53 protein-coding genes, 1 rRNA gene and 1 pseudogene (1 of these 55 only partly in view) are annotated in these 55815 nt (G+C 64.9%); 31 read left to right on the forward strand and 24 right to left on the reverse strand.

Annotated elements, in window-relative coordinates; all coding sequences use genetic code 11:
- Positions 1 to 245: 245 nt before the first annotated feature.
- From ACFPN5_RS08115 to rrf, 5 genes are all read right to left on the reverse strand, one after another.
- Positions 246 to 2696, reverse strand: coding sequence for a penicillin acylase family protein (locus ACFPN5_RS08115; protein ID WP_379781952.1), 2451 nt, complete (start codon positions 2694 to 2696; stop codon positions 246 to 248).
- A gap of 176 nt (positions 2697 to 2872) precedes the next feature.
- On the reverse strand, positions 2873 to 3688 hold the full coding sequence (locus tag ACFPN5_RS08120; protein ID WP_379781954.1) for a M48 family metallopeptidase: 816 nt from the start codon (positions 3686 to 3688) through the stop codon (positions 2873 to 2875).
- Positions 3654 to 4151 carry a YbjQ family protein gene (locus tag ACFPN5_RS08125; protein WP_379781956.1) on the reverse strand — a complete coding sequence of 166 codons (498 nt, stop codon included), beginning with the start codon at positions 4149 to 4151 and terminating at the stop codon, positions 3654 to 3656. The genes ACFPN5_RS08120 and ACFPN5_RS08125 overlap by 35 nt, the downstream gene beginning before the upstream one ends.
- 1 nt (position 4152) lies before the next feature.
- Positions 4153 to 4470: a YbjQ family protein gene (locus tag ACFPN5_RS08130; protein WP_379781958.1), complete on the reverse strand. Its 318-nt coding sequence runs from the start codon at positions 4468 to 4470 to the stop codon at positions 4153 to 4155.
- Positions 4471 to 4660: 190 nt separating this feature from the next.
- A 5S ribosomal RNA gene (gene rrf, locus ACFPN5_RS08135) occupies positions 4661 to 4773 on the reverse strand.
- A gap of 146 nt (positions 4774 to 4919) precedes the next feature.
- Between rrf and ACFPN5_RS08140 the strand changes: the two genes are divergently transcribed.
- The 11 genes from ACFPN5_RS08140 to ACFPN5_RS08190 all read left to right on the forward strand — a co-directional run bounded on the left by ACFPN5_RS08140 (position 4920) and on the right by ACFPN5_RS08190 (position 14968).
- Positions 4920 to 6419, forward strand: a complete 1500-nt coding sequence (locus ACFPN5_RS08140; protein ID WP_379781960.1) for a B12-binding domain-containing radical SAM protein — start codon at positions 4920 to 4922, stop codon at positions 6417 to 6419.
- A 56-nt stretch (positions 6420 to 6475) separates the two neighbouring features.
- On the forward strand, positions 6476 to 7612 hold the full coding sequence (locus ACFPN5_RS08145) for an MlaE family ABC transporter permease (protein ID WP_379781962.1): 1137 nt from the start codon (positions 6476 to 6478) through the stop codon (positions 7610 to 7612).
- Complete coding sequence (locus ACFPN5_RS08150) at positions 7609 to 8520, forward strand: ABC transporter ATP-binding protein (protein WP_379781964.1); 912 nt, start codon at positions 7609 to 7611, stop codon at positions 8518 to 8520. Before ACFPN5_RS08145 ends, ACFPN5_RS08150 begins: the two co-directional genes overlap by 4 nt.
- A 1-nt stretch (position 8521) precedes the next feature.
- Complete coding sequence (locus ACFPN5_RS08155) at positions 8522 to 9469, forward strand: MlaD family protein (RefSeq protein WP_379781966.1); 948 nt, start codon at positions 8522 to 8524, stop codon at positions 9467 to 9469.
- A gap of 8 nt (positions 9470 to 9477) precedes the next feature.
- The gene (locus ACFPN5_RS08160) at positions 9478 to 10119 is read left to right on the forward strand and encodes an ABC-type transport auxiliary lipoprotein family protein (RefSeq protein ID WP_379781968.1); all 642 of its coding nucleotides are present in this window, start codon (positions 9478 to 9480) and stop codon (positions 10117 to 10119) included.
- The gene (locus ACFPN5_RS08165; protein WP_379781971.1) at positions 10116 to 11273 is read left to right on the forward strand and encodes a VanZ family protein; all 1158 of its coding nucleotides are present in this window, start codon (positions 10116 to 10118) and stop codon (positions 11271 to 11273) included. Before ACFPN5_RS08160 ends, ACFPN5_RS08165 begins: the two co-directional genes overlap by 4 nt.
- Positions 11274 to 11312: 39 nt before the next feature.
- Positions 11313 to 11642, forward strand: a complete 330-nt coding sequence (locus ACFPN5_RS08170) for a (2Fe-2S) ferredoxin domain-containing protein (RefSeq protein WP_379781974.1) — start codon at positions 11313 to 11315, stop codon at positions 11640 to 11642.
- 23 nt (positions 11643 to 11665) lie between these two features.
- Complete coding sequence (locus ACFPN5_RS08175; protein WP_379781976.1) at positions 11666 to 12301, forward strand: alpha/beta hydrolase; 636 nt, start codon at positions 11666 to 11668, stop codon at positions 12299 to 12301.
- A gap of 109 nt (positions 12302 to 12410) precedes the next feature.
- Positions 12411 to 13556 (forward strand): D-alanyl-D-alanine carboxypeptidase family protein, encoded by a 1146-nt coding sequence (locus ACFPN5_RS08180; RefSeq protein WP_379781978.1) that lies wholly within the window; start codon positions 12411 to 12413, stop codon positions 13554 to 13556.
- A 178-nt stretch (positions 13557 to 13734) separates the two neighbouring features.
- On the forward strand, positions 13735 to 14655 hold the full coding sequence (locus ACFPN5_RS08185) for an aldo/keto reductase (RefSeq protein WP_379781980.1): 921 nt from the start codon (positions 13735 to 13737) through the stop codon (positions 14653 to 14655).
- 4 nt (positions 14656 to 14659) lie between these two features.
- A complete protein-coding gene (locus tag ACFPN5_RS08190) occupies positions 14660 to 14968 on the forward strand; it encodes a metal-sensitive transcriptional regulator (protein ID WP_379743932.1) in 309 nt (102 codons plus the stop codon).
- On the opposite strand, the gene pssA is transcribed toward ACFPN5_RS08190, so the two are convergent.
- Positions 14965 to 15762 carry a CDP-diacylglycerol--serine O-phosphatidyltransferase gene (gene pssA / locus ACFPN5_RS08195; protein WP_379781982.1) on the reverse strand — a complete coding sequence of 266 codons (798 nt, stop codon included), beginning with the start codon at positions 15760 to 15762 and terminating at the stop codon, positions 14965 to 14967. The two genes, ACFPN5_RS08190 and pssA, sit on opposite strands and share 4 nt — an antisense overlap.
- A gap of 141 nt (positions 15763 to 15903) precedes the next feature.
- Between pssA and ACFPN5_RS08200 the strand changes: the two genes are divergently transcribed.
- The gene (locus ACFPN5_RS08200; RefSeq protein WP_379781984.1) at positions 15904 to 16926 is read left to right on the forward strand and encodes a CAP domain-containing protein; all 1023 of its coding nucleotides are present in this window, start codon (positions 15904 to 15906) and stop codon (positions 16924 to 16926) included.
- A gap of 73 nt (positions 16927 to 16999) precedes the next feature.
- Positions 17000 to 17551, forward strand: a complete 552-nt coding sequence (locus tag ACFPN5_RS08205) for an Hpt domain-containing protein (RefSeq protein ID WP_379781986.1) — start codon at positions 17000 to 17002, stop codon at positions 17549 to 17551.
- A gap of 13 nt (positions 17552 to 17564) precedes the next feature.
- Here the strand turns inward: ACFPN5_RS08205 and ACFPN5_RS08210 are convergent, their stop codons facing one another.
- The 3 genes from ACFPN5_RS08210 to mnmE all read right to left on the reverse strand — a co-directional run bounded on the left by ACFPN5_RS08210 (position 17565) and on the right by mnmE (position 20160).
- On the reverse strand, positions 17565 to 17777 hold the full coding sequence (locus tag ACFPN5_RS08210) for a hypothetical protein (protein ID WP_379781988.1): 213 nt from the start codon (positions 17775 to 17777) through the stop codon (positions 17565 to 17567).
- Positions 17778 to 18132: 355 nt separating this feature from the next.
- Positions 18133 to 18711 (reverse strand): DUF1439 domain-containing protein, encoded by a 579-nt coding sequence (locus ACFPN5_RS08215; protein ID WP_379781990.1) that lies wholly within the window; start codon positions 18709 to 18711, stop codon positions 18133 to 18135.
- 69 nt (positions 18712 to 18780) lie between these two features.
- Complete coding sequence (mnmE, locus tag ACFPN5_RS08220; RefSeq protein ID WP_379781992.1) at positions 18781 to 20160, reverse strand: tRNA uridine-5-carboxymethylaminomethyl(34) synthesis GTPase MnmE; 1380 nt, start codon at positions 20158 to 20160, stop codon at positions 18781 to 18783.
- 212 nt (positions 20161 to 20372) lie between these two features.
- On the opposite strand from mnmE, the gene ACFPN5_RS08225 reads away from it, so the two are divergent.
- Positions 20373 to 20510: a PEP-CTERM sorting domain-containing protein gene (locus ACFPN5_RS08225; protein ID WP_379781994.1), complete on the forward strand. Its 138-nt coding sequence runs from the start codon at positions 20373 to 20375 to the stop codon at positions 20508 to 20510.
- A gap of 87 nt (positions 20511 to 20597) precedes the next feature.
- Here ACFPN5_RS08225 and yidC read toward each other — a convergent pair whose 3' ends face one another.
- The 4 genes from yidC to rpmH are packed head-to-tail and all read right to left on the reverse strand — an operon-like array spanning position 20598 to position 23119.
- Entirely contained in the window at positions 20598 to 22274 is a 1677-nt protein-coding gene (gene yidC, locus ACFPN5_RS08230; RefSeq protein ID WP_379781997.1) for a membrane protein insertase YidC, read from the reverse strand.
- Between the two features lie 11 nt (positions 22275 to 22285).
- A complete protein-coding gene (gene yidD, locus ACFPN5_RS08235) occupies positions 22286 to 22546 on the reverse strand; it encodes a membrane protein insertion efficiency factor YidD (protein ID WP_379781999.1) in 261 nt (86 codons plus the stop codon).
- Positions 22543 to 22953: a ribonuclease P protein component gene (rnpA, locus tag ACFPN5_RS08240; protein WP_379783097.1), complete on the reverse strand. Its 411-nt coding sequence runs from the start codon at positions 22951 to 22953 to the stop codon at positions 22543 to 22545. The genes yidD and rnpA overlap by 4 nt, the downstream gene beginning before the upstream one ends.
- Before the next feature lie 31 nt (positions 22954 to 22984).
- Positions 22985 to 23119: a 50S ribosomal protein L34 gene (rpmH, locus tag ACFPN5_RS08245; protein WP_040378179.1), complete on the reverse strand. Its 135-nt coding sequence runs from the start codon at positions 23117 to 23119 to the stop codon at positions 22985 to 22987.
- 346 nt (positions 23120 to 23465) lie between these two features.
- Here rpmH and dnaA point away from each other — a divergent pair, with 346 nt between their 5' ends.
- From dnaA to gyrB, 3 genes are all read left to right on the forward strand, one after another.
- On the forward strand, positions 23466 to 24857 hold the full coding sequence (gene dnaA / locus ACFPN5_RS08250; RefSeq protein WP_379782002.1) for a chromosomal replication initiator protein DnaA: 1392 nt from the start codon (positions 23466 to 23468) through the stop codon (positions 24855 to 24857).
- A gap of 98 nt (positions 24858 to 24955) precedes the next feature.
- Positions 24956 to 26062, forward strand: coding sequence for a DNA polymerase III subunit beta (dnaN, locus tag ACFPN5_RS08255; RefSeq protein ID WP_379782004.1), 1107 nt, complete (start codon positions 24956 to 24958; stop codon positions 26060 to 26062).
- A 60-nt stretch (positions 26063 to 26122) separates the two neighbouring features.
- Positions 26123 to 28624 carry a DNA topoisomerase (ATP-hydrolyzing) subunit B gene (gene gyrB, locus ACFPN5_RS08260; RefSeq protein ID WP_379782006.1) on the forward strand — a complete coding sequence of 834 codons (2502 nt, stop codon included), beginning with the start codon at positions 26123 to 26125 and terminating at the stop codon, positions 28622 to 28624.
- A 47-nt stretch (positions 28625 to 28671) separates the two neighbouring features.
- Here gyrB and ACFPN5_RS08265 read toward each other — a convergent pair whose 3' ends face one another.
- Positions 28672 to 29961: an MFS transporter gene (locus ACFPN5_RS08265; RefSeq protein WP_379782008.1), complete on the reverse strand. Its 1290-nt coding sequence runs from the start codon at positions 29959 to 29961 to the stop codon at positions 28672 to 28674.
- A 279-nt stretch (positions 29962 to 30240) separates the two neighbouring features.
- Between ACFPN5_RS08265 and ACFPN5_RS08270 the strand changes: the two genes are divergently transcribed.
- Genes ACFPN5_RS08270 through ACFPN5_RS08280 form a run of 3 tightly spaced genes read left to right on the forward strand, consistent with a single transcriptional unit; the run spans position 30241 to position 31682 of the window.
- Entirely contained in the window at positions 30241 to 30735 is a 495-nt protein-coding gene (locus ACFPN5_RS08270) for an Hcp family type VI secretion system effector (protein ID WP_379782010.1), read from the forward strand.
- A gap of 7 nt (positions 30736 to 30742) precedes the next feature.
- A complete protein-coding gene (locus tag ACFPN5_RS08275; RefSeq protein WP_379782012.1) occupies positions 30743 to 31123 on the forward strand; it encodes a hypothetical protein in 381 nt (126 codons plus the stop codon).
- Positions 31104 to 31682, forward strand: a complete 579-nt coding sequence (locus ACFPN5_RS08280) for a hypothetical protein (RefSeq protein ID WP_379782014.1) — start codon at positions 31104 to 31106, stop codon at positions 31680 to 31682. Before ACFPN5_RS08275 ends, ACFPN5_RS08280 begins: the two co-directional genes overlap by 20 nt.
- 899 nt (positions 31683 to 32581) lie before the next feature.
- On the opposite strand, the gene ACFPN5_RS08285 is transcribed toward ACFPN5_RS08280, so the two are convergent.
- Positions 32582 to 33727 carry an acyltransferase family protein gene (locus tag ACFPN5_RS08285; RefSeq protein ID WP_379782016.1) on the reverse strand — a complete coding sequence of 382 codons (1146 nt, stop codon included), beginning with the start codon at positions 33725 to 33727 and terminating at the stop codon, positions 32582 to 32584.
- 246 nt (positions 33728 to 33973) lie between these two features.
- On the opposite strand from ACFPN5_RS08285, the gene ACFPN5_RS08290 reads away from it, so the two are divergent.
- Entirely contained in the window at positions 33974 to 35680 is a 1707-nt protein-coding gene (locus ACFPN5_RS08290) for a sensor domain-containing diguanylate cyclase (protein ID WP_379782018.1), read from the forward strand.
- 9 nt (positions 35681 to 35689) lie between these two features.
- Here the strand turns inward: ACFPN5_RS08290 and ACFPN5_RS08295 are convergent, their stop codons facing one another.
- Positions 35690 to 37318: an ATP-binding domain-containing protein gene (locus ACFPN5_RS08295; RefSeq protein ID WP_379782020.1), complete on the reverse strand. Its 1629-nt coding sequence runs from the start codon at positions 37316 to 37318 to the stop codon at positions 35690 to 35692.
- 144 nt (positions 37319 to 37462) lie between these two features.
- Here ACFPN5_RS08295 and ACFPN5_RS08300 point away from each other — a divergent pair, with 144 nt between their 5' ends.
- The 4 genes from ACFPN5_RS08300 (at position 37463) to ACFPN5_RS08315 (ending at position 41599) form a co-directional block, all read left to right on the forward strand.
- Complete coding sequence (locus tag ACFPN5_RS08300) at positions 37463 to 37927, forward strand: Rrf2 family transcriptional regulator (protein WP_379782022.1); 465 nt, start codon at positions 37463 to 37465, stop codon at positions 37925 to 37927.
- Positions 37902 to 38819 carry an NAD(P)/FAD-dependent oxidoreductase gene (locus tag ACFPN5_RS08305; protein ID WP_379782024.1) on the forward strand — a complete coding sequence of 306 codons (918 nt, stop codon included), beginning with the start codon at positions 37902 to 37904 and terminating at the stop codon, positions 38817 to 38819. The genes ACFPN5_RS08300 and ACFPN5_RS08305 overlap by 26 nt, the downstream gene beginning before the upstream one ends.
- 160 nt (positions 38820 to 38979) lie before the next feature.
- Positions 38980 to 40854, forward strand: a complete 1875-nt coding sequence (locus ACFPN5_RS08310; RefSeq protein WP_379782026.1) for an AI-2E family transporter — start codon at positions 38980 to 38982, stop codon at positions 40852 to 40854.
- A gap of 91 nt (positions 40855 to 40945) precedes the next feature.
- Positions 40946 to 41599 (forward strand): HAD hydrolase-like protein, encoded by a 654-nt coding sequence (locus ACFPN5_RS08315; RefSeq protein ID WP_379782028.1) that lies wholly within the window; start codon positions 40946 to 40948, stop codon positions 41597 to 41599.
- 16 nt (positions 41600 to 41615) lie between these two features.
- Here ACFPN5_RS08315 and ACFPN5_RS08320 read toward each other — a convergent pair whose 3' ends face one another.
- On the reverse strand, positions 41616 to 42851 hold the full coding sequence (locus ACFPN5_RS08320; protein ID WP_379782030.1) for an RtcB family protein: 1236 nt from the start codon (positions 42849 to 42851) through the stop codon (positions 41616 to 41618).
- Positions 42852 to 43023: 172 nt separating this feature from the next.
- On the opposite strand from ACFPN5_RS08320, the gene ACFPN5_RS08325 reads away from it, so the two are divergent.
- The gene (locus ACFPN5_RS08325) at positions 43024 to 43446 is read left to right on the forward strand and encodes a hypothetical protein (RefSeq protein WP_379782032.1); all 423 of its coding nucleotides are present in this window, start codon (positions 43024 to 43026) and stop codon (positions 43444 to 43446) included.
- On the opposite strand, the gene ACFPN5_RS08330 is transcribed toward ACFPN5_RS08325, so the two are convergent.
- The 3 genes and pseudogenes from ACFPN5_RS08330 to folE form a co-directional block, all read right to left on the reverse strand.
- On the reverse strand, positions 43447 to 44055 hold the full coding sequence (locus ACFPN5_RS08330) for a phosphatase PAP2 family protein (RefSeq protein ID WP_379782035.1): 609 nt from the start codon (positions 44053 to 44055) through the stop codon (positions 43447 to 43449). It abuts the gene before it with no gap.
- A gap of 364 nt (positions 44056 to 44419) precedes the next feature.
- Positions 44420 to 44695, reverse strand: a pseudogene (locus ACFPN5_RS08335) (transposase); the annotation flags it as partial.
- Positions 44696 to 44778: 83 nt separating this feature from the next.
- Positions 44779 to 45345 (reverse strand): GTP cyclohydrolase I FolE, encoded by a 567-nt coding sequence (folE, locus tag ACFPN5_RS08340; RefSeq protein WP_379782037.1) that lies wholly within the window; start codon positions 45343 to 45345, stop codon positions 44779 to 44781.
- 278 nt (positions 45346 to 45623) lie between these two features.
- Between folE and ACFPN5_RS08345 the strand changes: the two genes are divergently transcribed.
- The gene (locus ACFPN5_RS08345) at positions 45624 to 46517 is read left to right on the forward strand and encodes a hypothetical protein (RefSeq protein WP_379782039.1); all 894 of its coding nucleotides are present in this window, start codon (positions 45624 to 45626) and stop codon (positions 46515 to 46517) included.
- Here ACFPN5_RS08345 and nudC read toward each other — a convergent pair.
- Positions 46514 to 47335, reverse strand: a complete 822-nt coding sequence (nudC, locus tag ACFPN5_RS08350) for an NAD(+) diphosphatase (RefSeq protein WP_379782041.1) — start codon at positions 47333 to 47335, stop codon at positions 46514 to 46516. The two genes, ACFPN5_RS08345 and nudC, sit on opposite strands and share 4 nt — an antisense overlap.
- A 280-nt stretch (positions 47336 to 47615) precedes the next feature.
- On the opposite strand from nudC, the gene ACFPN5_RS08355 reads away from it, so the two are divergent.
- The 3 genes from ACFPN5_RS08355 (at position 47616) to ACFPN5_RS08365 (ending at position 51861) form a co-directional block, all read left to right on the forward strand.
- Positions 47616 to 49295: a carbamoyltransferase family protein gene (locus ACFPN5_RS08355; RefSeq protein ID WP_379782043.1), complete on the forward strand. Its 1680-nt coding sequence runs from the start codon at positions 47616 to 47618 to the stop codon at positions 49293 to 49295.
- Complete coding sequence (locus tag ACFPN5_RS08360; protein WP_379782045.1) at positions 49292 to 50662, forward strand: N,N-dimethylformamidase beta subunit family domain-containing protein; 1371 nt, start codon at positions 49292 to 49294, stop codon at positions 50660 to 50662. Before ACFPN5_RS08355 ends, ACFPN5_RS08360 begins: the two co-directional genes overlap by 4 nt.
- A gap of 164 nt (positions 50663 to 50826) precedes the next feature.
- Positions 50827 to 51861: a glycosyltransferase family 9 protein gene (locus tag ACFPN5_RS08365; protein WP_379782047.1), complete on the forward strand. Its 1035-nt coding sequence runs from the start codon at positions 50827 to 50829 to the stop codon at positions 51859 to 51861.
- A gap of 45 nt (positions 51862 to 51906) precedes the next feature.
- Here ACFPN5_RS08365 and ACFPN5_RS08370 read toward each other — a convergent pair whose 3' ends face one another.
- Genes ACFPN5_RS08370 through ACFPN5_RS08380 form a run of 3 tightly spaced genes read right to left on the reverse strand, consistent with a single transcriptional unit; the run spans position 51907 to position 54662 of the window.
- Positions 51907 to 53115: a glycosyltransferase family 9 protein gene (locus ACFPN5_RS08370; protein ID WP_379782050.1), complete on the reverse strand. Its 1209-nt coding sequence runs from the start codon at positions 53113 to 53115 to the stop codon at positions 51907 to 51909.
- A 19-nt stretch (positions 53116 to 53134) separates the two neighbouring features.
- Positions 53135 to 54016, reverse strand: a complete 882-nt coding sequence (locus tag ACFPN5_RS08375) for a glycosyltransferase family 2 protein (protein ID WP_379782052.1) — start codon at positions 54014 to 54016, stop codon at positions 53135 to 53137.
- A gap of 7 nt (positions 54017 to 54023) precedes the next feature.
- Positions 54024 to 54662, reverse strand: coding sequence for a DUF4254 domain-containing protein (locus ACFPN5_RS08380; protein WP_379782054.1), 639 nt, complete (start codon positions 54660 to 54662; stop codon positions 54024 to 54026).
- Between the two features lie 144 nt (positions 54663 to 54806).
- On the opposite strand from ACFPN5_RS08380, the gene ACFPN5_RS08385 reads away from it, so the two are divergent.
- On the forward strand, positions 54807 to 55815 hold the 5' portion of the coding sequence (locus tag ACFPN5_RS08385; protein ID WP_379782056.1) for a glycoside hydrolase family 2 protein. It continues 776 nt past the right edge of the window; only the first 1009 of its 1785 coding nucleotides appear in the window; its start codon is at positions 54807 to 54809; the stop codon falls past the right edge of the window.

The raw sequence follows: 55815 nt of genomic DNA on the forward strand, positions 1-55815 counted from the left end.
GTGTTCTGCGAATCGTTTTGTTCGTCAGCAGCAGAGAGATGAGATTATGCAGTGTTTCGCATTGCTCGTCAAACTCTTTTTACTTCACCCTGCTGTTCGTAGCGCACTTTCGACATTCTCAACTACTTGATTTCGTTGAGTGTTTCGCGGTGCGACTGCAGCAGGAGGCGAATTATAGCGAACCCCGGCGCTGGTCTGCAAGCCTCTTTTTTCGCGCCGGGATTCTCGTTAAGTTCCGCTTCAGCTTACTCCGTCAGCGTCAGCAGCATATAGTTGGGGTCGGCCTTGATCTTGTCCTGGGCGAACGGCAGTATTGGCCACTCCTTGCGCGAGAAGGCCCCCAGCTGGTCGGTGTAATACGGCGAACGCGGATTGGTCGACTGCCCATAAGTGAGCACTGCCTGCGCAAGCGGCCCTGCGTCGTCGAAGGTCACGGTCTGGATATAGCTCTGTCCCCAGTGCACGCCGTTGTAGCCGGTTGCGGTCAAGCCGCTGCGCATGGTCAGCGAGTTGTACGAACCGTCGATGTTGCCGATGCCGCCGTGCAGCGGGTAGCGCTTCCCGTTGCGGGTCTCGGTCTGGTAGTCGCCGAGGGCGCCGTCCAGCGGGATACCGAGCGCCTGCAGCTTGAGCGCCGCATTCTTCAGTGCGGTCAGCATCGCCGGCACGGCCCCCGGGGCGACGCCATGGGGCGTGTTCACCGGGTCGGCCGGATTGAACGGCACCGCCCACTTGTTGGGAATGCTCGCCGCCGTATTCCAGAACTCGCGGAACAGCACCGCGCCGCGGCTGTCGATGTTCACCTTGCGGTCCCAGGCGCCGAGTGCCGCGCAGGCCTGCAGCAGGACCTGGTCGCTGCCGGCCGAGCAGGCCGGCAGCAGTTCCGGCAGCACGAGTTCGGCGGCATGCAGGCGGTTCGCGAACGCCAGGGTCTGCAACTCGTGCAGTCCCAGTTTCTTGCCTTGGGCGATCAACTCCTCGACCTGCCTGAAGCCGATCCGCGTGCGCAGGCTCTGCTCGACACCGACGCGGCCGTACAGTGGCGAGAAGCCGAGCGGCGCCGGCCCCGTCAGCAAGGCTTTCGGGTTTGTCAGCCAGTAACTGTCGTTGGAGTTGCCGACATAATCGGTACGCAGCATCGACGGACCGTTCACCGGGGAGAAAATGCCGGCGGGGGCGTTCGCGTCCTGGCCCCAGGCGCAACTGCTGCGCGAACCGTCGAACATCAGGGCCGCCGGCAGGAGCAGGCAGCCGTTGCCGAACTTGGTGGCGTCCATATGCGGCACCACGCTGGCATCGGCATACAGGGCATTGCCGGCACGGTCGGCGGCCACCGTGTTCACCCAGGGCAAACCGACGACCTGGTCGAGCGAGGCCTTGAGCGATTGCACGCTGGTGGCCTTGCCGATGCCGAGCCATTGCTCGAGCATGCGGGTGTTGTTGCGGTTCGGGTCAGCCAGTACGTAAGCGTTGCTGGCAGTCCAGGTCATGCCCGCTTCCGGCCGGACGATCACGGCGCCCTGCTGGCTGAACCAGAAGGTCTTGCTGCGCTTTGCCAGCGTGCCGTCCGCCTGCAGGACGTCGACCGCCACCGTTTTCGACGTCATCTTGACCGGCTTGCCGTCATACAGGTAAGTCGTGCCAGTGGCGTCGCCCGGATCGAGGGCCAGCCGGAAGGTCGTGAAGTGGATCGCGGTGGTGACCGTATGGCTCCAGGCGACGTCGCGGTTGAAGCCGATGACGATCGCCGGCACGCCGCCAATGATGACGCCCATCGCATCATAGCGGCCGGGGACGGTCAGGTGGGCCTGGTAGAAACGGTCGGACGAGGTCCATGGATAGTGCGGATTGCCGAGCAGCAGGCCACGGCCGTTGGCGGACAGATCCTTGCCGACCGCCAGCCCATTGCTGCCGATGCCCTGCCGGTTGAATTTATCCAGCTGGGCGACCAGGGATGCCGGGTCGAGCTTCGCCTTGCCTGCGCGGGCTGCGAGGCTGACCGTGCCGCCGACCGCGCGGCCGGCGGCCACGAAGTCTTTGGAGAACACCTGGCCCGAGGCATGCAAGGCTTTCTCGGCCATGATCAGGTACATGTCGTCCACCGTGATCGGGCGCACCCACTTGGCATCCTTGCAGGCGGCCGGATACTGGCCGGCGAAATTCGTCACATAGCGGTTATAGCCTTCGACATAACCTTCGACCAGCTCACGCGGCTCGGCGCTGCCCGCGGCATAGTTGGCGCGCAACTGGTTGATGTCGAGATAGCCCTTGAAGAAGAAGTCGCTGTCCTCGTTCTTGAGGTCCATGAAGCCGCTGGCCGCGCCGTATTCGTCGCCCGTGCGCTGGGGCGCCTTGGCCTCGCCGCCAAAGAATTGCGAGCGCTCACCGCGCACGGTCAGCACGGTATCGGCGAACATGCACAGGTTGTCCTGGGCGTAGGCATACGCCAGCCCATAGCCGAGGCTGCGGAAATCGTTGGCACGCACGTGCGGCACGCCATAGGTGGTGCGGGCGACGTCGACATTGATGCGGGAAGCCGTCACGACCGGCGGGGGCGGCGTGGTCCCGGGGGCCGGCTTGTCGGAATCACTGCAGCCGGCCAGGACGAGCAGGCAGCTTGCGGCGATGCCGGCTTGCAGCGAACGAGAAAAACAAGGGGAAAGGCGGCGCTGTGGGGCGCCAGGCTGACGTTTCATGTTAACGCTTTCTGCGGCCTTGCCGCGTGCGAGATGAAAAACGAATGAACCCTTGGAGCGCGTAAAGCCGCCCCATATTGACGCGGAGATACAGTTTGATCGCCAGCCAGCCTTTTTTAACCTAGCGAAGTTGATGGGTTGTGCCATCTTGATGCCGATCTTGCGGACCCGGCTATTTATTGTGCCTGAGTAAAGGGCCGCACGGGCCCGCTTTTCATGCCGTTTTTCACCATGGCGGCCTGCAGCGCGCCGATGCGCGCGTCCATCGCGGGATGCGAGGCGACATAGTGGGAACCGGGCAGGCCGCTGCCCTGCTCCTCCCGCAGCGCGCTGAAGAATTCGGTTGCCCCGCCGGCATGGCCGTAGCGGCAGTGGAGCACACGCAGCGCCAGGGCGTCGGCCGCCGATTCGCGCGCACGCGAATAGCTGCTCTCGCCCAGATGCTGCGCCGGCGCCAGCACGCCGGCCAGCGCCGAATTGTCGCCCGTGACGAGCGCAGCCAGGCCATACAGCACGATGCCCCGGCCCAGCGCCCGCAGGTGGTCGCGATGGGCGAGGTGGCCCAACTCGTGCGCCAGCACAAAGGCCAGGCCATTTTCCGACTTCACGCGGTCCAGCAGCCCGGAAAACACATAAATGGTCCCGCCCGGCACGACCATGGCGTTCGGCGTGCTTGAATCGGCGAGGCGCACTTGCGCCGGTCTCGCCAGAGCGATACAGGGACGCAGGCTGTCGGCCAGCGCCTGCAGCTGGGCCTGGCGTGGATCGGCCTTCACCGGCGCGGCCGGCATGTTCGCAGCAATGATGCGTGTCAGCGACGCTTCGGTGCCGGGCTCCATGCGGTCGACCACCGCATCGACAAGCAAGCCCAGCAGGAAGAAGACGAGCAGCGCCAGCGCAGCCAGCCCGCCCAAAATCAGCAGGAAATCCTTGAGCGGATGCTCCTGCGTGACATTGTCATTCCGCTCTGGCAGCGACGGCGTGTATTTCATGCTGTGGCGGGTGGGCGAAGTACAGTGCGGTGCCGTAGGCGAAGACCTCGACCGCGCTCACGCCGCCGGCATTGGTGGTCGACAGCGGCGCCGTTTCCAGGCGCAGGTTGACGATTTCGTGCGCGCCCCGGCAACGCTCCTTCAGGCGCAGCACCGCTTCGCGCCTGGCGCGGTCGAGCAGGCTTTCGTGCGACTTCACCCGGCCACCGATGACCGTGCGCAGTGCCGCCGCGGCGCGCTTGAAATAGTCCGCCGAGACGACCGTGCCTGCGGTGACGAGCTCACTGCGCGTGACCCGTCCGTCCGTAACAGGATGCCGCCCCGCCGTCGTCGGCAGGTGCAGCCAGGCCTGTTCGCGCGCGTGGATCGAGCGGTAGTGGCGCTTCTCGGCAATCTGCCCAAAGACATAGCCAAGGACGATAGGCACGCCCCAGAACAGCAGCAGAAGAAGAAGTGGTTCCATCTCAGCTGCGCACGGTCACCGCGGTGCCGTAGACGTAAATCTCGGCGGCGCCGGCCGCGACCGACGAGGTCGAGAAACGTACATTCACGATGGCGTTCGCGCCCATCTGCTGGGCCTGCGCCTTCATGCGCTCGATCGCCTGCTCGCGCGACTCTTCCAGCAGTTCGGTATAGCCGCGCAGCTCGCCGCCGACGATGTTCTTCAGGCTTGCCATGATGTCGCGTCCGACGTGCTTGGCGCGCACCGTGCTGCCGGAGACGACGCCGTGGCTGGTCGTGATCGTCATGCCGGGGATGGTTTCGATGTTGGTCATGAACATGATGGCTTCCTTAATTGCTGAGCATGCATTCTATGCATGTTTCTTTGCCAATTGCAATTAGGAAAGCAATCGCGATGGACAGGCGCTACAGGCGGGAGGTGCAGGCAGGAGGTGAAGGCAGGGTGCAGGCAGGAGGTGAAGGCGAAAAAAAACCCACTGAGATCACTCAGTGGGTTTTCTTCTATAACTAGCCTGACGATAACCTACTTTCACACTGGTTGCAGCACTATCATCGGCGCAAAGTCGTTTCACGGTCCTGTTCGGGATGGGAAGGGGTGGGACCGACTTGCTATGGTCATCAGGCATAACTTGCTGGGAGGCTGTTCCACAACTGGGCAACAGATCCCTGAATTCCAAGGCCGCATTCTAACAGGCAATATCTGCCAGCGCCAGCACCGATTGCGACGCCAGCGCGTAAAATGGCCCCTTTGCCGATCCAGTGCCCGTCCATGACCATCCTGCTGTCCACCCTTAACGCCCGCTACACCCACGCCTCGCTGGGACTGCGCTACCTGCTGGCGAACATGGGGCCGCTGGCACCCGAAACCCGCATTCAGGAATTCGTCATCGGCGCCAAGACCGCCGACGTAGTCGAGCGCCTGCTGCTGCACAGCCCGCAGATCGTCGGCTTCGGTGTCTATATATGGAATGTCGAGGAAACGACGAAAGTCGTGGCCATGCTCAAGCGCGTCGCGCCCGAGGTGATTGTCGTGCTGGGCGGCCCGGAAGTGTCGTTCGAGACGAATGAACAGGCGATCGCCAGGCTGGCCGACTACGTCGTCACCGGCTGGGGCGACGTCACCTTCCCGAAGCTGTGCGCGGAGATCCTGGATGGCCCGAAGCCCTTGATGAAAATCCACGCCGGGGTCCAGCCGCCCATGGCCGAGATCGCCCTGCCCTACGCTTTGTACAGCGACGAAGACATCGCGCACCGCACCTTATATGTGGAAGCCTCGCGCGGCTGCCCCTTCAAATGCGAGTTCTGCCTGTCGTCGCTGGACAAGACCGCGTGGCCTTTCCCGCTCGACGCCTTCCTGGCCCAGCTGGAAAGCCTGCACGCCAGAGGCGCGCGCCTGTTCAAGTTCGTCGACCGCACCTTCAACCTGAACGTCAAGACGAGCCAGCGGATCATGCAGTTCTTCCTCGACAAGCTGGCAGCGAACCCGGAAGACCCGGTCTACGCCCACTTCGAGCTCGTGCCCGACCACCTGCCGGAGCCGCTGAAGCAGACGATCGCCCAGTTCCCGCCGGGCGCCCTGCAGTTCGAGATCGGCATCCAGAGTTTCAATCCGGAAGTGCAGGCACTGGTCAGCCGCAAGCAGAACAACGAGAAGGCGATGGAGAACATCCGCTGGCTGTGCGAGCACTCGCAAGCGCACCTGCACGTGGACCTGATCGCCGGCCTGCCCGGCGAGGACATCGCCAGTTTTGCGCGCGGCTTCGACCGCCTGGTCAGTCTGGGCGCGCACGAGATCCAGTTCGGCATCCTGAAACGCCTGCGCGGCACGCCGATCATCCGCCACACCGAGCCCTACGCGATGGTCTACGACCCGGCGCCGCCCTACACCGTGCTGGCGACGGGCCTGATCGACTTCCCGGCCATGCAGCGCCTGGTGCGCTTTGCCCGCTACTGGGACCTGGTGGCCAACTCGGGGCGCTTCGCCAACACCGTGCGCGAGCTGCTGGGCGTGCGCCCGTTCGAGAACTTCATGGCCTTCTCGGACTGGATCTACACGAAGACGGACGCGACGCACCGCATCGCCCTCGAGAAGCTGGCGAAGCTCGTCGTCGAGTGGCTGCAGGTCACCGGCATGGAGCGCGACCGGGCCGCCGCGCTGGTGGCGAGCGACTACGCCGGCAGCGTCGACGGCGCCGGCAAGTCGAAAGAAAAGGATAAAACTTCCGTCGTCGCCGCCCCTGCAAGGCAGGTCCGCCACCTTGCGGCCTGAGCACGCTAGGGGCATGGTCCATGGCAGAGTCGGCCAATTCCTTTTACACTGCAACAATGCAGATTGAAAATACGCCAATATTGACGATTCAACCTTCCGCCGGCGGCGCGGCGCAATCTGTCATGGCGACCGGTGTCTGGCAGGTGCATGCGCTGAGCCAGAAAGGCCAGCTCAAGGGCATCAATCGGATGCTGGCCGGCCTCAAGAACAAGGGCGAACTGGAGTGGGACCTGACGGGCGTGGCCAGCCTCGACCACATCGGCGCCCAGCTGCTCTGGAATGCCTGGGGCAAGAAGCGCCCGTCCAGGCTGCAGCTCGACCCGCGCCAGGAAGAGCTGTTTGCCCGTATCGAGCAGGCCAGCCGGGTCAATTTGCCGCGCCATAAAGTCAGCCCGCTGAACTGGATCATCGTCCTCGGCCAGGGCTTATTGAGCTTCTTCGAGCACCTGCACGGTTTTGTGGAACTCATCGGCCGCCTGATCCAGGACCTGGGCCGCTTCATCCGCCGCCCGAACACCGGGCCCTGGCGCGAGATTTCGGCCAACATCTACCATTCCGGCTTCCAGGCGCTGGGCATCACGGCCCTGGTCGGCTTCCTGATCGGCGTGGTGCTCTCCTTCCTGTCCGCGCAGCAGCTGCGCCAGTTCGGCGGCGACATCTACCTGGTCGACATCCTCGGCATGAGCGTGGTGCGCGAGCTCGGCCCCCTGCTGGCGGCGATCCTGGTCGCGGGCCGCTCGGGCTCCTCCATCACCGCGCAGCTGGGCGTGATGCGGGTCAACGAGGAACTCGACGCCATGCTGGTGATGGGCATCTCGCACGGCTACCGCCTGATCATGCCGAAAGTGGTGGCGCTGGCGATCGCGATGCCGCTGCTGGTGGTCTGGACCGACGCCATGGCCCTGCTCGGCGGCGCCGCCTCGGCCAAGCTCGAGCTCGGCCTGTCGTTCCGCTACTTCCTGCAGAAGCTGCCGGACGCGGTGCCGATGGCGAACTACACGATCGGCCTGCTGAAAGGCATGACCTTCGGCATGCTGATCGCGCTCGTGTCCTGCCACTTCGGCCTGCGCATCAAGCCGAATACCGAAAGCCTGGGGCGCGGCACCACGACCTCGGTGGTCACCTCGATCACGGTCGTGATCCTGGCCGACGCTGTGTTTGCGATCGTGTTCAGTGGGGTTGGTTTCCGATGATCGATAAAGAACGTGCACCCCAGCAGCGCAGTCCTCAACAGCGCAGTCCTCAACAACTTAACCGCAAACCGGAAGAAGACGTCGGCCCGCCGGTGGTCGAGATCTGCAGCCTGTGGACCAAGTTCGGCAAGACCGTCATTCACCAGGACCTGAACCTCGAGATCTATGCGGGCGAGATCCTGTCGATCGTCGGCGGCTCGGGCACCGGCAAAACCGTGCTGCTGCGGCAGATGCTGGGGCTGGAGCGGCCCTCGCGCGGCTGCGTGCGCGTGTTCGGCGAAGACATCAGCGAGGCCGGCCCCGAACAGTTGCAGCGCATGCGCAACCACTGGGGCATGCTGTTCCAGCAGGGCGCGCTGTATTCGGCGCTGACCGTGTTCGACAACATCGCCCAGCCGATGCGCGAACTGCGCGCACTGCCCGAAGACGTGATCCGCGATGCGGTGCTGCTGAAAATGGACATGGTGGGCCTGGGCGCGGAACACGCGAACAAGATGCCGTCCGACCTGTCGGGCGGGATGACCAAGCGCGCGGCCCTGGCACGCGCGCTGGCCCTGGAGCCGCGCCTGCTGTTCCTGGACGAGCCGACCGCGGGCCTCGACCCCGATGCGTCGGACGCGTTCGTCACGCTGATCCAGGCCCTGCACCGGGAACTGAAACTGACCGTGGTGATGGTCACCCACGACCTCGATACGCTGTTCGCGCTGTCCTCGCGCATCGCGGTCCTGGCCGAGAAGCACGTGCTGGCGGTCGGACCGTCACGCGACGTGCTGCGGGTGAACCATCCGTTCATCAAACAATTCTTCCTCGGCGGCCGCGGCCAGCGGGCACTCGAAGTGCTGGACGAACGAGATGAGGAACGCGATGAGGATCGCGACGAAGCCGCCGAGGAGGAACCAAAGGAGTGATATGGAAAACCGATCTTATGCCCTGATGACAGGCGTCTTCACGATTGCCCTGCTGATTGCCACCGTGCTGGCCGGCCTCTGGCTGAACCGCGACAAGACCGAACGATCGCCCTATGAAATCGTCACCACCCAGTCGATCCCGGGCCTGAACCCGCAGGCCACCGTGCGCTACCGCGGCCTGGAAGTGGGCCGGGTGGAAGAAATCGTGTTCGACCCGAAGGTGACGGGCCAGATCATGATCCGACTGTCGATCGAAGAAGGCTCGCCCATCACGACCACCACCTTCGCTTCGCTCGGCTACCAGGGCGTGACCGGCATCGCCTTCATCCAGCTCGACGACGACCGCACCGGCTCCCCGCTGCTGAAAACCGATCCGGAACACGTCGGCCGCATCCCGCTGCGCCCGGGCCTGCTGGACCAGCTGGAAAAGCGCGGCGTCGCCATCCTCGACCGCACCGAACAGATCACGGAGCGCCTGAATAACCTGATGAGCGACGAGAACCAGAAGACCATCATCGGTGCCTTCGACAACATCAGCAAGGCCGCCGTTGCCTACGGGGAGATCCCCGAACGCCTCGGCCCGACGATCGACAAGCTGCCGGCCCTGGCAAACAAGATCGACAAGAGCCTCACCTCGTTCGACAGTTTTGCCGCCAGCGCCACCACGACCGTTCAGAACTACGACCGCCTGGCTACCGGCCTGCAGGCGCCAGACGGCCCGATCAACCGCCTGAACGACGCCATCGGCTCGCTCCAGGGCGTCACCAGCGACCTGGAAGCGGAAACCCTGCCGCACCTGGTGCGCATGACCGACGAAGCGCGCACCGCGCTGCGTTCGGTGCGGCGCACCTCCGACGCGATTGGCGACCGCCCGCAAAGCATCCTGTTCGGCGGTCCCAACCAGCAACCCGGCCCCGGCGAACCGGGCTTCGTCGCCCCGACCAAATGAGGCTTACCTTGAACACCACCCTGCCCCGCATCCTCGGCGCCGCCGCTTTTGTCATCACTGTCGCCGGCTGCGCGTCCGGCAACAAGGCCCCCGCGAATACCGCGTTCGATTTCGGGCCGCTCGGTGCACCTGTCAGTGCTCCCCTCGGTGCTCCCTCGACGCAGGCTGCGCAGGCGCCCATGGCCGCCATCGTCGTGATGGACGCGACCGGTTCGCCCGCGTTCGAGAACGAGCGCATGGTCTACCGCCTGAACTACGACGATCCGCTGCAGGCGCGCACCTATGCCTATGCGCGCTGGGCCGCCAATCCGCTGCTGCTGGTAACGCAGCGCCTCAAATCGCGGCTGGCCCAGGCCGGCATCAAGGTGCTGTCGGCAACCGACTCGAACACGAACGTGCCGGTCCTGCGCCTCGAGATTGACGACTTCTCGCATGCCTTCGCCAGCGCGGCCCAGAGCGAAGGCGTTGTCGTGCTGCGCGCCTCGGTGTTCAACAGCCACACGCTGCTCGACCAGAAAACCTTCAGCCGCGCCACTCCCGCGCCCAGCGCGGATGCTCCCGGCGGCGCGCGTGCGCTGGCCGCCAGCACCGACGGCGCCGCTGCCGACATCACCGCCTGGCTGGCTGGCATCGATACCCGCAAGCGATGACCGCAACCGACGCGCCGGTGGACGACAGGGGGGTGCCAAGCGAAGAACGGCGCCGCCGCGGCTCGCCCATCTCGCGCGCGGCGCTGCTGGCCTACCTGCTCCTGATCGTCTACGCCAGCTGGTTCCCGTTCACCGGCTGGCGCAGCAACGGGCTGCCGCTGCTGTCGTTCATGAACCTGGTCAAGCAGCGCTACTGGACCGGCTTCGACGTGATGGTCAATATCGTCGGCTACGTGCCGCTCGGCGTGCTGCTGGTGCTGGCGCTGTATCCGCTGGTGCGCGGCGTGTGGGCGGCGCTGCTGGCCGCGATCATCGGCTTCCTGGTCTCGGGCACGATGGAAGCGGTGCAGAACTTCCTGCCGAGCCGCGTGCCCTCGAACCTCGACCTGCTGACCAATTCGGCCGGCGCATTCATCGGCGCCTGCATCGGCCCGCTGCTGGCGCGCGGCCTGCTCCTCGAGGGCCGCCTGAACCGGCTGCGCCAGCGCTGGTTCGCGCCGCACGCCAGCCAGGGGCTGGTGCTGTTGGCGCTATGGCCGCTGGCCCAGATCTACCCGCAAAGCTTCCTGTTCGGGCATGGCCAGGTGCTGCCGATTATCTCCGGCTGGCTGTCGGCATTGTTCGACGAAGACATCGACCTGGTCGCCATGCTGCGCCCGGGGCCGGCGATGAGCGTCGAACAGTACTGGCTGTCGGAAACCATCATCACTGCCTGCGGCATGACCGGCGCGGCGCTCACCCTGCTCTGCCTGCTGCGCCGGACTGCGCCGCGCTACACGCTGGTGCTGGTGATGATAGGCGCCGCGCTGTTCATGAAGGCCCTGGCCAGCTCGCTCCTGTTCCGGCCCGATAATGCTTTCGTCTGGATCACGCCCGGCGCCGAAGGCGGCTTCCTGATCGGCCTCATCATGCTGGCGGGCCTGGCGTTCGCGCCGCAACTGGCGCAGCGGCGCCTGGCGGTGGTGACGCTGATCCTCTCCCTGATCGTGGTGAACACGATTCCCGCCAACCCGTATTTCACGCTCACGCTGCAGGGCTGGGTGCAGGGCAAGTTCCTGAACTTCAACGGGGCCGCCCAGTTCCTGTCGCTGATGTGGCCGTTCTTCGCCCTCTGGTTCCTGCTGCTGCCCTCGCATAAACTCAATCGCGGGTAAGATTGCGGCTGGTTGATATGCCCTACCGACGGGACTGACATGAACGACGATAAAAAACCTTTTTACGAACATCACGTGTTCTTCTGCATGAACGTGCGCGAGGGCGAGAATTGCCGCCAGAGCTGCGGCAAGGCCGGCGCCGAGATCGCGCAAAAGCATGCGAAGAAGCGCATCAAGGCGCTCGGGCTGAACGAGCCGGGCAAGGTGCGCATCAACCAGGCCGGCTGCCTGGAACGCTGCGAAGAAGGCCCGGTCGTGGTCATCTACCCGCAAGGCACCTGGTACACCTATGTCGACACCGCCGACATCGACGACATCATCGACACGCACATCCTCGGCGGCCAGGTCGTCGAGCGACTGAAAATCTGACGTCTGAATCTGATTATTTACACATGAACAAGTTTTCGAAACGCTTCACCCTCGACGGCCCTGCCGGCAAAATGGAATGCATGCTCGACCTGCCGGAAGCGGCGCCGCGCGGCATCGCCCTGGTCGCCCATCCGCACCCGCTGTACGGCGGCACGATGGAAAACAAGGTGACGCAGACCCTTGCCCGCACCTTTGTCACGCTCGGCTATGCGACGGCGCGCTTCAATTTCCGCGGCGTCGGCCAGTCCGAGGGCGTGCATGACCGCGGCCACGGCGAAGTCGACGACATGGCCTTCATGATGGCGCACATGCAGGAGCAGTATCCAGGCCTGCCGGTGGCGCTGTCGGGTTTTTCGTTCGGCACCTTTGTCCAGGCCCAGCTGCACGCGCGCCTGGAAAACGAGGGCCAGCCGCACGCGATCGAGCGCATGGTGCTGGTGGGTTGTGCCGCCGGCAAGTGGCCGATGCCGCACGTGCCCGAAGACACGATCCTGATCCATGGCGAGCTGGACGATACGATCACCCTGCAGATGGTGTTCGACTGGGCGCGGCCTCAGGAAATCCCGGTGATCGTGATCCCGGGCGCCGACCATTTCTTCCACAAGCGCCTCAATCCGATCAAAAATCTTGTCATGCAAATGTGGCGCCGTGACAATTGAGCGCGTCACTGGCCTATAATTAAGCACTTCAATGATTCCATGCTGTTGGGCAACGTTTCTAAAGCGTTGTTCGCAGCATCCGCACCACCCCTACTGATACATAGCTCCCATGAAAAAACTGATTGCGGCCGTAGCCGCCAGCTTGCTGACGATTTCGGCGAGCGCGCAAACCGTGCCTGCCCCGCAGATCGCCGCGAAATCGTGGCTGCTGCTCGACGCCACCAGTGGCCAGGTCATCGCGGCCCAGGACCCGAACACCCGCATCGAGCCGGCATCGCTGACCAAGATCATGACCGCCTACGTCACCTTCCAGGCGATCCGCGACAAGAAACTGGCCCTGAACACCATGGTCAACGTCTCGCCGCGCGCCTGGAAAGTCGATTCGAGCAGCTCGAAGATGTTCATCGACCCGGCCACCCCGGTGAGCGTGGACGACCTGCTGCATGGCCTGATGGTGCAGTCGGGTAACGACGCCGCCGTCGCCCTGGCCGAAGCCGTCGCCGGCGACGAAGGCACCTTTGTCGTGCTGATGAACCGCGAAGCCCAGCGCATGGGCCTGAAAAACACCCGCTTCGCCAATCCGCACGGCCTGCCGAGCCCGGACAATTTCTCGACCGCGAACGACCTGGCGCGCCTGGCCTCGAACGTGATCCGCGACTTCCCCGAGTTCTACAAGATCGACTCGGTCAAGCAGTTCACCTATAACAAGATCACCCAGCAGAACCGCAACCGCCTGCTCTGGCTCGACCCGACCGTGGACGGCATGAAGACCGGCCACACCGAATCGTCCGGCTACAGCATGATCGCCTCGGCACGCCGCCCGAACGGCGCCAGCGGCCAGCGCCGCCTGATCTCGGTGGTCTCGGGCGCCAGCTCGGATGGCGTGCGTACCCAGGAAAGCCAGAAGCTCCTGAACTGGGGCTTCCAGAACTTCGACACCGTCAAGCTGTACTCGAAGGGCCAGCCGATCGCCACGCCGGAAGTGTGGAAAGGTGCGCAGTCGAACGTGAAGATCGGTTTTACCAACGACATCCTGGTGACGGTACCGAAAGGCGTCGCCGGCAAACTCAAGCCTGTGCTCGAGCGCAAGGACCCGCTGATGGCCCCGCTCGCCCGCAACGGCCGCGTCGGCACGCTGCGCATGATGGTCGACAACAAGCCGCTGCTGGTGCTGCCGGTCGTCGCGCTGGAAGAAGTGCAGGAAGCGAGCATTTTCGGGCGCGCCTGGGACTCGGTGCGCTTGATGGTCAAGTAAGCGGTAACGCTGCTAAACAAAATGCCCGCCCGGTTCGCCCGGCGGGCATTTTTTGTTTGTTACCCCCAGATCTCTGCCGGAGGGACGTGGGGTCTGTGCAACCCACGCGACGGGAATGAGCTGTTTCAAGCCTCGCCGCTATAATGCACAGCTACCATCCCCGCCAAAAAGCCCACCCATGACCCAGCCCGCCACCCTCTCCTGTCCACGCACTTTTACCCGCAAGGATGGCCCCGAACTGTCGCGCGTCATTGCCGGCATGTGGCGCCTGGGCGAATGGGACATGTCGGTGCAGCAGCGCATCGCCTTCATCGAGGAATGCCTGGCGATGGGCGTGACGAGCTTCGACCATGCCGACATCTACGGCAGCTACGGTGTCGAAGCCTTGTTCGGCGCAGCCCTGCGCGCCCAGCCTTCGCTGCGCGCTCGCATGGAAATCGTCAGCAAGTGCGGCATCAAGCTGGTCTCAACAGCGCGCCCGGAACACACGATCCAGCACTACGACACGCGCCGTGAACACATCCTCGCCTCCGTGGACAACTCGCTGCGCCAGCTCGGGACTGATTATCTCGACCTGCTGCTGATCCACCGTCCGGATCCATTGATGAATTTCGACGAGGTCGCGGAAGCCTTTACCGGCCTGCAAGCCGCCGGCAAGGTGCGCCACGTCGGCGTGTCGAATTTCACGCGCCACCAGTTCGAATCCCTGAATCGCCGGGTGCCGCTGGCCACCAACCAGGTCGAGTTCTCGCCGTTGGCAACTGCGCCGATGTTCGACGACACCTTCGACGGCTTGCAAGACCTGGGCATCGCGCCGATGATCTGGTCGCCACTGGGCGGCGGGCGCCTGCTGACGAACGACGACGCCGGCACCGCGCAGCTGCGCGCCACGATCCAGGACATCGCAGACCGCATCGGCCAATCGTTTGTGAGCGTCGTGTTCGCGTGGATCATGGCCCTGCCGAGCCGCCCGCTGCCGCTGACGGGCAGCGGCAAGGTCGCCTCGATCGCCGCCGCGGTGGCCGCAACCGGCTTCACGCTCGAGCGCAGCGACTGGTTCGCGATCCTGCGCGCGGCGCGCGGTCACGAAGTCGCCTGACGCCATGGCCGAGCCGGTCAAGATTGTCGAGGGAAGCGCGCTGACGGCGCAGCAGAAGAAGGATTTGCTGAACCGCCTGGCCCGCATCGAGGGCCAGCTGCGCGGGGTGCAGAAACTGATCGCGCTGGCGGCCGAGCCGGCGGACTGCGAAGCGGTCGCGCAGCAGATGGCAGCCGCGCGCAAGGCGCTCGACCGCTCGTTTGTTCAGCTGCTCACGGCCACTGTCGTAACCCACAGCGAAGGCGCCGAGGACCTGGACGCTGCGCGCGCCGTGGCGGCACGGCTGGCAGCCTTGCTCGACAAATTCGCCTAAAGTTTTTCCTCGCCCTCGTCCGTGTAGACGATCGGCGGGGCGACGCCGCGCCAGCCGTTGAGCCAGGCAAGGTTCAACAGCAGCGTCGCGCTGATGTAGAGCAGGAAGAACAACACGAAAAAGCGCGTCTGCAACATGATCAGGAGCAGGACGGCAACGGCCAGCACGACTACTATCCCTTTGGTCAGCTTTTGCTTGCTACTAGGAAACCTGACTGTCGACACCATCAGCGTGCCCACCGCTACCATCAGCGCCATCACGGCGAAGGCGCCGGCGGTGCTCCTGACCGGATCGGGCCAGGCCACCACCACTGCGGCAACGCAGGCGGCGCCGGCGGTGATCGGCATGCCGACGAAGTAGCGCGGATCGGTACGCCCGACTGAGATGTTGAAGCGGGCCAGGCGCAATGCGCCGCAGGCCACGAAGATGAAGCAGGCAAGCCCGCCCATGCGCACGATGGTCGGGTGCGCGGCGCCGAGCTGGGAGAAGCCGTAGCAGTACAGCAGCAGGCCAGGCGCGCAGCCGAAGTTCATGACGTCGGCGATCGAATCGAGCTGCACGCCGAAGTCGGACTGGGTGTTGGTGGCGCGGGCGACGAAACCGTCGAGCGCGTCGAACACCCCGGCTAGCACCAGCAGAATGGCGGCCAGCCGGAAGTCGCCGGGCGCGCCGACCTGGGCATTGTCGACCGTGATGACGATGCTGCCGAATCCGCAGGCGATCGACAGCAGCGTCACGAAACTCGGCAGGGCAAACTTGGCGCGCGCGAGGCGTGCAGATGGGGGTCGGTTCAATTCGTGTCCGGTCAAGAGAAGGGTGAACCTATTCTACAGGGCACGCGCCCGCCATCGCGCACGCTGCTCTTCGTCATGCGGATGGGTTTTGTCCTAGAATGTGCCACTTTGGCGTTATATACAAGAATCAGGAGTGCTGGGATGAGCGACATGCTGCGCGTGAGGATGATACTGGCGGGATGCGTCACCGCCCTGGCCCTGGCCGCTTGCGGCGGCGGCGGCAGCGATGGCGGCTCGGACACGGCCCAGCCGCCCCCGACCGGCAATACTCCCCCGCAGCCGACGACGCCGGCCAATCCCGATCCGCTCACGCCGCCTCCACCGGTGACGCCGACGCCGGTTGCTCCGGGCGCACCTATCCTGACCGGCAATATCGCCCTCGACGGACGCGAATGGATCAATTTCCGCCGCGCCCAGATCGGCATGACGACGCTGGCGCGCAGTACCGTGATCGATATCGCAGCGCAGGGCCACTCCGAGTACCAGCGCGTCAACAACACCATCACGCACGACCAGACGCCCGGCCGCCAGGGCTTCACCGGCGCGGCCCTGGCCGACCGCCTGCAGTCGGCCGGGTACGTATTCAACACCAGCAGGAGCCGGGCCTATGGCGAAGTCATTTCCGCCACCAGCAACGGCTCGGGCCAGTACATGGCCGAGGAACTGATCACCGCCATTTATCACCGTTTCGTGATCTTCGAACCGATATTCAAGGAAATCGGCACCGGCGCGGCGACGACCAGCACTGGCTATAACTATTTCACCGCCAACTTCACCGCCAACAACGGCTATGGAACGGGCCTGGCCAGCGGGGAGGTCGCGGTGTGGCCGTTCAGCGGCCAGACCGCAGTGCCGCGCAACTTCTTCAGCAATACCGAATCCCCCGACCCGGTACCTGACCGCAACGAAGTCGGCTATCCGATCAGCGTGCACGCCAATATCGACGCCACCATCCAGGTGACCACCTTCAGCGTGCGTCCACGCGGCGGCGCCGACATGACGGTGCGGCTGCTGACGAATGCGAACGACACCCATACCGGCCGCTCGTCGGCCGCGATCGTGCCGCTGGCGCCGCTGGCGGCGGGCACCGTCTACGACGTCAGCTTCGCCGGCACGGTCGGCGGCACCCCGGTGTCGCGCACCTGGTCGTTCACCACCCTCTGACCGCCGCTACCTCCTGATGACGCGCGGCCCCGGCTGTTCCCCATCCCGGTCCGGCGCTTTGCCGGCAATCGATGTGGAAGCCGGTGTCGAGCGCCTGATGGGCAACCGGCACATCTACCTGCGCGCGCTGGCGCGCTTTCGCACCGATTACCGCCATGCCGGCGCGGCCATTCGCGCCGCGCTCGATGGCGGCGACATGGCGCTCGCGCAGCGCCTGGCGCATACGCTCAAGGGTGCGGCGGGAATGATTGAAGCGGGCGCCCTGTCCGCGGCCACGCTGGCATTCGAACAGGGCCTGCGCAGCGGCGAGGACCATGTCGACGCCCTGTTCCTGCGCGTTGATGAGGCGCTTTCCCATGTGCTGCATGAACTGGAGGGCATGGCGCTCGCGCTGGAAGAGCCAGCGTCGCGGGCAACGCCTGCCGGGCCCCACACAAGGGCCAGGCTGCGCACTCTGCTCGACATCGGCGATGGCGCCGCGGTCGAGCTGGTCGCGGCGGCGCGCACCGAACTGGCGGCGGAACTCGGGGAGCGGGAATATGAAGCCTTGCGCGCGGCAGTGATGGTGTTCGATTACGAGCGCGCGCTGGAACTGCTGGACCAGCCAGATTTAGCCGGAAAATAAACGGCTGGCGATTTTAGCGGGTGTATTCGGCTTCTTCGTCGAAAGCGTCGGTGCAGTCCTTGCCGCAGAAGCGGCGCACACTGTCGACCGGCTTCTCGCAATACCAGCACGAACCCTTCGGGGGCAGGCTGAGCCGCGTCGGCCGTGTTTGCGCCGCGGCTGCGGCGGAAGCCATCGGCTCGCGCGCCACACTGTCGTTCATCACACTGTCTTGTATCGTTTCCAAGGTCGCCTCCTACCGCAGAACATCAATCCGTAAAACAATATTACTTTGGCGGAACATTACAAGACATGAGGCAACGCAATCAGATGCCCGATGTCCGGCAGCGCTGCCACAGCCGTTTTTGATGCTTCAGTGTGCGCCCAACCCGGCGCAGCCGCAATGTCGTTATCGCCGTCTGTTTACTGTTGCGGCAACCATGCAACACCTCGCCTGATGGGAGCGCTGTAGGTGTCAAAGCTGCGTCATTAGCGAGATCAGCTGCGGAAATCATAGCAGTAGCAAAGGCGCATTCCGGCCGCGTTCCAATCGTGCGCGCCGCTCGAAAGCCCTCTTTTGTGTAACAGAATGCAAGGCATTTTCAGCGCGGCTGGGCTGGCTCGAGCGACACGCGCAGACCGTTCGTCGTGGTCGCGATCCGGGTCGGCACGTACTGCACGCCGGCATAGCGCAGCTCTTCCATGCGGAAGCTGTAGACCGGAATATCGGGCAGGGCCCGGTCGAGCAGGCCGTTGGCGGCGCGCGCGAGCTGACGCTGGACCGACTCGTCGATGCCGTTAACGGCAAAGCGTTCGATGCGCGGCTCGGTGAGGTAGACGCCGTTGCGCCCCTGGTCGATATACAGGCGCCCCGAAAACGCCAGCGTGCCGGCGAGCGGAGTGCGCAGGAAGGTTTGCGCGACGCTGGCATCCACCGTCAGCGACACGCGGTCGCCCGGCAGCACGTTCAGTTGCGGACGAGACAGGCGCACGTCGAACAGTTCGAGCAGGCGGTTGTCGACGGGGAAACGGCGGTCGAGGCCGGCCTGCAGTTTATGCAGCGGCAGGTCGACCTCGCGCGGGCCGAGGATGCTGGCGCAGGAGACCAGCAGGACGGCGCCGGAAATGGCGGCCAGGCCCGTCAACAGTCTGCGCCGGGCGGGCAGGTTCTTCTCAAGCATGGTCACTCCTCTGTTTGCTTGAGGAGAGCCTAGCATGGCGGCGCGCGGGGACGCGCCGCGCTCGGCAAGCTATTTGCCGATACAAAACCGGCTGAAAATCACCCCAAGCAAATCATCCGGCGTGAACTGGCCCGTAATGCTGGACAGCTGATCCTGCGCCAGCCTCAGCTCTTCGGCAAACAGGTCGAGCGACTGGTCATCCTGCGCCGCATGCTGGGCCGCCATGTCGAGATGCTGCCTCGCCCCGCGCAGCGCGATCAGGTGGCGTTCGCGCGCCAGGTACAGCGACTCGCCGGTCTGCTGCCAGCCCGCGATGCGCAGCAATTCCGCGCGCAGCAGGTCGATGCCCAGCTTTTCGTTGGCCGACAGGTAGATATGCGTCGCGTCCGCCGCGCCCTCGACCGCTGCACGGTGGCCCGACAGGTCGATCTTGTTCCAGATGCGCACCACCGGCACTCCGGCCGGGAAAGCGGCGACGATCGTTTCATCGGCCGCGCTCGGGCCCAGGCTCGCATCGAGCAGGTGCAGGATCACGTCCGCCTTGCCGACTTCCCCCCAGGTGCGCTCGATGCCGATGCGCTCGACCACGTCGATCCCTTCGTCGATCGCGCGGATGCCCGCCGTGTCGATGATATTCAGGGGAATACCCTCGATCTGGATCGTCTCGCTGACCTTGTCGCGCGTGGTGCCGGCGATCGGTGTGACGATCGCCACTTCCGCCCCGGCCAGCGCGTTCAATAGCGACGACTTGCCGACATTCGGCTGCCCGACCAGCACCACGTTCAGGCCCTCGCGCAGCAGGGCGCCTTGCGCCGCCTGGCGGAACACGTGCTCGAGCGACTCGATGATTCCACCCAGTTGCCCGCGCGCGTTCGACTTCTCGAGGAAATCGATCTCCTCTTCCGGGAAGTCCAGAGTCGCCTCAACCAGCATCCGCAGGTTGATGGTCTGCTCCACCAGCCGGTGCACCACCTGCGAGAACGCGCCCGATAGCGATTGCGAGGCCGAGCGTGCCGCCGCCTCGGTGGAGGCGTCGATCAGGTCGGCCACGGCTTCGGCTTGCGCCAGGTCGAGCTTGTCGTTGAGATAGGCGCGGCGCGTGAATTCGCCGGGTTCGGCCAGGCGCAGGCCGTGCTCGCGACCCGCTTCCAGCACCCGCGCGAGCAGCATCTGCAGCACCACGGGCCCGCCGTGGCCGTGCAATTCGAGCACGTCTTCACCTGTGTACGAATGCGGCGCCTTGAAATACAGCGCGAGGCCCTGGTCGATGACGGCGCCGTCCCCCGACTTGAACGGGATGTAGGTGGCATGGCGCGGCGCCAGTTGGGTACCGGGGAACAGGGTGTCGATCAGCGCGCCGAGCGACTTGCCCGAGGCGCGCACGACGCCGATGCCGCCGCGTCCTGGTGCGGTGGCGATGGCGGCAATGGGAGAGGTATCAAGCTTCATCGACGAATTGTAAGTGATTTATGGAAGGGAACGGAAAGCCCGGCGGGCCACACCTGGCAGACCGTTTATAGCCAGCAAGTGACCTCGGTACAATATCTGGCAGAGTTGGCGCCGATCCAGTTCAACTCGGGCCTCGTCAGCGGCCTGTGGCTTGACTCGAGCCCGGCGCAGTTCCAGAGCTATCACGGCTTCTACGGCTGCCTCGACCAAGCTTGCAACATCGCAGCGGCAACCTCGCCTTTAATTTTGTCCAGGCCGACATCGAGGAAGTGCCGGAACCGGCAAGCCTGGCCTTGTTCGGCCTGGGCATCCTGGGCGCCGCTGCCGCACGCCGCCGCAAAGCCGCCTGAGCGAATTGCCAGGCTGAAAAACAAGAAGCCCGTGGAGTCCACGGGCTTCTTTGCGTTCAAGGCAGCTTACGCCTTACCTGTTCGGCTTTACTTCTTTGTTTCGTACTTCTTCGTGATCACCCACTGCTGCGCGATCGACACCAGGTTGTTGACCACCCAGTACAGCACCAGGCCCGACGGGAAGAACACGAACATGACCGAGAACGCTAGCGGCATGAACAGCATCATCTTCGCCTGCATCGGGTCGGCCGGCTGTGGGCTGAGCTTTTGCGTGATGAACATCGAGCCGGCGTACAGGACCGGCAGGATGAACCACGGGTCAGGCTGGGTCAGATCCTGGATCCAGCCGATCCACGGGGCGCCGCGCATCTCGACCGAGGCCAACAGCACGTAATACAGCGCCAGGAACACCGGCATCTGCACCAGGATCGGCAGGCAGCCGCCCAGCGGATTGATCTTCTCGGCCTTGTACAGCTCCATCGTGGCCTGCTGCATCTTGACCGGGTCGGCTTTGTAGCGCTCGCGGATTGCCTGCATCTTCGGCGTCACCACACGCATCTTCGCCATGCTGCGGTAGCCCGCGGCCGACAGCGGGAAGAAGGCCAGCTTGATCAGGATGGTGAAGGCGATGATGGTCCAGCCCCAGTTGCCCAGCACCTTGTGGATCTGGTCCATGATCCAGAACAGCGGCTTGGCGATGATCGCGAACATGCCGTAGTCCTTGACCAGCTCGAGGCCCGGGGTGATCGTTTCCAGCGTCTTCTCATCCTGCGGCCCCGAATACAGGCGCGCCGTGTTCGAGACGGTGGCGCCCGGCGCCACGGTGCCAAGCGGCTGGACGGTGCCGATGGCGTACAGGTTGGTTCCCAGCTTCTTCGTGAAGATTTCACGCGCTGCATTTTCGGCCGGAATGAAGGCCGACGCGAAGAAGTGCTCCGAAATGGCAACCCAGCCGCCGTTCGCCTTGGTGGCGTGCTCGGCCTTGCCCTTTTCGATGTCTTCGAAGGTCAGCTTCTGGTACTTGTCTTCCGGCGTCCACAGGGTCGGGCCCGTGTAGCTCGGCATGAAGAACGACTCGCCCGGCGGCGGGTTGCCGTCGTGCTGCAGCTGCAGGTAGAGCGAAGGCTGCACCGGCACCGCGGTCAGGTTCGTCACGTCGTGGCGCACGTCGATGACGTAGTCGCCGCGCTTGAACGTCAGCGTCTTGGTCAGCTTCACGCCGCCCTGCTCGGCTTCGAGCACGACCTGCACCGAATTGTTGCCGTCGAGCGTACGCGCGCCCGGACGCGCCACGAATGGCGTGTTGTGGTTCGGCAGCACGCCGGCCGGGGTCGAGCCGATCAGGCCGGTCTGGCCGAGGTAGACGTTGTTGCCCGAGACGTCGAACAGGACCTGGTTCCTGGTCTTGTCGTACTGGTCCGGGTACTTCAGCAGCTCGAGGCGGCGGATCACGCCGCCGACGGTGTCGATCTCGGCTTTCACGACGTCGGTAGTGATGGTGATGCGCTCGGCACGCACCGGCGCAGGCGCGGCCGGCTGGCCCGGCAATGCACCAGGCACGGCGCCCGGGACCGCGCCCGTTTGCGCTGCGGCGGGAACGCCGGTGGTGCCATTCGCGGCGGGGGCCAGCGCGGTGGCAACCTTGGCCGGCGGCGCAGGCGAGAACATCGACTGCTTACCGTTCGACACCATCCAGTTGTTCCACAGGATGACTAGCGAGACGGAAAAGACAATCCACAGAATGGTACGTTTATTGATTTCCATTGAGGTATTGATCAGGAGTGGTTGCAACCGCAAGCGGCTGAGTGGGAATGCGTGTGCCCCTTGGGCGGCACGGGGTCGACGCCGCCGGCGTTCCAGGGGTGGCAGCGGCCGAGTCGGCGCGCGGCCAGCCAGCTGCCGCGCAGCGCACCATGGGTCTGGAGCGCCTCGATGGCATAGCTGGAACAGGACGGGTAAAAGCGGCAATTCTGCCCGAGCATCGGCGACAGCACGAGCCGGTAAGCACGCACGATCCAGATGAGCAAGGTCTTCATGAGATTAAGGGCGCTGGCGCCGGCCCGGCGGGCCGCCGCGGGCGCTGGCTAGCGAGCAGGCGCGAGAGTTCCGCGTGCAGCAGGCGTTTCAGGGCGCTGTTGGTCGCCGGACCCGCCTTCGTGTTGACCGGGCGAGCCAGGCGGATGATGCAATCGACGGCCTGGATCTCGTTCGTGCGGAACAGCTCGCGTGTGATGCGCTTGATGGTATTGCGGGTGACGGCGCGCGGCGCGAAACGCTTGGCCGCGACGATACCCAGCCGCGCATGGGGCAGCGGGCTGGGCCGTGTGTACAACACGAAATGCGCGGATTTTTGCGCTGGCCGCAAACGAAAAACGGATGAGAACTCATCCGTTTTTAGAATGCGCCGAGCGCGCGCGAAGTCGTGCGAACCTTCGCCTGTCATGGCTGACCGCGGTCGATCAGGCACTACTGGCTTAGACAGCCAGACGCTTGCGGCCCTTGGCGCGGCGTGCGTTCAGAACCTGGCGGCCACCACGGGTAGCCATACGTGCGCGGAAGCCGTGCGTGCGCTTGCGACGAACGACGGAAGGTTGGTAAGTACGTTTCATGGTGGTCTCGCTTAAAGCAAAATAGGATGCAAAATCGGGTCTGACGTCTTCGTCAGGAATCGGCGCCGATGACAGTTCGCAGATGTTAAGCCAGCGTCACGCCACACAGCTCATCCGTGCATATCGAGGCCGAAATTGACTGGCTGACAGGCGTGCGGACGGGGAACCCTGAATTAGACTCTATTTGGCGCCACACTGTCAAGGCAGCTGTTGTTTCCCGCTGTCGCTTTCCTTATGTATAAGTACGCTTTTATCCCCAGCCAACCGCCGAAAAGGCCGGGCTCCCTGTGGATAACTCCCGAGAAAACGGGTAAAATAGCGTGTTACGTATCACGAAGCCGCACACATGGAAAATTTTTGGCAGACCGCCTCAGCGCAGCTGGAGCTCGAGCTGACGCCGCAGCAATACAGCGCATGGATCAAACCGCTAGTCGCCCTCGATTACGAGGATGGCAAGCTGCGCATTGCAGCGCCCAACCGCTTCAAGCTCGACTGGGTGAAGTCGCAGTTCGCCAACCGCATCACCGCGCTCGCCTGCCAATACTGGGAAGCCCCGGTCGAGGTGCAGTTCGTGCTCGACCCGCGCCTGAATAAAAAAATTCCGGATGCGGTGCGCCCTGCCCCGGCCAACACGCCGATGCCGGGCGAGCTGCGCGCCTCGCCGCAGTCCATCGAGCCGCAGCCGAACCTGAACATCGCCAACTCGCCGAAACGGGAGCAGAGCCGCATCAACCCGGACCTGACCTTCGACAGCTTCGTGACCGGTAAGGCCAACCAGCTGGCGCGCGCCGCCGCGATCCAGGTCGCGAACAACCCGGGCGTGTCGTACAACCCGCTGTTCTTCTACGGCGGCGTCGGCCTCGGTAAAACCCACTTGATCCACGCGATCGGCAACCAGGTCATGGCCGACCAGCCGGGCGCGCGCATCCGCTACATCCACGCCGAGCAGTATGTGCGCGACGTCGTCACCGCCTACCAGCGGAAAGGCTTCGACGACTTCAAGCATTACTATCACTCGCTTGACATGCTGCTGATCGATGATATTCAATTCTTCGGTGGCAAGAGCCGCACGCAGGAAGAGTTCTTCTATGCGTTCGAGGCGCTGATCGCTGCGAAAAAGCAGATCATCATCACCTCGGATACCTATCCGAAAGAGATCACCGGCATGGATGACCGCCTGATCTCGCGCTTTGACTCCGGCCTGACGGTCGCGATCGAGCCGCCGGAACTGGAAATGCGCGTGGCCATCCTGCTCAAAAAAGCGCAGTCCGAGGGCGTGATCCTGTCGGACGACGTCGCCTTCTTCGTGGCGAAACACCTGCGCTCGAACGTGCGCGAGCTGGAAGGCGCGCTGCGCAAGATCCTGGCCTACTCGCGCTTCCACGGCAAGGACATCACGATCGATATCGTGAAAGAAGCCCTCAAGGATTTGCTGTCGGTACAAAACCGCCAGATCTCGGTGGAAAACATCCAGAAGACCGTCGCCGACTTCTTCAACATCAAGGTCGCCGACATGTACTCGAAGCGGCGCCCGGCCAACATCGCCCGCCCGCGCCAGATCGCCATGTACCTGGCGAAAGAGCTGACCCAGAAGAGTTTGCCGGAGATCGGCGAGCTGTTCGGCGGCCGCGACCACACCACGGTGCTGCACGCGGTGCGCAAGATCGCGGGAGATCGCCAGAAAAACCCCGAGTGCAACCACGAACTGCACGTGCTGGAACAGACCCTGAAGGGCTGATCCCCTCGAAGCTCAGCCGGGGGTGGTAATTGCCCTCGGCAAGCGGCAAAATAGTGCTATAGAAATACTTTCATCAAATAAACCTTTCGAGGACAAATATGCAATTGGTCAAAACCACCCGAGACACACTTCTCCGGCCACTGCAGATCGTGAGCGGTATTGTCGAGCGTCGGCACACTATGCCGATTCTGGCCAATATCCTCATCCGCAAGGACGGCGAGAGCGTCTCCTTCCTGTCGACCGACACCGAAGTGCAGATCACGACGCTGGCCAACATCGGCTCTGGCGACGACATCACCGGCACCACGGTCGCCGCGCGTAAGTTATTGGACATTTTGCGCGCGCTGCCGGAGTCCGGCGATGTGACGATGACGCTGGCCAACAAGCGCCTGACGGTACAGAGCGGCAAGTCGCGCTTTGCGCTGCAAACGCTGGCGGCCGAGGAATTCCCGACCGTCTCCGTGGCCGACACCTATAACGCCTCGGTCACCCTGCCGCAAAAGACGCTGAAGCACCTGTTCAACATGGTGCACTTCGCGATGGCGCAGCAGGACATCCGCTACTACCTGAACGGCCTGCTACTGGTGCTGGACGGTAACAAGGTGATTGCCGTTGCCACCGACGGCCACCGCCTGGCCTTCTGCCAGGTGCAGGCCGAGCAGGAATTCGAGCGCCAGGAAGTCATCATCCCGCGCAAGACGATTATTGAACTGCAGCGCCTGCTGGAAGAAAGCGACGAGACCGTGCGCCTCGACATCGCCGCCTCGCAAGTAAAACTGACCTTTGCCGACATCGAACTGGTGTCGAAACTGGTCGAGGGTAAATTCCCTGATTACACCCGCGTGATCCCGAAGGGTTACAAGAACGACTTCACGATCAGCCGCGACGAACTGCTGCGCTCGCTCCAGCGCGCTGCGATCATGACCAGCGACAAGTTCAAGGGCGTGCGCTGCATCATCACCCCGGGCAGCATGAAGATCAGCTCGACCAATGCTGACCAGGAAGAAGCGGTCGAAGAACTCGAAATCGACTACGGCGGCGACCAGATCGACATCGGCTTCAACGTGACGTACCTGCTCGACGTGCTGAACAACCTGAAGTGCGACCAGATCAACATCGCACTGGGCGACTCGAATTCGTCGGCCCTGATCTCGATTCCCGACAATGGCGACTTTAAATATGTCGTCATGCCGATGCGTATTTAAGCGGCCACCAGCCGTCGATACCGCGCAGTCTGAATACATAGTTTTTTGAGAAAGTAGTCCATGTCCGATCACACCAATGAAATGCCCCAGTCGCCGATGATGTCGGACGACTACGGCGCCGCCTCGATTCAAATTCTGGAAGGCCTGGAAGCGGTCCGCAAGCGGCCGGGCATGTACATTGGCGATACCTCGGACGGCACCGGCCTGCACCACCTCGTCTTCGAAGTGCTGGATAACTCGATCGACGAGTCGCTCGCCGGCTACTGCACCGAAATCCATGTGACCATCCACGCGGACAATTCGATCTCGATCGCCGACAACGGCCGCGGCATCCCGACCGGCGTCAAAATGGACGACAAGCACGAGCCGAAGCGCTCGGCGACCGAAATCGCCCTGACCGAACTCCACGCCGGCGGCAAGTTCAACCAGAACTCGTACAAAGTATCGGGCGGCCTGCACGGCGTGGGCGTGTCCTGCGTGAATGCGCTGTCGAAGCTGCTGCGCGTGACCGTGCGCCAAAAAGGCAAGGTCCACCAGATGGAATTCGTGCGCGGCGTTCCGCAGAACCGCGAAATCGAGATCGTCGACGGCTTCGAAGTCTCCCCGATCAAGGTGATCGGCGAAACCGACAAGCGCGGTACCGAAGTGCACTTCTGGGCCGACGAGGAAATCTTCACCCACGTCGAATTCCACTACGAGATCCTCTCGAAGCGTATTCGCGAGCTGTCCTTCCTGAACAACGGCGTCAACATCCGCCTGAGCGACCACCGCACGGGCAAGGAAGAAGTCTTTGCCTTCGAAGGCGGCACCCGCGGCTTCGTCGAGTACATCAACAAGACCAAGAGCGTCCTGCACCCGACCGTGTTCCAGGCCACGGGCGACCGCATGTCCGAGCATGGCACCAACATCTCGGTCGACGTGTCGATGCAGTGGAACGACGCCTACAACGAGCAGGTGCTGTGCTTTACCAACAACATCCCGCAGCGCGACGGCGGCACCCACCTGACCGGCCTGCGTGCGGCGATGACGCGCGTGATCAACAAATACATCGACGAGCACGATTTCGCGAAAAAGGCGAAAGTCGAAATCTCGGGCGACGACATGCGCGAGGGACTCACCTGCGTGCTGTCGGTGAAAGTGCCTGAGCCAAAATTCTCGTCGCAGACCAAAGACAAGCTGGTGTCGTCCGAAGTGCGCGGCCCGGTCGAGGAAATCGTCGCCAAGACGCTGACGGACTTCCTGAACGAAAAGCCGAACGACGCCAAAATCATCTGCGGCAAGATCGTGGAAGCAGCCCGTGCCCGTGAAGCGGCCCGCAAGGCGCGCGACCTGACCCGCCGCAAGGGCGTGATGGACGGCCTCGGCCTGTCCTCGAAACTGGCGGACTGCCAGGAACGCGACCCGGCGCTGGCCGAACTGTACATCGTCGAGGGTGACTCGGCAGGCGGTTCCGCGAAGCAGGGCCGCGACCGCAAGTTCCAGGCGATCCTGCCGCTGCGTGGCAAGGTGCTGAACGTGGAAAAGGCGCGTTTCGAAAAGATGCTGTCGTCGGAGCAGATCACGACCCTGATCGCCACCCTCGGCACCTCGATCGGCCCGGACGAATTCAACGTCGACAAGCTGCGCTACCACCGCATCATCATCATGACCGATGCGGACGTCGACGGCGCCCACATCCGCACCCTGCTGCTGACGCTGTTCTACCGCCAGATGCCGCAACTGGTCGAGCGTGGCCACATCTACATTGCCCAGCCGCCGCTGTACAAAGTAAAGGCCGGCCGCGACGAGCGCTACCTGAAGGATGACATCGAGGAAGCGAGCTACATGATGATGGTGGCGCTCAATGGCGCCTCGCTGATCCCGCGCGAAGGCGCCGAGCCGATCAACGGCGACGCGCTGGCTGAACTGGTGCGCCAGTACAACCTGGCCAACGCCATCATGATGCGCCTGACCCGCGTGATCGACCGCGCCGCGCTGACCGCCATCATGAGCGGCATCACGCTCGACATGAGCACGCTGGACGCGTCCGGCGTTTCCGCCAAGGCGATGGAAGCGGCGATCAACGACCCCGCAGTGCGCGTGGTCGTGCGCTCGGACGAGATCAGCGAAAAGCACTCCCTGCGCATCGAGCGCATGCGCCACGGTAACGTCTACGTGACCTCCATCGACGCCGACTTCGTGCTCAGCAACGACTACGCCGTGCTGGCCAACGCCGCCGCCACCTTCCAGGGCCTGATGGGCGAAGGCGCCATCATGCGCCGCGGCGAAGGCGAAAAGATGAAGGAATTCGCCGTGCGCGAATTCCACGAAGCGATGATCTGGCTGCGCGAAGAAGCCGAGCGCGGCGTGTCGAAGCAGCGCTACAAGGGCCTGGGCGAGATGAATCCGGAACAGCTGTGGGAAACCACGATGGACCCGACCGTGCGCCGCCTGCTGCGGGTGCAGATCGAGGACGCGATTGCGGCGGACCAGATCTTCACCACGCTGATGGGCGACGACGTGGAGCCGCGCAGGAACTTTATTGAGTCGAATGCGCTGCAGGCGGGGAACATCGACGTCTGATCCGTCTGACGCAATGAAAAAGCCAACCGTCGAGGTTGGCTTTTTTTTCAGCTGTCCTGTTCAGGAATCGAGCGCACGACCAGGAACTGATACGACATCGCACCGAGGAAGGCAATGCCGGCGCCCGTGAGCAGGGCCGGCACGAAGGACCAGGTCTGCGCAATGAAGCCGGTCAGGATCGGCGCCAGCGCGCCACCAATAAAACCGCCGAAGTTCTGGATCGCGCCAAGCGACGCAATCCGGCTGCGCGGTGCCACCACGGTGACGAGCGACCAGGAGCAGGCTGACGCAGCATTGGCCAGGAAAATCACGATCGAGATGCAGGCAATGGCGACGGTATTGCTCTCGACCAGCGCTGCCGGAATCGTGAACGCCACCATGCCCAGCATTGCCGCCACCACCGCCCTGCGCCGGCCGGCCAGCGGCGAAGTTGAATTCCGCGCCACCCGGTCGGAAGCCCAGCCTGCAATCAGGGCGCCGGCGAAGCCGCACGCGAAGGGAATCGAGGCCGCCAGACCGGCGTACGCGATGTCCATCTGGCGCTCGGTTCGCAGATAGCCCGGTAGCCAGGTCAAATACACCCAGTTCAGGTAGACCGACCCGGAAAAACCAAACAGCATGCCCCAGGTGGCGCGGTGCCGGAACAGCGCGCGCCAGGATGCAAAAGTCGTTTTCGGCGCTGGCTCTGGGCTCTGCCCCGCATCGAGGTAGGCGATCTCAGCCTCGGACATCTGCCCACGGACCGGATCGCGGTACAAGGCGACCCAGATCACTGCCGCCACCAGGCCCATCGCGCCAGTGACGAAGAACGCCCAATGCCAGCTCGTGGCGGCGATCAGCGGCGACAGGAGCAAAGGCGCGAGCGCCACGCCCAGCGGCGACGCCGAATTGTAGACGCCGGTCGGCGTGCCGCGTGCACGCAGCGGAAACCAGTTGCTCACCACCCGCGCCGCCGCCGGGAACTGCGGCGCTTCACCAATCCCGAGGACGATACGCGCGATCACGAACCAGCCGAAGGTGGAGACGAGCCCGCCCGCGGCTTGGGCCAGCGACCACACCACTAGACCCATGCCGAGCAGCCAGCGCGGCCCGATCTTGTCGACCAGCGCACCGACCGGAAGCTGGCATAGCGCATAGCTCCAGGAGAACGCCGACAGCAGCAGGCCCATCTGACCAAGCGAAAGGCCGAGGTCTGCCCGGATGAACTCGTTGGCGACGGCAAGGGTGGCGCGGTCGAGGTAGTTAATGACGCCGGTGAGGACCAAGAGCACAAGGGCCAGGGTTTGACGGCGGCGGATGCGCGGAGGGGTAGTTTCGTAGGCAGGGATAGCGTTCATTGCAGGATGCTACCAAATGAACGTTGCTAGGTCGAAAGATATTCTGGGCGCTGATGGATTGCGCTCCGTGCTGCAGACCGCAGCCGCTGTACGAGGTGAGGTGTCAGCCAACGACGCCCGCTGGCTCCAGGATTGCCTCCGACCGAATTGCGACGTATTGATACCACACAACCCGACAAATCTACCGAACGCGACAATCGCTCCTGGCCGTCGCGTAGCGCGCTGGGAGAGCTACGCAAACTGATCGGTTCTTCCCGGAATAACTTGAGCGGAGTGACGATGGCGATTGATGCATACCTGCAGATAGACGGGATCAAGGGCGAATCCCAGGACGACGGGCACAAGGGTTGGATCGAGTGCCTGGACGTGGACTTTGGCGTGACACAACCTCGCAGCGCCACCGCATCGACTGGCGGCGGGCATACTGCTGAACGTGCCGAGTTCGACGACATCCTGCTTTCCAAGATGACCGATCTCTCGACGCCGCTCCTGTTGCAGCACTGCGCGATGGGGAAGACCATCCCCAAGGCGAAGTTCGAATTCATGAGGGCGGACGGCGACGGCAAGCCCATCAAGTATTTCGAAATCGAGCTCGAAAATGTCCTGATCGGCATGTGCAAGCCCGGTATCCAGCCCGGTGTGGGGATGACCGAAAACCTGTGTCTCAAGTTTTCGAAGGTAAAGTGGAAGTACACGCAGCAGAAAATCGCGGGTGGCGTGGGCGGCAGCACCCTGGGCGGGTGGGATTTGGCCGTGAACAGAGTCGCTTCTTAGGAACGGCATGCGGCTCGACACGGAAAAATTCGCACAGCATTTGCGCAGGAAAGCGAGAGACAAGAGCCAAGGCAGATGCGCGTTCTACGTCCGCCTCGCACTTCAGGCCGGCGGTGCCCGTTTAGGCAGTCACCCCGGACATGCCAAAGAATACGGCCCGACATTAAGACGAATCGGATTTAGCGAAATCACAGTGGAAAATCCGCTCACGTACAAGTTTATGAAAGGCGACATCGTAGTGATACAGCCTTACTCTGGCGGCAACAAATCTGGGCATATTGCTGGATTCGACGGTACGCAATGGATTTCCGATTTCGTCCAGAAGGATTTCTGGTCCGGGCCTCAATATCGAAAGCACAAGCCAAGCCATGCATTCTATCGACCTTAACCGGCTTCTTGCCGCCGCGGTTCTAGCCGCCGCCAGTTGCAGTGCAGTGGCCGCACTCCCATCGCCCCGTATCCTGGTTGACCCGGTGCTGGGCTTGCGTTACGAAGCCGCTCGCGTCAAGTTCGATCCCCTTCCGGGCCAAGCGATCGCAAGCTGCGAAAACCTTGGAAAAAACGAGGAATGGCAGAGCGTATGGTTCATCTACGCGCAGGCTCGGGATCAGTCCGGGAGGACTTACTATGCCGCCGGCGGTTACGACATCTCCAGAAATTCGCCGGGCAAACCCCAGTTTACAACCGGCGATGCAGGGCTTATTTTCTTTACAGATCGAGGATCATGTACAACCCTTGAACAAGTGCGTGAAACCTTCGACGCAAGATTGTTCGATGACGAGATAACAGAACATATCCTCAAGCAGCTTGCCGTCGACTATGCGAAGAGACTGGAGCGTGCTTTCGGTGCGGCGAAGCTGCGCGCCGAACTACGGAATCAACACGTGGACCAGGACGCGCTTCCGCCAGAGCTGCGGCAAGCGCTCAGCCCTTACTTCGGCAAGTGATACGACGGGCACAAAGGTGGATCGAGTGACTGGATCCGGGTTTTGGTCTTGCTCACTCCCGTAGCGCCATCCACTGGCTGACGGTATGCCGCCGGTCCAACCCTATTCCGAACAAAGCAAATCCGGTCATATTGCCGGTTTCGATGGGCGGGTTTGGATCTCCGATTTCACTCAGCGGGACTTCTGGCCCGGTCCCGGATACCGAGAACATAGGCCAACTCATGCATTCTATCGTCCTTAATCGCCTTGTCACTAGCGCGCTACTCGCCCTTACCAGCTGCCACGCTTTCGCCACCAAACCGGGGCCACGCGTTTTAACCGAGCCTATTCTGAGCCTTCGCTACGAAACGGCGCGTGTGAAGTTCGATCCACTCCCTGCGCATGCGCTTATTAATTGCGAAACCATGCGGGACAACGAGTACGGCAAAGGCGTGTGGTTCGTTTATGCACAGACCAGCGATTCTTCAGGGAGAACCTATTATGTTAGCGGGGGATATGAGATCCGGACTGACGCGCCGGGACGATATGAAACCGGTGGGCTAGGCGCGGTCTTCTTTAAGACATGGCGCGTGAGGTTTTCGAGGAACGGTTGTTTGACGAGGAGCTGCCCGAAGCTGTTCTTAAAAGTCTGGCTGCCGATGTGCCCCGAAGGCTTGTGAAAGCATTCGGCGGCCCCGACAGACTCCGTGCCGAACTACGGAATCAACACGTGGACAAGGACGCGCTTCCGCCAGAGCTGCAGCAAGCGCTCAGCCCTTACTTCGATAAGTAATCCGGTGCGCTCCCTCATGGAACGCCAGCCTCACACCAGTATAACTACTGCAAGAGCGCAAGATGTGCGTCGGCGATCTGGCCTGCCGCATGGCGGCAGGGGGCCGGTGGCAGTTCTGCTCCCATCGTTATTGGCTCGGCAGCCGCGCGCACAGCACGCCGCTCCTGCGGAGGGACCGGCTCGGCGAAAAGAGACGTCCCAGTGGACGTTCGACACGATAGAAAAAAGCGGCGCCAGCCGTCAAGCTTGCTGCCCAAGCGAGCACCATACCTGCCGACTGAAGGTGCGCTCGAGGCGGTACGAATTCGGCAAATAACGCATTCACCACCAAGCAAACAGGAAAATGAACGAGGAACACCGAATAGGAGATTTTTCCCAAGCTGTTCACGACCAACCACGCCCTGGCCGAGCCAGGCGTTGACCTCGCACGGCCGAGCACGATTAGCGCACACGCCACCACCAGGGCGACCGCGGCACGACTTCTGAAATCAACCATCAGGGCCACTAGCGCCGGCAGCGCCATCATGAGCAGCAACACGGCCACAGTACGAGGGCGGCGAGTCGGATCGCTTGCCCACCACGCCAGCACACCTAACCCGTAGCTCCCAAGGAAATACGGCGCCCAGACGTCCCAATCAGAATCCAGATTAAAGTACAGCAGCGATGCGCCGACGGCCACTGTCACCACGGCCGGCATCAGCCAAGGCAGCACGCGATTTCGTGCAACTCGCCCGCATCCCCAAAGCAGCAAGCTCATCACCGCATACAGCTGAAAATCGACCGCCACATACCACGCCCCCGCCGACAACGCTTCATAGCCGAGCACATCCTGCAGCAACAGCGCATGCGCCGCCAACTGCCACACACTCGGCGGCGCCGAAATCGAATCGTGCGTCATCCACGCGCTACCCAGCGCAGAAGCCCCAACCGCCAGCAGCATCGCCACCATGAACGGCGGCGCCAGCTTCAAATAGCGCCGCCAGATCGTCCCCAGCGGATTGGCAAGGCCCGGATACCCCTGCGGCGACAGCGACTTCGCAGCAAGAAACCCGCCAATCACCAGAAACACCTGCACCGCAATCCGCGCATCATCCGCCAGCCAGTCAATCACCCCCGGCATCAACGGCCGCGCATGATCCGCCATCGGCCCATAAAACGCCAAGTGGTGCAGCACGATCAACTGCGCCGCCACCGCCTTCAACAGATTGATCACCCCAAACTCTGCCTGCTGCCCCCGCTCCGCCGCGGGCAATGCTTCAACGACTGCTCCCATCCACACTCCATGCTGACTAACTTCAACAACGCTTCCCGACGCTACCGCTGCAGGATTGCTGCTGATATGGCCGACCGGGCGCCATCATAGCCGAGCTTGCCGAATCGCTACCACGCTCCAATTGTGGGAATCGGTGAGATTGCCTGTGGTAACCTCCCCGTTCTTGTAACGCTTGCCGATCACCGCAGCGCTGCCATGGTGTCCGGGAACCCCGGTATTGCCAGCGTGTGGCCGTCGGCCTGACAGATGAAATTCGAAACCAAGCTTAAACTCGCCGCCGGCGCCATCATCCTCGTCATGTCGACCGTGGCGGCGCTGCCGATGTTCGTCAATCACCAGGTCACGAGCGTGATGTCGGAGCTGCGCAGCGCGTCGCACGTCGAGCGCCTGCAGTTGAGCTTGCTGGAATGGCTGCTCAATGCGGAAACTGCCCAGCGCGGTTTCGTCATCACCGGCGACGAGCGCTTCCTCGATCCCTACCATGCGGCGGTCAACGGGATTCCGGCAACGCAGGCAGCGCTGCGCAAGGCAATGACCAGCGGGGAGGAAATCGCGCGCGCCGTGGCGCTCGAACGCGCCACCGCGGCCAAGATGCAAACCGTGGAGTGGACGATCACCCTGCGCCGCAACCAGGGCTTCGATGCAGCGACGACGCTGATGGGCACAGGCACCGGCAAGGCCCAGATGGACGCACTGCGCAACCTGATCGGCCGCGAGCTTGCCACCTATTCGCAGCGCCGCACCGAGCTCAGCGACCGGCTGGTGGCCACCTCGAATTCGGCGGCCAACGCTAGCCTGATGGCGACGCTGACCAACATCCTGTTCCTGGGCGGCGTGCTGATTGCCGCCTCGCGTGTCCTGCGCCAGCGCGACGCCGCCGAGCACAAGGCGCAGGCGGCCGCCGGCCAGGCGCGCTTGACGAGCGAACGCTTCTCCCTGCAGAACGAGCTGCTGTTCCGCAGCGCCGAGCTGATGCACTCGCTAGAGCTGGCCCAGACGGTCGACGAATCGGCCGGCGTGATTGCCAGCTACCTGCCGCGCCTGCTGCCGAATCTATCCGGCAGCCTCTACCTGTACAACAATTCGCGCGATGTCCTGGAGCGCAAGGCGGGCTGGGGTGACTTCGAAAACGAGCCGCAAACCATCGAGGCGCTCGACTGCTGGGCCCTGCGGCGCGGCAGCGTGCACCAGTTCGGGGGCGACCACGCCCTAGCCTGCCGCCACGCGGGCAAGGCCGACGTGGCGCGCCTGTGCCTGCCGCTGGTAACGCAGGGCGAGGTGATCGGCTGCGTGACGGTGACGGGGCCTGGCCTGCTGAGGGGCGCCGACGAGCAGCGCGCCTGGATCGGCCAGCTCGCCGAGCAGCTGGGGCTGGCGCTGAGCAACGTGCGGCTGCGCGTGTCGCTGCGCCAGCAGTCGATCGTCGATCCGCTCACCCAGCTCTACAACCGCCGCTACATGGACGAAGTGCTGAAACGCGAACTGGTGCGCGCGAGCCGCAGCGGCACGCCCGTCAGCGTGCTGGTGCTCGACCTGGACCACTTCAAGCGCATCAACGACACCTTCGGCCACGAAGCCGGCGACGCCGTCCTGCGCAGGGTGGCGCAGACGCTGCGCGAGAACATCCGTTCCTGCGACGTGGCCTGCCGCATGGGCGGCGAAGAGATGGTGGTGCTGCTGCCGGAATGCGGCATCGAGCACGCCGTCAAACGCGCCGATACCATCCGCCTGGCGATCGCGGCCAGCGAGGTGCTGCACGACGGCCAGCGCATCGGTGCAACCGCGTCGATCGGCGTGGCCTCGTATCCGCAGCACGGAGCCGACATGCAGGAACTGGTTCACGCGGCCGACCTGGCGCTATACGAGGCCAAGCACCAGGGGCGCGATTGCGTGCGCGTGGCGAAGATGGATGGCGCGGCCCTGCTGGTGAACGAGGACGCGGCGGGCATCTGACCCTTGACCTTACATCCGGTCCAGCAACTGCAAGGCCGCCCGGTCACTCATCACCAGCACCAGTTTCAGGCGCGCCCGTGTCATGCCAACAAAAAGTTTGCGCAGCACGACCTCGCTCATGTCCTCGAAATCGATCTCCGTAAAAATCAGCGCCGGCGCCGACTGGCCTTTGAAACGGTAGACCGATTCGGCCAGCAGCCCGCCCTCGCGGAACACGGGGTTGCCGAATAAATCGTAGTCGCCCGTGAACGAGCGCAGGGTGTGGGCGTCGCTCAGTTTGTCCAGGTTGAGGATGGCCGAGCGCTCGCGCCCGCGGAACGAGCAGATGGCGATGTCGGTGCGGCCGAAGCCGGCGGCCAGACAGCTCGTCACCGCGCGCCGGGTCTGGGCCAGCATGGCCTCGATGTCGCCTTCGGGATAGGTGAGTTCCTCGATGTCGCCGCCTTTGAAGGGGCTGCCCGCCTCCACCGGCTCGCGCGCGGCGCCGATCGATTTGAGCATCTGCACGATCTGGCGCGGGCTGCGGTAGTTGGTGTCCGAATGCAGTTTTACCCAGCTAGGGAGCGGCACCATCTGGCGGCCGTACAGGTTCTGGTCCGGGTCTTCCAGCCAGATGGCGCGCCCATTCTCTTTCAGCATGCCCAGCACGATGTCGCGCCAGGCAATCGAAAAGTCCTGTCCTTCGTCGACGATCAGCACGTCGAACTGCCAGGTTTCCGGCAGCGCGACTTCGGCCAGCGCCTTTTCGATGTCGTTCCAGACCTCGGGCGAGGAATAGTCGGGCGTGACGTCCTGGGCGCGCATCCAGGCGTCGCACAGCATGTGGAAGGTCGACACCCGCCCGCCGGGCGGCACCAGGCGCTCGATGTGGTCGGCCAGCGGCCGGTTGAAGCACACGTACAGCGGGCGCAGGCCGGCGTCGATGGCGGCCTGGTACTCGGCCAGCGCCAGCTGGGTCTTGCCGCTGCCGGCGGTGCCGACCACGCGCAGGCGGAACGGCTCGAATTCCAGGCGGCGCGCCCAGGTGGCCAGGCCGCCCGAGAGGCGCGTCACCATCTGCGTGGCCGAGCCGATCATCGAGCTGGGGTCGGGGCGCAAACTCAGGGTGTCGCCGAGGAAGCGTGTGATCTTGTCGAATTCGTCGGTTTTGTCCGTGATCGGCAGCGCCTCGCGGATCACCTTGGCCAGCCGCCCTTTATTGGTGGCGTCGATGATGTGGCGCGGGTCGATGCCGGCCAGGTTCGGGTCGCGCACCGTGTAGTCGGGGGCGTACAGCAGGTAGTCGATCGACAGCTCGCCCTGGTAGCGGCGCGTCAGGCCCTCGATCGTGTGCAGGATATGGGCGCGGATTTTACGGGGCTTGCCCTGGAAGTTTTTTAGTAAACCATCCCGCGTTTCGTTGAGGAGGCCCGCCACCTGCTCGATCAGCAGCATGCGCCCGTTCGGGGCGACGATGATGAAGTCGACATCGCCATACACCGAGAAGCCCGCCTCCACGTTCGTCCAGTGCACCCCGTGGTAGATGTGATAGGGCGTGTCACTTAGCCGCTGGTCGAGGAAGGCGAGGGTTTCGATCTCGCGTGCTGCATTTCCGGTGACGGACATCTCGCGCCAGCCGGCAGGATGAATTTGGGCCATGGGTTTCGGAAAGTGCAGATAGTAAGTTAGCAAGACAAGATGACAATACGAGTAGCAAGATTGTAAGGCTGTTCACAGGAAGTAAACACACTGTTGGATGCAGGACGCCGGCAGCGCATCAAGTTTTGTACTATCATAAGTTACATGAGACGCGATTCCCGACTTTCCTCGATCCTGCACCTGCTCCTGCACATGGCCCACAGCGAGCGCCCCTTGACGTCCGAAGAGCTGGCCGGCTTCCTGCACACGAACCCCGTGCTGGTGCGCCGCACCCTGGCGGGCCTGCGCGAGCGCGGCTATGTCGGCTCGGGCAAAGGCCATGGCGGCGGCTGGGTCATTACCGCAGACCTGCGCCAGGTGACGCTGCGCGACATCTACGAAGCCGTCGGCGCGCCCACCATCTTCGCGATGGGCAACCGGGTCGACCATCCGGAATGCCTGGTCGAGAAGGTCGTCAACGCGTCGCTGGCGAGTGCCTTCGATGAAGCCGAAGCATTGCTGATCGCCCGCCTGGGCAGCGTCTCGCTGGCCGAACTGTCAAGCGGTTTCAATGCGCTATACGACCAACACCTTGGAGAACATCATGCACAGCCAACCAATGGAACCTGAATTCGACGCGATCGTCATCGGCGGCAGCTATGCCGGCATGTCGGCCGCCATGCAGCTGGCGCGCGCCCGCCGCCGCGTGCTGGTGATCGACGCCGGACAGCGCCGCAACCGTTTTGCCAGCCACTCACACGGTTTCCTGACGCAGGACGGCACCGAGGCGGCGGCCATCGCCGCCCAGGGACGCGCGCAGTTGATGAACTACCCGAACGTCACGTGGCTCGAGGGCCTGGCGAGCAGCGCCCTGCCCCGCGTGGACGGCTTTGCGGTCACGCTCGCCACGGGCGAGACCCGGTCCGGCAGCCGCCTGGTCCTCGCCACCGGCGTCGCCGACGAACTGCCTGCGGTCGAGGGACTGCGTGAACGCTGGGGCAGCAGCGTGTTCCACTGCCCGTACTGCCACGGCTACGAGCTCGATGCCGGCAACATCGGCGTGCTGGCCGTCGGCGCGCTGTCGATGCACCACGCCTTGATGCTGCCGGACTGGGGCAAGGTGACCTTCTTCCTGAACGATGCCTTCGAGCCGGATGCGGCGCAGCTGGCGGCGCTGGAAGCACGCCAGGTGACGATCGAGCGCACGCCGGTGGCGCGGATCGCCGGCCAGGCCGATGTCGTGCTGGTCGACGGCCGGGTGCTGCCGATGGCAGGGCTGTTCGTGGCGCCGCGCATGCGCGATGCCAGCCCGGTTGCACGTGAACTCGGCTGCGCGATGGAGGAAGGCCCGGCCGGGCGCTATGTGCAGACCGATGCGATGAAAGCGAGCAGCGTGCCCGGCGTGTTTTGCTGCGGCGACATGGCGCGCGCCGCCGGCAACGTCGCCTTTGCCGTTGCCGACGGGGCGATGGCCGGTGTCGCCGCGCACCGCTCGCTGATCCCACAACTTCACACCGCGTAGGCTGCTCGATACAACCCGTGTAGCGGGGTGCGGCCGACTGCTTGATGCCGCTGGGAACTGCCGGGTTTCCATTGATGCTAGACTGCTCGCGCCGGTAGGCTCTGCCGCCGGCGCCGATCAACCAGCAGCCTCACGCAGCCGCCCCTACCAGCCAGCCCCGATGCGCGATTCAGACTCATCCCTGTTCAACATCCTCACTTCCAGCGCGATCGTCACCGCCACCTGCGTGCTGGGGCTGCTGTACTTCGGCCGCGACGTGCTGGAACCCCTGGCGCTGGCATCGATCCTGAGCCTGATGCTCGCGCCGCTCATCCGCGGCCTGCGCCGTGTCGGTTTCGGGCGCCTGCCGGCGACCCTGGTATCGGTTTTGCTGGCCGGCACCTGCGTGGTGGGCGCCAGCACCATCCTGGCCTTCCAGCTGGTCGCCGTCACCGCCGACCTGCCGCAGTACCGCGCGGCGATCCGCTCGAAGATCGAGCGCGTGCGCGAAATCACCGAGCGTCCGTTTGCCCGCCTGGAAGCCGAGCTGAGCGCCGTGGCGCTGCAGTCGCCGCTGCCGCCGCTGCCCCCGGTCACGGTCAAGCGCGGCACCCTGAGCACAAGCGCGAACCAGCCGCTGCCGGTGGAAATCCGCGCGCCGCGCGCCACCACGCGCGACACCCTGGCCCGGCTGTTCTCGGTGGCCTGGGGCCCGATCGGCGAGGCCGGCCTGGTGCTGGTGCTGCTGGTCTTTATTTTGCTGGAACACGAATCGCTGCGCGACCGGGTGATCCGGCTGGCGGGCCAGGCCGAAATCAGCCGCACGGTGCGCGCCCTGTCCGACGCCACGCGCGGCGTGTCGCGCTTTTTCCTGTCGCAGTTCATCATCAACCTGACCTTCGGGGCGCTTACCGGCGTGCTGCTGTGGGCCTTCGGCGTGCCGCATGCGGCGCTGTGGGGCGCACTCTCCGGCCTGCTGCGCTTCGTGCCCTACCTCGGCATCATGGTGGCGGGCGTGCTGATCGCTATTTTCGTGGCCGCGATCGATCCTGGCTGGACGCTGGCGCTGTCCTGCCTGGCGATGTTCGTGGCGCTGGAACTGGTCGTGGCGCACGTGGTCGAGCCGAAGGTGTACGGGCACAGTTCCGGCCTCTCTCCGCTGGCCGTGATCGTCTCGGCGCTGTTCTGGGGCGCGATGTGGGGCCCGGTCGGGCTGCTGCTGTCGACGCCTTTGACGCTGTGCCTGGTGGTGGCGGGGCGCCACGTGCGCGCGCTCGAGCCGATCACGATCTTGCTGGGCGACGTGCCGAACGTGAACGCGGCGCAGCGTTTTTACCAGCGCGTGCTGGGCGGAGAGCGGCATGCCATCATTTCCGATGCGAAGTCGTATCTCGGCCGCCACAGTTTTGCGCGCTACTGCGACCAGATCCTGCTGCCGGGCGTGGCCCTGGCGGCCACCGAAGGACGCAGCGGCCAGATCGACGCCGCGCAGGAAGCGCGCATCCGCACCACGATCGCCGACGTCGCCGCCACGCTCACGCCGATTTCGGGGGCGCCGGCGCGCCGCAGGAAAGGGCGCGTGTCGCTGCTCGACGCCAACGTCGGCGCCCACCTTCGCAAGATGCGCGAGGAGCGCCTGGGACGCTGGCAGGGCTCGCTCGACGTGCCTTCGCATTCGGTGGTGCTGTGCGCCGGCCTGGGCACCGAGCGCGACGACCTGATCAGCGAACTGCTGGTGCGCTCCCTGCGCGAGCTCGGCGTCGATGCGCGCAGCGTCGTCATGGGCCCGGACCAGGACAATCCCGGCCCCGACAAGGCCGACCTCGTCTCGACCGTATTCCTCAGCTATCCGGTCGAGGCGACGCTCGAACAATGGCAGCGCGTTGCCGACGAGCTCCGCGCCGGGCTGCCGAATGCGCTGCTGGTCACGATCCGCCTGCCCTTCGGCGAAGCGGTGGCCAACCAGACGACCGTGCAGGAGCATGTCGACATGGTGCTGCGTTCGTTCGAGGAAAGCCTGGCCTTCGTGGTGCCGGAGCGCGCCGCGCAGGGTTGAGCCTGCTCGCCGTGGCGGCGGTGTGGTTATCGTGGGATGGCGCACCTCGGCACGCTTGTGTTGCATGCCCGGGCTCCGCTACCCTGCTGGCATGACCTATCGCCTCGCCATTTTCGACTTCGACGGGACCCTGGCCGACTCGTTCCCGTTTTTCCTCAGCGTGTTCAACGAGATCGCCGACCGGCACGGCTTTCGCCGCATCCACCCGGCCGAGGTGGAGCGCCTGCGTCATGCCGGCACCCGCGACATGATGCGCCACGTCGGCATGCCGGCCTGGAAACTGCCGCTGGCGGCGGCCAGCTTCAAGACGCTGATGAGCCAGAATACGCACCGGATCCCGCTGTTTCCCCAGGTCGACCACGCCCTGCGCGAGCTGGCGCGCGGCGCGGTGAAGTTGACAATCGTGTCCTCGAATTCCGAGGACAACGTGCGCCGCGTGCTGGGGCCGGAGCTGGCCGTCCTGATCAGCCAGTACGAATGCGGCGTGTCAATTTTCGGCAAGACCTCGCGCATCCGCAAGGTGCTGCAGCGCGCCGCCGTGGCGCCGGCGTCCGCCCTCTACATCGGCGACCAGACCCTGGATGCGCAGGCGGCACGCAAGGCAGGCGTCGCCTTTGCCGCGGTGCATTGGGGTTATTCGCCGATCGAGGCCTTGCGCAAGGTCGAGCCGGACCATGAATTCGATTTGCCGGCGTCGCTGGCGGCGATTGCGACCCTGCAGGCGAAACGGGCGGCGCGGCCGTAGGGCGGCCTCGCCACTCTCACCCCTTCACGCACACGATCTGCTTGAGGGTGTGCACCACCTCCACCAGTTCGCTCTGGGCGCGCATGACGGCGTCGATGTCCTTGTACGCCATCGGGATTTCGTCGATCACGCCGTCGTCCTTGCGCGACTCGACGCCCTGCGTGGCGCGTTCCATGTCGGCGCGGGTGAAGCGGCGCTTGGCCTCGGTGCGGCTCATGGTGCGTCCGGCGCCGTGGCTGCAGCTGTTAAAACTTTCCGGGTTGCCCTTGCCGCGCACGATAAAACTCTTCGCCCCCATCGAACCGGGAATAATGCCGAGTTCCCCCGCGCGCGCCGACACCGCGCCCTTGCGGGTAATCATCACGTCGCGGCCGAAGTGACGTTCCTGCTGCACATAGTTGTGGTGACAATTGACCGCTTCGAGATGGGTCTCGAAGGGTTTTGTGATCACGCCGCGCACCGCGTGGATCAGGTTATGCATCATCACTTCGCGGTTGATGCGCGCGAACTTTTGCGCCCAGCCGACGGCTTCCACGTAATCCTTGTAGTGCTGGGTGCCTTCCTTGAGATAGGCCAGGTCGGCGTCCGGCAGGTTCACCATGTGGCGCCGCATGTCCTGCTTGGCCAGCTCGATGAAATGGGTGCCGATGGCATTGCCCACGCCGCGCGAGCCGGAGTGCAGCATCAGCCACACAGAACCTTCTTCGTCGAGGCAGATCTCGACGAAATGGTTGCCGCTGCCGAGCGTGCCGAGATGCTTGTAGTTGTTGGTGCCGCGCAGCTTGGGCCACTTGCGGCACAGGGCGTCGAACTCGTCCCTCAGCTTGGCCCAGCCGGCGTCCACGGGCGGCGGCGGACGGTCCCAGGAGCCAACGTCGCGCCCCATGGCCTTGCGCGTTTTCGGCGACATGCCGTGCGGGATCGCCTGTTCGATGGCGCTGCGCAGTTTACCCAGGTTGTCGGGCAGGTCCTGCGCACGCAGCGTGGTCTTGGCGGCCATCATGCCGCAGCCGATATCGACCCCGACCGCCGCCGGAATCACGGCGCCGAGCGTCGGAATGACGCTGCCGATGGTCGACCCTTTGCCGAGATGCACATCGGGCATGACGGCCACGTGGTGGTAGATGAAGGGCAGCTGCGCCAGCTTGGCGAGCTGGTCCTTGGCGGCGTCTTCGACGGGCACGCCGCGCGTCCACATCTTGACGGGCTTGGCTTTTTCGGCGCCGAGCAGTTCGTAGTCGGGCTGTTTCATCTGTGGTTTCTAGTTGAGGCGGCAACGGTTTCATCATCGCCGAATTCGGGAAATGGGGGAGTCCGGGAGAGGTGGCGCCAAGGCGGGCCACCTGTTCAGTTGCACCGCGAGAACGGCGCGTTCTATACTGCCCGGGGCGCCGCACCTGCCGCGCCATACCTTGGAAACCTGCATGCGAAAACCTTATTTGCTCGCCCCGCTGCTCGCGCCCCTGCTGCTGGCCGGCTGCGTCGACGACTCGGCCACCTATTACATCGACGGCAACCAGCACGTCCTGACGGTGCGGGCGACGCAGGACTACTTCTGGAGCAAGGAAGTCAGGCTCGACCTGATCGCATCGCGCATGCCGGACTGCCAGCGCCGTATCGCGCTGGGCGAATTGCCGGTGTCAAGCCTTGAAGTGGAACTGTTCGCCTCCGGCGAGAACGAGTACACCCTGCGCGCCGGCGAACAGGCGTGGCGTGTCGATACGCAGGGATGCAAGGAGATGGAAGCGCCCGAGCAGGTGACCGGGCGGCCGCTCGGCCTGTTCCACCTCGACGACGCCAACAAGCTGATTTTCGAGGCGGCCGAGGCGGAAACACCAAAGGGCTAATTAAGGGCGCAGCCAGCCGCGCGCAATCGGCGCCGCCAGCACGCGGCGGTAGACATATTGCATCAGCGACGCGACCGCGTGCGCCACCGCCTGCCCTGTCCGGCTATTGGCCAGCACCGCCGCCACGCCCGACACGACCAGGGCGCACACCATGTCCAGCGGCCAGTGCACACCCAGGAAAACGCGCGCCCAGCAGACCGCCACCGACAGCGCCAGCAGCGCCGCGCCGAAACGCTGCGCCTCGCGCAACTGGCACAGCATGAGTGCGATCGCCACCGACAGCATGCTGGTCGCGTGATCGCTCGGGAAGGAACTGTCCGGCGCGTGGTCCAGGAAGGCCTGGCCGATGCCGACCACGAAGGGACGCGGGTAAGACCACACCAGGCCGATGATCTTGCTCATCGTGAGTGCGATGACGGCAGCGAGCAGGGCGCGCACGGCCGCGTCGCGCTGGCCTGCCGCACCATTGGTCCACATCAGCACCAGCCCCAGCGGCACGATCATGATGAGCCACTCTGCGGCAAAGATGGCGCTATGGAGGTGCCAGCCCGACAGTCCGGGCGCGGCGTTGATCAGCGAAAACAGGGAGTAATTCAGGGCGTCGAACATGGCAGTGATATACGAAAAGCAATATCCCAGCGTATCGTAGAGAATGTGTTCGCACGTTTTGAAATCGCAACAAAATGTGACAATTCCGGCATCGCCGGGGCAATGTCTGCTTAAGGTCACAGGTGCGTGGGTTGTTGAGTAGCCAGTCAGGCGGAATGGGCAGTTGTAGGGTGGACGGCTCTGCCGTCCACACGTTCAACCAGCAGCGGAAATTACGACTGTGCGATCTCGCAAGCTGGGGTTAAACGCGTGGACGGGAGACCCGTCCACCCTACTCCTGTGCTGACCTCAGGCAGGTGCCGAGCCGCAGACACCTTCACCGCGGCTGCATCAACCGATGCAACTGCGCGAGCTCCGTGTCGCGGCCAAGCTTGTCGAGCGTCTGCTCGAGCAGCGTGCGCTCGCCGTCACGCACCATCGTCCATTGGGTGAAATATTCGTGCACAGTGCGCCAGGGCGGGAACTCGCGCGGCAAACTGCGCCAGGCCGCGCCCGTGTGCAGGAAATACAGCACCGCGCAGTACACGTCGTACAGATCGTGCTTGCGCGGGCGCGTCTTGCGGCGCGCCGCTTCGAGCATGTCGCGCACGAGGTCGAACTGCTCGCGTGGAATGTCACTGGGGAATTCGGGCCTGGTCATGTTGTTCGCCCCAAAATCCCTTTGAGGCGAAGTTTATGAACAGGTTCCCGACAGGCCGCGCGGACCCGCTCAATCAGTCGTGGTCAGTCGCGGGCCAGCGCCAGGAACTCGGTGCGCAGCGCCAGGTTCGGCTGCAGTTCGCCCAGCATGCACGAGGTGATGGTTTCCTCGCCCTGGGTGCGGATGCCGCGGCTTTCCATGCACATGTGGCGGCACTTGACGACGACACCGACGGCTTTCGGTTCCAGCACTTCCATCAGCGCATTGGCGATCTGCATCGTCATGCGCTCCTGCACCTGCAGGCGCTTGGAGAAGATGTCGACCAGGCGGGTCAGTTTCGACAGCCCGACAATTTTCCCGTTCGGCAGGTAGCCGACGGTGGCCTTGCCGAAGAACGGCGCCAGGTGGTGCTCGCAATGGCTGTAGACCGGAATGCCGCGCACCACGATCAGCTCGTTGTATTGCTCGGCGCCGTCCTCGAAGGCCTTCAGCACTTCGACCGGGTCCTGGTTGTAACCCGAGGTCCAGTGTTTCCAGGCTTTGGTCACGCGCGCCGGCGTTTCGTGCAGGCCGGGACGGTTCGGATCTTCACCGAGGCTGGTCAGCAAACGACGCCAGTCGTGTTCGGTGAATGCTTCTTTGTCAGACATGAGGGGAAACCTTAAAAATGCGCTTAACAATGCGCCTGAAAATGCGATTGCCGCCAGTATATAGAAAATGCGCGGAAGCGCTTGCTGGCTGCCGTTTTCTTGAGCAAACCGGACTCATCCGGTACACCCTTGCGCTAGCGTGGGCCAAGAGCGCCTGACAAAAACGTCAGGGCAAGGCGCGGCGCCGAAGACAGTACGAGGGTACGGCGAGGCGCTGCAACGCGGCCATGGCGGTTTTGTCAGGCGCTCTAAGGATCCTAACCCATGGGAGGCGGCCTATGTTCGGAAGCTCGGTACTGGAAGTGGCAATCGGATTGACGTTCTGTTACGGGACGGTGGCGCTGATCGTCGCCACGGTGCAGGAGGCGCTGGCGGCAGCCTTCCGGCTGCGCGCCAACACGCTGCTGGCGGGTATCAAAAGCATGCTCAACGACCCGCGTTTCGAGGCGCTAGCGCAGGCCGTCTATGCGCACCCGCTCGTCAATCCGCACAGCGACGGCACCCGGGTCGACGAGCGCACGCTGGCAAGCAAGCCATCCTATGTCGAACCGGCGCATTTCGCGATCGCCCTGATCGACAGCATCCAGAAGATACCGGGCGACTTCGCGCGCCTGCGCGCCGATATCGATGCGGTTGAAGATCCGCAGGTGCGGCTCGCGCTGCAGGCCCTGCATGCGCGTGCGGGCGGCGACCTGGAACGCTTCCAGCGCTCGGTGGCGAGCTGGTTCGACAACGCCATGCAGCGCGTGTCGGGCAACTACAAGCGGCGTCAGCTCCTGATCTCGTTCCTGCTGTCGCTGCTACTGGCGATCCTGTTCAACATCGACAGCATCGCCCTGTTCCGCGCCCTGTGGCAGCAGCCGCAACTGGCAGCACACATCGGGGCCGTGCCCGGCGCGCTCGACGCCCAAACGCTGCAGCAACTGCTGGCCCTGCCGGTCGGCTGGGCCAGCTTCCCGCCAGTGCTCAACAGTGCCTTTGCGCTGCAGGCGGCCGGCTGGTTCGTGACTGCGGCCACCACGCTGTTCGGTGCGCCGTTCTGGTTCGACCTGCTGCAGCGCGCGGTGCAGCTGCGCAGCACGGGCACACGTCCGAACGATGCCGACCATCCGCCGGCGGCGCCTGCCGCAGCGGTGAAGGCAGTCGAGGTGCGCGCGGCGCCGGCTGCCTAAGCTGAACCTGGCCGGTGCGCGTCCACCAGCACGCTCGAGACCGAGATGTGCGGCACGCGCTCCGGCCACTCGTCATTGGGACCGAACCAGCGCGCCTCGGCGATTTCAAGCGGGTCGACGCGGATCTCGCCGCCCGCATAATCGGCCGTAAAGGCAATCATCAGCGAATGCGGGAAGGGCCATGACTGGCTCGCGAAATACTGCAGGTTGGTGACCCGCAGCCCCACTTCCTCGTACACCTCGCGGTGGATCGCTTCCTCGATCGATTCGCCCGCCTCCAGGAAACCCGCCAGCGGCGTAAAACGCTTCGTGGGCGACGCCACGTGCATCGCCAGCAGCACGCTGTCGCCCTTGCGGATCAGGACCATCATCGCCGGCGAGATGCGTGGATAGGCCAGGTGCCCGCAGTTGCCGCATTTAAAACTGCGCTCGTGCGCCACCCGCGCCATCGGCTGCGCACAGGCGCCGCAGAAGCGGTGGGTGCGCGCCCATTCGGCGATCTGCGCCGCCCGTCCGGCCAGCCCCGACATTGCCTCGTCGAACTCCCCGAAAAACAGCGAACGCAGGCCGCGCCAGGCATAGCCCTCCGGCAGCGCCTCCTGGTCGAGCCAGCCGGCCTGGCAATAGCGTTCGCCCAGCAGCCCGACCGGCTGGACATTGGCCGGATCGAGTTCCAGTGCCGCCAGCGTCGCCGCATCCGGCAGCGCCGCGTCGTGCTCGCGCACGAGCAGGCGGCCGCCATGGAACAGGAAGGTCAACGGCTCGGCGTGGAGCTGGGGCGCCATCAGCGGCGTGAAGGTGGGGGGCGTATGCAGCATGTCGGATGGCGAAGGAAAGGTCGGTAGATCATCATACCGCGAGCCGCCGCCATGCGTCCGCTGCCTGCCCCGGCAATTTCCACTCCAGCGACCTCAACAACGAGTCGCTTCCGCGCACAAGTGCTTCGCTTCTGACCCTGATCGGCCCGCCGAGTTTCGTCATTTCGCGGCTTTTCGGACCTGTATCAGACGCGTGCAGCAGTCCGAACTATTCACCCTGCATGGCGCTCAAAGTGCTGACTGGATCGCTGCATCCTTGAATAAAAACCGGGAGAAGACGATGGACGATGCACCCGTTGTGCTCGGCATAAACCGCACCCAGGATGCCAGCATCTGCCTGATGCACGGCTCGCAGCTGGTGTGGGCGATCCAGAAAGAACGGCTCACCCGGCAAAAGCACCACTGGGGCAAACCGGGCGACCTGCGCCAGCATTATCTTCCCGCCCTGCCGGGGCTCGAGCGGCCGGTCGACGTGCTGGTCGAATGCTTTTCGTCGGACGCCGAAATCGATTTCCTGCCCGACTACGAGGCCGAGCTGCTGGATACCCTGGCCCTGTCTCCCGGCTGCCGGCGCGCGCGCATCTCGCACCACCTGGCGCACCTGTACAGCGTCTTTCACCCGTCGCCGTTTCGCGAGGCCGCGGTCATGGTCATCGACGGCCAGGGCAGCCCCGCAGCCGAATTCACCGAAAGCTGGAGCGGCGCCGGCAGCGTGCCCGGCGACTGGCGCGAAGTGTCCTCGTTCTACACCGCGACGCGCGAACGGGTCGACTGCATCGTCAAGCAGCTGTGGGACCGCGACGACAGCCGCCTCGTCGGCCTCGGCATGTTCTACTTCCTGCTGACCCAGGCCCTGTTCCCCGGCGAAGGCAACGAAGGCAAAGTCATGGGACTCGCGCCGCACGGCAACGCCCGTGCGCTCGGCTTGCCGCCGCTCGCGGTCGACGGCCATCAGGTGACGATCCCGCCCGCCTGGCGCAGGCTGCTGGCCGAGCGCGGGCGCTTCCGCTACGGCACGTCGGGCATCCCTTTTACCGAATGCGCCAACCTGGCGGCAGCGGGCCAGCGCGCGTTCGAGGACGCGCTGCTGGCGGTGGCGCGCTGGCTGCATGGCGCCACCGGCATGAGTAACCTGTGTTTCGCCGGCGGCACCGCCCTGAACTGCTCGGCCAACGAACGGCTGCTGCGCGAGACCCCATTCGAACGCGTGTTCATCCCGCCGGCGCCGAGCGACGCCGGCACCGCGCTCGGCTGCGCGCTGTACGGCCTGGTGGAACTTGCCAAAGCGCCGTGCGACTACCGCTGGACGGACGACTACCTCGGGCCGCAGCCCCAGCTTGAAGCCATCGACGCGGCCCTGGCGGACGTGCCCGACCTGGTCGTCGAACGCTTGTCGAGCCAGCACGCCCTGCGCGAACGGATGCTCGACCTGCTGTGCGCGCGCAAGGTCGTGGCGCTGTACCAGGGGCGCAGCGAATTCGGCCCGCGCGCGCTCGGGCACCGCAGCATCCTGGGCGATCCGCGCCGCAGCCATATCCGCGACTGGATCAACGCGCGGGTGAAGCAGCGCGAATGGTTCCGCCCGCTTGCGCCGGTCGTGCTGGCCGAGCACGCGGATGCGTATTTCGACGTGCCCGGCGCTTCGCCGTTCATGCAGTTCGCGGCGCCCGTACGGGCCGGGCGCGCCAGCACCGTTCCCGCGATCACCCACGTGGACGGCACGGCACGGCTGCAAACCGTCGGCCCGGACGACGACCCGCTGCTGCGCGCCCTCCTGGCAGGCTTTGCCGAACGCACCGGCGTGCCGGTATTGCTGAACACCTCGTTCAACGGCAAGGACGAGCCGATCGTCGAAACGCCGGCGCAGGCGGTCGCCTCGTTCCGGCGCATGCCGCTGCATGCGCTGGCGATGCCGCCCTACCTCGTCAAGAAACGCGTCGAGCCGGAGCTGCCGGAATGATTCATGCCTACCCCGGCCGCGCCAGCGTGCTGCCCGGCGAGCGCCTCGTGCTGCACGTCGCCACCGACAGCCGGCGCTTTCGCGTGCATTTCTACCGCTGGCGCGATGGCTTCGAGGCACTGCACAGCTCATCCTGGCTGCCGGGCGAGCGCGCACGCGAGCGTGGCGCGGGCGACGACTGGGACTGGCCAGCCTACGAGTTCCTGGTGCCGGCGCACTGGACCTCAAGCGTGTACGTCGCGCACCTCGAGGAAGCCGAAGGCAAGGCGCCGCTCTCGCTCGCGCTCGACTCCGCCACCGCCCTGTTCGTCGTGCGCGGACAAGGCGCTGCCGGCCGGCGCGGCGGCATGCTCTACAAGCTGCCGCTGGCCACCTACCATGCCTACAACTTCAGCGGCGGCGGCTGTTACTACTGCAACCCGCCGGCTTCAAGCGAACCGCCCGGCGCCCGGGTGTCGCTGCGCCGCCCCGGCGGCGGCATCGGCGGCCCGACCTGGGGCGCACCCGACCATTACGACGCAACTTCGGCGCGCCAGACCTTCGCCCATTGGGACGGCCGCTTCATCCGCTGGCTGGCGCGCCAGGGTTATACCCCGGAGTTCTGCACCGACCTCGACATCCATGCCGACCCGGGCCTGCCGCTGCGCTACCGGCTGCTGGTATCGGCCGGCCACGACGAATACTGGACCGAGCCCACGCGCGACGCGGTCGAGGATTTCGTCGCCAGCGGCGGCAACCTCGCCTTCTTCGCCGCCAACCTGTGCTGGTGGCGCGTGCACCTGGTCGACGGTGCTGGCGCGCTGGTCTGCCACCAGGGCGGGCCGCGCGGCGCCTTCGACCACTGGTGGCCAGCGCGCGGCGCCGGGCGGCCCGAAGACCGCCTGGCCGGCGTCAGCTACCGCCACGGTGGCGGCTGGTGGGACGGCGCGCGCCACACGCCCGGCTTCATCGTGCAGCAGCCGGACCACTGGGTATTCGAAGGCACGGGCCTGGGACGTGGCGACGCGTTCGGCGCCGACACCTGGCCGCCGCTTGCCGGCTATGAATGCGATGGCGCGCCCCTCGATACCTTCGACCGCGCCAGCGGCATGGCCACCCTGTCGGCCTGGGCCGACGAAACCGGAACACCCGATGACTACCAGCTGCTCGCCGCCTGTCCGCTCGACCGCCGCTGGCAGGAACTGCCGCCGCGCGAGCGCCACGCGGCCGGCGAAGGCGTGCACGCGGCAACGCTCGGCCTGTTCGAGCGGAACGGCACCGTCTTTTCGGCCGGCACCACCGACTGGGCACAGGTGCTGGCCGACGGGCGCGACCGCAGGGTCGAGCGCATCACCCGCAACGTGCTGGACCGTTTGCTGCGGCATTAAGCATCAAGACTAAGAGCGCCTGACAAAGCTCCAGGGCAAGGCACATTGTCGAAGACAGTACACGAGTACGGCGAGACGAATGCAATCCGCCATGGAGCTTTGTCGGGCGCCCTGGCCATGTCGTCATCTCATCAACGGAGGAAACGGTGTCCCGGCGTCCACTCTTGCATCGACTCGAGGTCGAATCCATCCTCGTGTTTCGCGCGCTGCACCTGGGCGACATGTTGTGTGCGGTGCCCGCGCTGCGCGCGCTGCGCGCGTCCTTGCCGCAAGCGCGCATCACGCTCGTCGGCCTGCCGTGGGCACGCCAGTTCGCCCGGCGCTTCCACACCTACATCGACGACTTCGCCGCCTTTCCCGGCCACCCCATGTTGCCGGAGCAGCCGATGCGCCACGAGGAACTCACGCCCTTCTACGCCGGCCTCTGTGGGCGGCGCGCCACGCTGGCGCTGCAGTTGCACGGCAACGGCGCGGTCACGAACGACATCGTGGCCGGGTTCGGCGCCCGTGCGATGGCCGGCTATTGCGATGGCGAGGCCGTGAACACGGAACACACCGTCCTGTTTCCCTATCCAAAAGTGGGCGCGGAATCGGACCGCCTGTTGCGGCTGGTCGAGCGCCTCGGCGCCAGCGCCGTCGGCGACTATCTCGAATTCCCACTGGCGCAGGACGACCGCAAGGAACTCGAGGCCAGCGGCATCGCCGCCGACCTGAAGTCCGGCAGCTACATCTGCGTGCACCCTGGGGCCCGCAAGCGCGACAAATGCTGGCCGGCGCAGCGCTTTGCCGAAGTGGCGGACCGCCTCGCCGCCGAATTCGGCGTCAATGTGGTGCTGACCGGCTCGGCCGACGAGGCCGACCTCGCGAACGAAGTGGCAAGCCACATGCAGGCGCCGGCCCTAAATGCCGCCGCACCGATCTCGATCGGCGCGATGGCCGCGCTCATGAAGAACGCGCGCCTGCTGGTCTGCAACGACACCGGCGTGTCACATATCGCCGCAGGCCTGCGCCTGAAAAGCGTGGTCATCTTCAGCAAGGCCGACATCGCACGCTGGGCACCGCTCGACCGCGACAAGCACCGCTGCATCTGGGACCCCGACGCCCAGCGCTCGGCCGCCGTGCTGCAGCACGCACGCGCGCTCCTTGCCGGCACCGATCCGGAACGCCAGCGCACCGCGGGGCTGTGGCCTTACTGGTAGGCGCATTGAGAGCGCTCACTGCGAACGCTCATTGCGGACAACACGTCACGGCGGGGCGCCCCCGCCTGCGCGCAGTAAGTCCATCGCCATGGCGACAACCTGCCCAACCGGCACGTCAGCGACAAAGCTGGCATCGTGGGCACAGCGGGTGGTCAGGTTGGGTGCACCGCATTCCGGGCAATCCTGCCGCAGCGACAGTGCAGCGCGCAGCAGCCCCTGGCGCAAGGGCGTGCCGTCGATCAGGTTGGTCAGCCAGAAAATGCCGACGGCGGGCGTGCCGATCGCCAGCGCCAGGTGCAGGGGACCGGTATCGTTCGACACCACGCACGCGGCCCGTTCGATCAGCCCGCAGAGCCCGCCCAGGCCCAGCTTGCCGGACAGGTCGATGGCGGGGGTTTCCATCGCCTCGATCACGCGGCGCACCAGCGGCGCCTCGGCTGCGGTGCCGTTCACCGCCACCTGTGCGCCCGTGCGCGCGAGGGCGTCGCCCACGGCCGCGAACGATGCCGCGGGCCAGCAGCGCCGCGGATCGGTCGAGCCCGGCTGCAGCACCAGGAGAGGGGACGGCGGCGGCGCGCCCGGCCGCGCTTCCTGCGTTGCCGTCGCGTCCCCTGCGGCCAACGCAGGCCCTGCGCCGGCTTCCGATAACACGTGCGCCGCTTCGTCGCGGTCGGCCGGCGTGACCGCCAGCTCCTGCCCCAGCGTCACCTCAACCGCGCCGGCCAGCGCGGCGACTTCGAGCAGGGCCAGGCGGCGATTGTTCGGCTCCACATGGCGCACCCAGCGCTCGAGCGGCGGCGCGTCGGCGGCCCTGGCGCCGATCGCCAGGCGTGCGCCGAAGGAAGCCACTAGGGGGTTCGAATACCTGCCGCCGCCATACATCTGGCATGCGATGTCGAAGCCTTCGCCGCGCATCGCCTGCACAAAGCGCTGCGCCGCAGCGTCGCCTGGCGAATCTGGCGGATCGGGCGGCAAGCCGATGCCGGCCATCGGCGGCACCACGACCACGCGGTCGACCGGACCTGGCCGCCCCTCCAGGAAGGCGGCGTGCCATGGCAGCCCGAGCAGGACCAGTTCCGCATCCGGATAGGCACGTTTGAGCGCATGCAGCGCCGGCAGCGCAAACACGAAATCGCCCACGGCATTCGGACGCAATACGGCTATCTTGCGCACGCCTGCCAGGCGCCCGTCGCCTGGCTTCCCCTTCATCTGGCGCGCGCTCATGTGGCTACCGGCCGTGTGGCTCCCGACCATGTGGCTACTCACCGTGTGGCTACTGCGGCCCGCGCAGCGCATCGGCGCCGCCCGCCCTGCCCAGCAGGGCGTACGGCGCATCGACCTCGCGCGTGGTGACGGTCGTGGGCAGTTCCATGTGATAGGCCCCGGAGGGCAGGATGCCGCAGCCGCCGTAGCGTTCCATGACGCGCAGTTGCGCCAGCACGTCTTCCCCGCAGTGGCCCGGCGGCAGGCCTGGCCAGAAGCCGAAGCCGCCGCATTCGCGCAGCCGGGCGCTGTCGAACAGCACGCAGCCGCCGATCCAGGCCACCCGGTACAGGCGCGAGTCAACACTGTGCGCCGGGCGGGCGTGCCCCGGGCTGCCGTGCCTCATACGCGACTGCACGTGGAACAGGTTGGCGGCGCTGTGCAGGTGGTGGCGCGCCCAGGCAGGCATGCCCGGCCGTACGGTTTCGGGTTCCACCGGCCCTTCCCAGAACTCGATTTGTTCCTGTTCCGGACGCACCTGGCCGAGGTAGCTCAGCCCGTGCACGGCGCTGCCGACGAAACCGCAGCCTTGCGCGACGATCGCCGCGTGCAGGCGCGCCAGCAGGTCCGGTTCGACGATCACGTCGTCGTCGAGGTAGAGGCAGAACGGCGCGCTCACTTGCGCCAGCAGGAAGGCACGCTGCTCGGCCATGCCGCGCCGCGGCAGGTGGCGGTGGGTGTCGACAGCGATGCCGCGCGCGCGCAGGTAGCGCAGCACGGCCGCCACCTCGGGCCGCCCGGCTGCAGGCGCGCTTTCGGACTGGTCGGAGATGAGGATGCGCATGGGCGGCGTGCTTGAGGCGCCCAGCGCCGTGAGCGTCACCGCCAGCGCCGCCGGCCGCTCGCAGGTGGGAATGAGGACATCGATGGTCGTCGTCATGGTCACAGTCATGCGGCCGTCATGCCGGCCTGCCCTGCGCCTGGAACGCGCGCGCGCCCCCGTACAGGTAAGGATTAAGCGCCGGGTCGTTGTACATCTTGAACTGGCGGTACACCTTGAAGTAGGCGCGCCCGTCCCGCGCTTCGAGCAGCAGGCGGTCGAGGCAGCCGGACAGGTCGCTGCGCTGCGTGACGAGCCGCCCCAGCCGCGCCGCGCAGGCGTCGACATGCGCCGCTCCGGCGTCCAGGCGCAAGGTCTGTTCGCGCATGTGGTGGATTTTGAGCGCGAGGATCGAGAGCCGGTCGATCATGGCGCCGGCAGTCTCGCTCGACAGCCGGGCGTCCGGCGCCGGCGTGATTGGGGGGGTGACTGCGGCCAGCGCCGTGAGGATGGCCTCGTCGATCGCCTCGACGGCGTCGTTGCGCTGCTGGTTATAAGCGTCGATGCGGTGCTTGCCTTCAGCGATCTCGCCGGCGGGGACATCCTGCCGGCGCGCTTTGTCTTCTTCGCGCCACAGCAAACAATTAAATCGGTGGTTGGCCGCGATGGCTGTCCAGGCGCCGCCGCCCGCATGGGGCGCGTCGGCAGCGGCTGATGCGGCCTGCAAAACGGCGTCGTGATAGAGGGTGATCGAGCGTGCATCGAGTCCGTGCGCCATGGTCGCCTCCGCCTGAAAAAACGCGTTGTGAACTCATGTTTGGAGGCGTCGGGGGACTTGAAAGTTCGATGCGATTCGGGTGTACACTTTATTCAAGCGCAAAACAAAACCAGTCCCTTTCCCCACCTCTGTTCTACCCATATCATGCGCAGCTTTGACACCCCGAGCGCGCCCTATCCGCGTCCGCAGATGGTGCGCCAACAGTGGGCCAGCCTCGACGGCTGGTGGGAGTTTGCCTTCGACGACGCCAACCTCGGCCTGTCCGAGCGCTGGTTCGATGGCCGCGAACTGCCCCAGCGGATCCTGGTGCCCTTCCCCTACCAATCCAGGACGTCCGGCATCGGCAGCCGCGAGATCCACGAAGTGATGTGGTACAGCCGAAGTTTCGACGTTCCCTACGGCTGGGACAGCGGCGCCCTGCTGCTGCACTTCGGCGCCGTCGATTATCGTGCCGACGTCTGGGTCAACGGCCGCGTGGCGGGCCGCAACCGGGGCGGCCACGTGCCGTTCTCGTTCGACATCGCGCCCTACCTGCGCCCCGGCCAGAACCGCGTGACGGTGCGGGTCGAGGACCGCCAGGACCCCTATCAGCCGCGCGGCAAGCAGTCCGCGTCGGGCACCCCGGTGCGCATCTACTATTACTGCACCAGCGGCATCTGGCAGAACGTCTGGCTCGAGCCGGTGGCGCCGCTGCGGATCGACTACCTGCGCGTGGTCGAAGCCGATCCGGGCGGGACGCTCGCCGTCACGGTGCACCTGCACGGCCCCTTCAGCGAGTGGGAAGCCGAGCTCGACGTGTTCGACGACCTCGACTCGACCCACGTGTGCGCCAGTACCTGGACCTCCAGCCGCGGCGCCAGCCTGGAGCTGCGCACGCGCATCCCCGACCCGAAGCCCTGGTCGCCGAACGCGCCGCACCTGTACGGCCTGCGCGTGCGCCTGCTGCACCGCGGCCAGCTGGTCGACAGCGTCGAGTCGTACGTCGGCCTGCGCACGATCGAACTGAAGGACGGCTGGTTCCACCTGAACGGCAAACGTACTTTCCTGCTGATGGCCCTCGACCAGGGCTACTGGCCCGACACCCTGCTGGCCGCGCCTTCCGACGACGCCTTGCGCGAGGACGTGGTGTGGGCCAAGCGCTTCGGCTTCAACG

This window comes from Massilia niabensis (genome assembly GCF_042655085.1).
Classification (GTDB): Bacteria; Pseudomonadota; Gammaproteobacteria; order Burkholderiales; family Burkholderiaceae_D; genus Telluria; species Telluria niabensis.

Excerpts from the sequence above, each read along its gene's own strand:
- ACFPN5_RS08120 (WP_379781954.1), bottom strand. The coding sequence starts at position 3,688 with ATGAAATACACGCCGTCGCTGCCAGAGCGGAATGACAATGTCACGCAG.
- ACFPN5_RS08280 (WP_379782014.1), top strand. The coding sequence starts at position 31,104 with ATGCATTCTATCGACCTTAACCGGCTTCTTGCCGCCGCGGTTCTAGCC.
- ACFPN5_RS08190 (WP_379743932.1), top strand. The coding sequence starts at position 14,660 with ATGGCCGAGCCGGTCAAGATTGTCGAGGGAAGCGCGCTGACGGCGCAG.
- dnaA (WP_379782002.1), top strand. The coding sequence starts at position 23,466 with ATGGAAAATTTTTGGCAGACCGCCTCAGCGCAGCTGGAGCTCGAGCTG.
- gyrB (WP_379782006.1), top strand. The coding sequence starts at position 26,123 with ATGTCCGATCACACCAATGAAATGCCCCAGTCGCCGATGATGTCGGAC.
- ACFPN5_RS08325 (WP_379782032.1), top strand. The coding sequence starts at position 43,024 with ATGCGAAAACCTTATTTGCTCGCCCCGCTGCTCGCGCCCCTGCTGCTG.
- folE (WP_379782037.1), bottom strand. The coding sequence starts at position 45,345 with ATGTCTGACAAAGAAGCATTCACCGAACACGACTGGCGTCGTTTGCTG.
- ACFPN5_RS08170 (WP_379781974.1), top strand. The coding sequence starts at position 11,313 with ATGAACGACGATAAAAAACCTTTTTACGAACATCACGTGTTCTTCTGC.
- ACFPN5_RS08345 (WP_379782039.1), top strand. The coding sequence starts at position 45,624 with ATGTTCGGAAGCTCGGTACTGGAAGTGGCAATCGGATTGACGTTCTGT.
- ACFPN5_RS08315 (WP_379782028.1), top strand. The coding sequence starts at position 40,946 with ATGACCTATCGCCTCGCCATTTTCGACTTCGACGGGACCCTGGCCGAC.
- rpmH (WP_040378179.1), bottom strand. The coding sequence starts at position 23,119 with ATGAAACGTACTTACCAACCTTCCGTCGTTCGTCGCAAGCGCACGCAC.
- ACFPN5_RS08295 (WP_379782020.1), bottom strand. The coding sequence starts at position 37,318 with ATGGCCCAAATTCATCCTGCCGGCTGGCGCGAGATGTCCGTCACCGGA.
- ACFPN5_RS08200 (WP_379781984.1), top strand. The coding sequence starts at position 15,904 with ATGAGCGACATGCTGCGCGTGAGGATGATACTGGCGGGATGCGTCACC.
- ACFPN5_RS08130 (WP_379781958.1), bottom strand. The coding sequence starts at position 4,470 with ATGTTCATGACCAACATCGAAACCATCCCCGGCATGACGATCACGACC.
- ACFPN5_RS08375 (WP_379782052.1), bottom strand. The coding sequence starts at position 54,016 with ATGACTGTGACCATGACGACGACCATCGATGTCCTCATTCCCACCTGC.
- ACFPN5_RS08355 (WP_379782043.1), top strand. The coding sequence starts at position 47,616 with ATGGACGATGCACCCGTTGTGCTCGGCATAAACCGCACCCAGGATGCC.
- ACFPN5_RS08155 (WP_379781966.1), top strand. The coding sequence starts at position 8,522 with ATGGAAAACCGATCTTATGCCCTGATGACAGGCGTCTTCACGATTGCC.
- yidD (WP_379781999.1), bottom strand. The coding sequence starts at position 22,546 with ATGAAGACCTTGCTCATCTGGATCGTGCGTGCTTACCGGCTCGTGCTG.
- ACFPN5_RS08185 (WP_379781980.1), top strand. The coding sequence starts at position 13,735 with ATGACCCAGCCCGCCACCCTCTCCTGTCCACGCACTTTTACCCGCAAG.
- ACFPN5_RS08370 (WP_379782050.1), bottom strand. The coding sequence starts at position 53,115 with ATGGTCGGGAGCCACACGGCCGGTAGCCACATGAGCGCGCGCCAGATG.
- mnmE (WP_379781992.1), bottom strand. The coding sequence starts at position 20,160 with ATGAAGCTTGATACCTCTCCCATTGCCGCCATCGCCACCGCACCAGGA.
- nudC (WP_379782041.1), bottom strand. The coding sequence starts at position 47,335 with ATGCTGCATACGCCCCCCACCTTCACGCCGCTGATGGCGCCCCAGCTC.
- ACFPN5_RS08165 (WP_379781971.1), top strand. The coding sequence starts at position 10,116 with ATGACCGCAACCGACGCGCCGGTGGACGACAGGGGGGTGCCAAGCGAA.
- ACFPN5_RS08140 (WP_379781960.1), top strand. The coding sequence starts at position 4,920 with ATGACCATCCTGCTGTCCACCCTTAACGCCCGCTACACCCACGCCTCG.
- ACFPN5_RS08215 (WP_379781990.1), bottom strand. The coding sequence starts at position 18,711 with ATGCTTGAGAAGAACCTGCCCGCCCGGCGCAGACTGTTGACGGGCCTG.
- ACFPN5_RS08150 (WP_379781964.1), top strand. The coding sequence starts at position 7,609 with ATGATCGATAAAGAACGTGCACCCCAGCAGCGCAGTCCTCAACAGCGC.
- ACFPN5_RS08320 (WP_379782030.1), bottom strand. The coding sequence starts at position 42,851 with ATGAAACAGCCCGACTACGAACTGCTCGGCGCCGAAAAAGCCAAGCCC.
- ACFPN5_RS08270 (WP_379782010.1), top strand. The coding sequence starts at position 30,241 with ATGGCGATTGATGCATACCTGCAGATAGACGGGATCAAGGGCGAATCC.
- ACFPN5_RS08360 (WP_379782045.1), top strand. The coding sequence starts at position 49,292 with ATGATTCATGCCTACCCCGGCCGCGCCAGCGTGCTGCCCGGCGAGCGC.
- ACFPN5_RS08290 (WP_379782018.1), top strand. The coding sequence starts at position 33,974 with ATGAAATTCGAAACCAAGCTTAAACTCGCCGCCGGCGCCATCATCCTC.
- ACFPN5_RS08300 (WP_379782022.1), top strand. The coding sequence starts at position 37,463 with ATGAGACGCGATTCCCGACTTTCCTCGATCCTGCACCTGCTCCTGCAC.
- ACFPN5_RS08310 (WP_379782026.1), top strand. The coding sequence starts at position 38,980 with ATGCGCGATTCAGACTCATCCCTGTTCAACATCCTCACTTCCAGCGCG.
- ACFPN5_RS08330 (WP_379782035.1), bottom strand. The coding sequence starts at position 44,055 with ATGTTCGACGCCCTGAATTACTCCCTGTTTTCGCTGATCAACGCCGCG.
- ACFPN5_RS08125 (WP_379781956.1), bottom strand. The coding sequence starts at position 4,151 with ATGGAACCACTTCTTCTTCTGCTGCTGTTCTGGGGCGTGCCTATCGTC.
- yidC (WP_379781997.1), bottom strand. The coding sequence starts at position 22,274 with ATGGAAATCAATAAACGTACCATTCTGTGGATTGTCTTTTCCGTCTCG.
- ACFPN5_RS08180 (WP_379781978.1), top strand. The coding sequence starts at position 12,411 with ATGAAAAAACTGATTGCGGCCGTAGCCGCCAGCTTGCTGACGATTTCG.
- ACFPN5_RS08305 (WP_379782024.1), top strand. The coding sequence starts at position 37,902 with ATGCACAGCCAACCAATGGAACCTGAATTCGACGCGATCGTCATCGGC.
- ACFPN5_RS08175 (WP_379781976.1), top strand. The coding sequence starts at position 11,666 with ATGAACAAGTTTTCGAAACGCTTCACCCTCGACGGCCCTGCCGGCAAA.
- ACFPN5_RS08380 (WP_379782054.1), bottom strand. The coding sequence starts at position 54,662 with ATGGCGCACGGACTCGATGCACGCTCGATCACCCTCTATCACGACGCC.
- ACFPN5_RS08115 (WP_379781952.1), bottom strand. The coding sequence starts at position 2,696 with ATGAAACGTCAGCCTGGCGCCCCACAGCGCCGCCTTTCCCCTTGTTTT.
- dnaN (WP_379782004.1), top strand. The coding sequence starts at position 24,956 with ATGCAATTGGTCAAAACCACCCGAGACACACTTCTCCGGCCACTGCAG.
- ACFPN5_RS08285 (WP_379782016.1), bottom strand. The coding sequence starts at position 33,727 with ATGGGAGCAGTCGTTGAAGCATTGCCCGCGGCGGAGCGGGGGCAGCAG.
- ACFPN5_RS08145 (WP_379781962.1), top strand. The coding sequence starts at position 6,476 with ATGCAGATTGAAAATACGCCAATATTGACGATTCAACCTTCCGCCGGC.
- ACFPN5_RS08275 (WP_379782012.1), top strand. The coding sequence starts at position 30,743 with ATGCGGCTCGACACGGAAAAATTCGCACAGCATTTGCGCAGGAAAGCG.
- rnpA (WP_379783097.1), bottom strand. The coding sequence starts at position 22,953 with ATGACAGGCGAAGGTTCGCACGACTTCGCGCGCGCTCGGCGCATTCTA.
- ACFPN5_RS08265 (WP_379782008.1), bottom strand. The coding sequence starts at position 29,961 with ATGAACGCTATCCCTGCCTACGAAACTACCCCTCCGCGCATCCGCCGC.